Source organism: Parabacteroides sp. KHUB-01 (assembly GCF_056640935.1).
On record NZ_CM153256.1, the window covers coordinates 1,853,185 to 1,910,855 of the forward strand.

Here is a 57,671-nt window from a genome sequence, read left to right on the forward strand (position 1 = left end):
TAAATTTGTACACCTCGGTAGGGCAAAACCTTACTGGGGTGTTTGTTTATAAACACATTAGACAAGGTTCCGGATACAATGCTTTATACTTTATTCCCTTGTCAACTCGTTACCTTGTCAACTATTAAAAAATAAATATTATGGCTTATATTGACTACTACAAAATTCTTGGTGTTGACAAGAACGCTTCTCAAGAGGATATCAAGAAAGCCTATCGAAAACTGGCCCACAAGTATCATCCTGACTTGAACCCGAACGACCCTGCCGCTCAAGAACGTTTCCAAGCAATCAACGAAGCCAACGAAGTATTGTCCGACCCTGAAAAGAGAAAGAAATACGACGACTACGGAGAAAACTGGAAGCATGCAGACGAGTTTGAAGCACAAAAGAACGCAGGATACGGAGGATTCGGACATTCAGGTTCAAGTTTTGATAAAGACGGAAACACCACATATTGGTTTTCTTCCGATGGTCAGCAGTTTTCAGGAAGCCACATGGGCGGTTTTTCTGATTTCTTTGAGGAATTGTTTGGTCAACATTCACGCAAAAGCAACAGAGGATTCCGAGGCCAGGACTACAAAGCCGAACTGAACCTCTCATTACGCGATGCTTATCAGACCCACAAACAGGTAATAACTGTCGGGGACAAACAATTAAGAATAACCATTCCGGCTGGTGTAAGCAACGGACAGGTTATAAAACTGAACGGTTATGGAGCACCTGGAGTGAACGGTGGTCCCGCAGGAGATTTGTATATAACTTTTGTCATAGAAGACGACCCTCAGTTCAAAAGGCTTGGCGACGATTTGTACCTCGACGTCAACGTCGACCTCTACACAGCCTTATTGGGTGGAGAACAGGTTGTAAACACTATTGACGGAAAAGTCAAACTTAAGGTAAATGCCGGAACACAGAACGGCACAAAAGTCAGACTTAAAGGAAAAGGTTTCCCTGTTTACAAGAAAGAAGGAACATTCGGCGACCTGATTGTCACCTACAACGTAAAGTTGCCGACAAACCTGACAGAACAGCAGAAAGAAATGTTCCGTAAAATACAGAGTATGAACTAAAATATGACAATTATATGCAGAATGAATTTATAGTCGTAAGAGAATATTGCGACAAATGTCATATAGAGCAGTCCTTCATTGAAATGCTTAATGACAACGGACTGATAGAAATTGTCCTGAAAGACGACGAGCCGTGTCTGCCATTCGTACAATTGCCGGATATCGAGCGCTACAGCCGTATGTATTACGACCTGTCAATAAATATGGAAGGAATTGATGCCATCCACAATTTGCTGATGAGAATAGAGTCAATGCAGGACGAAATAAGGCATTTACGTTCCAGACTGAGATTGTATGAGGATGATTATTGAAGGAGTGATATTTTGTACTGACATCACAAATGTTTACCTTTGAAAGTGATAGTCTAATACAAAACTACTCCAAAAATAAAACTGTAATTATTATGAAAAGAGTCTTCATGCTATTAAGCGTATGCCTGTCTTTGTTAACTATTGCAGATAATATTTCTGCACAAAAGAGTAAACCTCGCATAGGAATTGCCGGCATACAAATTGAAAACAGTGTGTTCATGCCTAACAGACAGTCATTAGTCGGACACGAAGTTAATATGCCAGATTACCTGAGCCCTGATTCTGCAATGGGAAAAGCAGCAACCTGGCTTCCTGCACTAATAGGACGTGGAGGAGGTCGAGGTCCTGTGACAAAAGAGTCATACGATGAATTTGTCAACAAGACTCTTGAAATAATAAAAGCAAATATGCCTTATGATGCATTTTGGTTCTACAACCACGGTGCATGCAGTGTTGAAGGAGTTGCAGACCCTGAAGGTGAATTCATGGAAAAAGTACGTAGTCTTATAGGAAACGATGCCATGGTAACAACAACAATGGATCTTCATGGTAATGTTTCATGGCTCGTAGCCCTCAACTCCGACCTTATAACAACATATCGCAAAGCACCTCACGATGATGCTCGCGAATCACACCGTCGTGGTGTTGCCAATCTACTCGAAAGACTTTCTTCAGGAAAAGGACGACCGGCTTATAAAGCATGGGTTCCTGTTCCAGTTCTTCTTTCAGGAGAATGGACCAGCACCCGTGTAGAACCAGCCAAATCCCTTTACGCAATGGTTCCAGAAGTTGAAGCAATGCCCGGAGTCATCGATGCAGGTATATGGATTGGATACGTATGGGGAGACAATCCTCGCAACCAAGGCGTTGTTATGGTTTATGGAGACGACAAAGAACAAGTTGAAAAAGGAGCAAAACGTATGGCTCAAAAATTCTGGGACGTACGCAAACAGTTCTCTCTCGAAGCTCCAGGATATTCTTTAGAGGAAAGTCTCGACCTTGCAATTGCCAGCAATAAGAAACCATTTTTCATAAGTGATATGGGCGACAATCCTGGTGGCGGAGGTTCAGGTGAAGTAACCTAGACATTGGCAAGAGTTCTGAAACGTCCAGAATTCAAATCACCCAATGGAAAAACATTGCTATACTGTTCTATTCCTGGTGAAGAATTGGTTGAAACTGCCCGAAAAGCCGGTATCGGTGCAACAGTTGAAGGTTATGTAGGAGCAATGACCGACAATTCATACGAGCCTCCTGTAAAGCTTTCAGGTATTGTAAGATACGTAAGCCCTGAGTCAGAGAAAAGCGATAAAAAATCACCTTATGGACGAGGACGGAACATTGCTATAATTCAGTCTGGCAGTATTTATGTTGTGGTAGGAACCTCATCCCCTACTCCTAATCTCAAAGACTCTGGAATTGATCCTTCAAAAATGGACATCGTAATGGTAAAACAAGGTTATCTTGTCAACCAATGGTATAATATGAAAGCTGATTGGGTTATGGCACAAACCCGTGGAGGCGTGGATCAGGATTTCAAGAAACTCCCATATAAGAATATTGTCCGCCCGATGTATCCTCTAGATCCGGACATGCCAGAGCCGGAACTGAATGTAATATTCATTCCATCGGCTAAACATTTTTATGGGAGATAAATGTATCTTTGCATCCAAATTTCAATCACCTAAATATGGAACCGTTCATTCATCTACACGTTCATACGCAATATTCCCTCCTTGACGGTCAGGCATCAATTGATGCCCTGATAGAGAAAGCATATAAGGACGGAATGCGCGCAATAGCCGTTACCGACCACGGCAATATGTTTGGTATCAAGGAGTTTTTCAACAAGGTAAATAAGAAAAACGGAAAGATACAGGGAGCTATTAAAGACATACGTAAAGAGCTCAAAGCTTTCGACGGAAAAGATGAACTGACAGATGAAGAACGGAACCAAAAGGAAGAACTTCTCAAAAAGCTGTCCGATACGGAAAAAGACCTGTTCAAACCGATTATCGGCTGTGAATGCTATTGTGCCCGCAACGGTCGTCACAACAAGGAAAACAAAGAAGACCGAAGTGGATGGCACCTCATCGTTCTTGCTAAAAGTCTTAAAGGTTATCACAACCTCATAAAAATGGTTTCCCTCTCATGGACCGAGGGGTTCTATGGCCGCCCACGTATCGACAAGGAACTTCTGGAGAAATACCACGAAGACCTTATCGTATGCTCGGCATGTCTCGGTGGTGAAGTACCACAGAAGATTATGGCAGGAAATATCAAAGCTGCCGAAGAAACTATTCTTTGGTTCAAAAGTATTTTCGGTGAAGACTATTATCTGGAACTTCAGCGTCACGAGACTCACCGTCCAGATGCCGAACAGAGCACATATCAGCATCAGGTAGAAGTAAACAAGGTCATAGTGGAACTTGCCCGCAAGCATCAGGTGAAAATCATCGCCACAAACGACGTGCATTTCACCAACGAGGAAGATGCCGACGCGCACGACCGACTCATCTGCCTCAGCACAGGCAAAGACCTCAACGACCCAACCCGCATGCGCTACACCAAACAGGAATGGATGAAAACAACTGCCGAGATGAATCAGGTATTTCACGACCTGCCGGAAGCCCTCAGCAACACCCTTGAGATTGCTGACAAGGTAAGCTTCTATTCTATCGACAGTGGTCCTATCATGCCAACCTTCGCCATCCCTGAAGATTTCGGCACAGAAGAGGAATACAGAAAGAAATTCACCGAAAAAGACCTGTTCGACGAATTCACCCGTGATGAAAACGGAAATGTTGTCCTCAGTGAAGAAGCAGCAAACGACAAGATAAAGAAACTCGGAGGCTACGACAAACTCTACCGTATCAAACTAGAAGCCGACTATCTTGCAAAGATTACCTACGAAGGAGCAAAACCTCTCTACGGCGAAGTGTTGAGCGACGAAGTAAAGGAACGACTCAACTTCGAGCTCCACATCATGAAGACAATGGGTTTCCCTGGCTACTTCCTTATCGTGCAGGACTTCATCAAGGCAGCACGCGAAGAGCTGGGCGTTTCCGTTGGTCCGGGCCGTGGTTCAGCCGCAGGTTCGGCTGTAGCATATTGCCTTGGTATAACAAAGATTGACCCCATAAAATATGACTTGCTGTTCGAGCGTTTCCTTAACCCGGACCGTATCTCACTTCCCGATATCGATACCGACTTCGATGACGATGGTCGTGGCGAAGTTCTCCGCTGGGTAACTGAGAAATACGGAGCCGAACGTGTAGCTCATATCATCACATACGGTACAATGGCAACCAAGTCTGCAATCAAGGACGTAGCACGCGTACAGAAACTGCCGCTTGCCGAATCCAACAGACTGGCAAAACTTGTTCCGGATAAAATTCCGGATATGAAAAAGTTCAAGCTAAAGGATGCCATCGAATACGTACCCGAACTGAAAGCCGCAGCGACAGGCAGCGACCCACTTGCCCGCGACACCCTGAAGTATGCCCAGATGTTGGAAGGCAACGTGCGCAACACAGGTGTTCACGCCTGCGGTGTCATCATCGGACGATACGACATATCAGATGTAGTTCCCGTCAGTACCGCCAAAGACAAGGATACTGGCGAGGAAATGCTTGTTACCCAATATGAAGGTTCAGTAATCGAAGAAACCGGACTTATCAAAATGGACTTCCTTGGTCTGAAAACATTGTCCATCATCAAGGAAGCAGTCGAAAATATCAGGCTCACCACAGGTGAAAACCTTGATATTGACCATATCAGTCTTGAAGACGAAAAAACATACAAACTATATTGCGACGGACGAACAACCGGTACGTTCCAGTTCGAGTCCGCCGGCATGCAAAAATATCTTCGCGAACTCCAGCCGTCAAAGTTCGAGGACCTTATTGCCATGAACGCCCTTTATCGTCCGGGACCTATGGATTATATCCCGTCGTTCATCAAGCGTAAACATGGCGATGAAGAAATCAAGTATGATATTCCGGTAATGGAACGTTACCTGAAAGATACCTACGGCATCACCGTATATCAGGAGCAGGTCATGCTTCTGTCCCGTTTGCTTGCAAACTTCACCCGTGGTGAAAGTGACGCCTTGCGTAAGGCAATGGGTAAGAAGCTTATCGACAAGATGAACGCCTTGAAGGAAAAATTCATGAAAGGCGGAGGCGCCAACGGCTACGACGAAAAGACACTCAACAAGATTTGGGCAGACTGGGAAAAGTTCGCCTCATACGCTTTCAACAAGAGTCACGCGACTTGCTATTCATGGGTAGCCTACCAGACAGCATATCTGAAAGCAAACTACCCGTCGGAATATATGGCAGCCGTACTCAGCCGAAGCTTGTCCAACATATCCGATATCACAAAGTTCATGGACGAATGTCGCTCCATGGGAATAATGGTTCTTGGTCCGGATGTAAACGAATCAATACTGAAGTTCAGTGTAAACAAAAAGAAAAACATCCGTTTCGGTCTTGGCGCAATCAAAGGTGTTGGTGAAAGTGCCGTCGAAAACATAATTGCCGAACGTAACAAGAACGGAGCCTACAAAGACATATTCGACTTTGTTGAAAGAGTAAACCTCTCCTCCTGCAACAAGAAGAACATCGAATCTCTTGCCCTTGCCGGAGCATTCGACAATATGGGAATCCAGCGCGAACAGTTCTTTGCCGAAACAGGAAAAGGAGAACAGTTCATCGACATCCTTGTAAGATACGGAAACAAATATCAGACAGATAAGTCAACAGCCACAAATTCCCTGTTTGGCGACGACAATTTCGTTGCAATAGCCAAACCCCAAATCCCAGTGGCAGAACCTTGGAGCACAATCGAAAAGCTCAACAAGGAGAAAGAACTTGTCGGCATCTATCTTTCAGCCCATCCGCTGGATGAATACCGCATAGTACTTAATTATGTCTGCAACACAGGAATGGCAGAATTCAACGAAAAAGAAAGCCTCACCGGTCGCGAAGTCCTTGCCGGCGGCATAGTTTCCGGTTTCCGTGAAGGTATGACAAAGACCGGAAAACCATATGGAATCCTCAAAGTGGACGACTTCACAGGAAGCGGCGAAATAGCCCTATTCGGTCAGAACTATATCGACTATGCAAAATACGGGCGAGAAGGAATGTATCTGCTTATAAGCGGGAAAATGGAACCCCGCCCATACAACAAAGACATCCTCGACTTCCAGATAAAGTCAATAAAATTATTGCAGGACGAAAAAGACAAAATGATTGAAAACATTTATATAACCGTTCCAATCCACAGTCTGGACGAACCGACTATAAATGAACTTTCAACAATGATAAAAACACATCCGGGCAACAGTCTGCTCTATTTCAGAGTAGTCGATGGCGAGCACAACGTTTCCCTGAATATGTTTTCTCAGAAAATCAAGGTCAACGTCACCCGCGAACTTATTGATTATCTCTCTGAAAGCGATACGTTAGATTTTAAAATTAACGCCTAAGCATTGGCTCATGAACAAAGTTTTGTTATTTTTGTTCTGGAATATAGATGAAGATGTTGAGAAGTTAAGGAGTCAAGTAGTTTTTCCGTTCCATTGGATTTGCAATCCAATGGTTATAATATCGGGATTTGTAATCCCGTGAAAAATGATGTGGATTACAAATCCACGGTTAAAGTAACCAACGGATTGCAAATCCGTTAGAACGGAAGTCAAGGAGTTATTCTTATGTCTGAAACCTTGTCAACTTGTAAACTCGTAAACTTAAAAACTTAAAAACTTAAAAACTTAAAAACTCAAAAACTAATAAACTCAAAAACTTAAAAATATGGCATTACAAATCACAGACGCAAACTTCAACGAATTGGTTAACTCAGGCAAACCAATGGTTTTGGATTTCTGGGCAGAATGGTGCGGTCCATGTAGAATGGTATCTCCAATCATCGACGAATTGGCTCAGGAATATGAAGGTCGAGTAACAATCGGCAAAATGGACGTTGACAACAACGACGATGTAGTAGGACAGTTCGGTGTCCGCAACATCCCAACAATCCTTTTCTTCAAGGATGGAAAAGTTGTGGATAAAATCGTTGGCGCAACAAGCAAAGACAAATTCGTTGAAAAAATCGAAGCTTTGTTGAAATAACAATCAAAGTCTATAAAAAACAGAGACACAGATAACAAAGAGGTTCTCCTCTATAATTTCTGTGTCTCTGTCTTTTTATATAAAATCCCATCACTCACGCGAAAGTACCCCTCTCAGAATATGCCTCTTTCCCGGAGGACCAGGCAAACGCTCCATCTTGAACCCCGCAGCCTGCATACCTCGCCTCACATCACCTTTGGCACAATAGGTTACAATCACCCCACCATCATTCGTATGCGAAGCAAGCCGTCTGTAAATCTCCTCATTCCACATTTCCGGTTGTTTCTCCGGAGCAAAAGCATCAAAATATATAAGATCAATATTCTCCGGAATATCACACTTCGCAATATCCCCCTCAATCTTACACAGAGTGAATAAATCCGTAATATCCACACACTCATTCCACGGAGCCGAATGTAACTCCTTGAAAAAATGTGCTCCCTCACTCCATAGCAGCTCACCATAATTGAGCTTCGACACAATATCATCACCCAGCGGATACAGCTCAGCAGAATAATATTCAATCTTCCTTCCAGTTTCAAGCGATTCACGCAACGACAGCAAAGCATTCAGACCGGTACCGAAACCAACCTCCATTATCCTCACCACCGGTTTATCCAACGAGCGCAAACCCGCATTAATAAAAATATGCATCGACTCCTGAGCCGCCCCATTCACCGAATGATAATGTTCATTCATCTCCGGAATAAAGAGGGTATGCGACCCGTCAGCAGTTATTTGTAATTCTCGAGACATAGATTTTAGTTTTTTAGTTTTTGAGTTTTTAAGTTGACGAGGTAACAAGGCTACAGAAACTCTGTTGAAGGTATTGCAAAAATAGAAAGGAGCTCTGAAGGTGCGACACCTTGGCTGAAAGCCTTTAATTTTACAGCGTAGGGCAACGCCCTACGTTTTTGACCGTTACATACCAAATACGCCCTGAAATGGCATAACTTCACTCAGTTCCGTCCTTCCAGGGCTTACTGTATGGTATATGCTTTGAAACACAGGGCGTTGCCCTGTGCTATATAATTTAAGGCCTTCAGCCAATATTCTACACCTTCTTAACTACTTGACTTCATAACTCCTTAAATCCTCACTCCCACTCCGGAGCCTCACACCCCATCAAATTCTCCACAAAGAAATCATGCATCTTATGCAGTTCAAACGGGCCACCAAGGCTATGAGTCTTACCCGGCAAATACAACTGTTCAAAATTCTTATTAGCCTTCATCAACTCACTCACCACCTGCAAAGTAGAAGCCGGGTCAACATTATCATCCAGCTCACCGTTGATAAGCAACAGCTTACCCTTCAAACGCCATGCATTGTCCACATTCGAAGACTCACTGTATGACTTATCTATCGGATAACCCATCCACTGTTCATTCCACCATATCTTATCCATACGGTTATCATGGCAACCACACAAAGCCACAGCCACCTTATAGAAATCATTATGGAAAAGCAAAGCCGCCATAGCATTCTGTCCACCTGCCGACCATCCATAGATACCCACCCGGTTAATATCCATATAAGGATACTTCTCGGCAGCAGCCTTAATCCACGCAATTCTGTCAGGGAAACCGGCATCCTTCAGATTCTTCCAGCAAACATCATGGAAAGCCTTAGAGCGGTTAGCCGTACCCATACCGTCAATCTTCACTACAATAAATCCAAGTTCAGCAAGCTTAGAGCAAAGATGATCCGTAGCCTTGAAATACTTCTCCACATGCGAATCATGCGGACCGGCATAAATCATCTCCACAATAGGATATGACTTCGACTCGTCAAAAGTAGTCGGACGGATAATCTTACCCCAAATATCAGTCTTTCCGTCACGTCCCTTAGCATGGAACACCTCCGGCATCTTCCATCCCTCAGCATACAACTCACTGATATCACTCTTTTCCAGCTGAGCAATAACCTTACCGTCCGAAGCACGGCGCACCACAGAAGTATAAGGCATATCAGCCCGTGAATAAGCATCCACAAAATAAGTTCTGTCAGCCGAAGGAGTCACCTGATGGTTAGCATTCTCCGGAGTAAGATCCTTGAATCCCGTACCATCCATATTTATACGGCAATAATGCAAATGATAAGGATCCTCATCCTTGTTGAATCCCGAAGCATTGAAATAAATCACACCCTTCTTCTCATCCACGAAGTCAACAGTTCTGACCACCCATTCACCTTTCGTAATCTGGCGGATAACCTCGCCATTGCTGCCCATCAGATAAATATGTCTCCATCCGTCACGTTCCGAAATCCACAGCATCTCCTTGCCATCCTTCAGGTCATGGCGATAGCGCACATTATAATAGAAGAAAGTAGGCACCTTTTCGTCAACAAGATGAGTAATCTTGCCAGTCTCAGCATTCACCTCACCCACAATATAACGCTGGTGACCACGCTGGTTGAATTCAAAAGTAAAGCCCCTTCCATCCTTTCTCCAACCGGTCAGATACAAATTGAACTGGTTCTTATATAAATCAGTCTCAAGCGGCACCTGCTTACGAGTCTCCAAATCGAAAAGCACCGGCAAAGAAATAGAAAGCGAATCCCCCGGCTTAGCATAATCCCTCCATTGCAGTATAGGCTGCAACTGAGTAGAAGGTCTCGATTCCAGCAAAGGAATACGTCTTTCCTTCACAGCATCCACCCTCAGCGTAGCAAGCTTCTTTGAGTCAGGCGACCACAAAATCCATTTGTCATAATAGTCCTTACCCCCGTCAGTAGTCTTCAGGATAATCTCATCCGGATTATTTCTCTTTCTCACATACAGATTATTCTCAAAAATATAAGCCTCCATAGTGCTGTCCGGCGACACCACAATGCTGTCCGGCTTCCACCATCTCCTAGGCTTATGCTCCTTCGTCAAAGCATCTTTCAGCTTTGCATTCTTACCTGTAAGATACTTGGCAAGACCTTCCTTGCTCTCAGCCTTCTCCTTCTTGCCGGTCTTGGCATTCACCAGATAATAGAAAGTACCATCCTTCTCCTTATTCTTATAATAGAAAAACTGAGAATCCTCAAGCCATCCGGGAGCAACAACTCCGGAGCAATACACCTTACGTTCAATATTCAATATAGAATCCGACCGCATATAATCCGATTTCGTTACCTGGGCATCAGCCTGAGTCCAGGATGTCAATGCTGCGATGCAGCAGGATAAAATGATTTTTTTCATATAGATTTTTGAGTTTATAAGTTTGTTAGTTTTTGAGTTTGTTAGTTTTTGAGAAAAAAGGCTGTAAGCCTTCTTATAGCCCAGGGTGTGAGCCCTGGGGACTATGATTTCCCTATATTTATTTAAGCTCTGAAGGAGCGAAAAATATAATCCTATTATGTCACCCCCTTCAGGGTTTTGTTTGGTGGGGTGGTACCTCCCAACCCAGGGCTCACGCCCTGGGCTATCAAATCCAGATTTCTCCGGATTTGTACAAGGCATTCTGCCTTATTTTTGAGTTTTTAAGTTAACCCCTTCAATTCTCATCCCCCTCCACCTCTCAATCATCCTCCTCGCAATACTCAACTTCTGAGGCAACTCCGGAAGATTATCAATAGTAAAGAAGCGACCCGCCGAAAGCTCATCATCCTGAAGCCTGATCTCCCCGGACTTATAATCAGCAAAAAAACCAATCATAATCCCGCTCGGATAAGGCCACGGCTGACTGTCGAAATACTGAATATTCTCAATCTCCAACCCCGTTTCCTCGCGCACCTCACGTCGTACACATTCCTCCAGAGTCTCGCCAACCTCCAGGAAACCGGCAACAAGCCCATAAAACGACCCCTTGAAATTACGCGCATGAACAAGCAGAATCTCCTCCCCCCTGCGAATCAGAACAATAATCGCCGGCGAAATACGAGGATAAACCTCCTGTTTGCAATTGGAACAATATTTACTCATCACCGTATTCTGCACCATAGGTCTTCCGCACGCCGGACAGAAACGGCTGTTCCTGTCCCAATGCACCATCTGAAAAGCCTTCCCTGCCATCTTATACTCAGCAGTTGTAAGCACATTCCACGATGCACGCAAACCTATCCACTCATACCCCTCATCCATAAAATCCGACGAATCCACCGATGCCGCCTTAGCCTCCGTCCCGTCAGCAAAAGGCACGCATAGCGAATGATCCACCTTCATTGGAGAATCAGCAGAAAAAGGGACAGAATACCTATCCCCCTCCTTCCTTAACAGCAATTTATCTTTGTCAAAAAGAAACCAATAACACAATTCAACACACATAGATTTATTGTTTAGGGAACAAGGTAACAAATATAACTGATTTTAATTATAAGTATCACCGTTTACACTAATTTTAATATACTTCATTGGTATATACAAAAAAGTGTTCACTGTCTTGGATTAAAAAATTTGACCTAATAAGAATGTTATGAAAGAGTATAATACACGTAAAAAAAACGTTATTATTCGGAAATGGTCCAGCTTTATACTGAATTAGTTTATAGTATCGGACATATATCACGAATATTTTCTCTCAGTTATGTTACTCTAAGCACTTTTGCTGAAGAACGCAAAGACAAAGAATTCGATATGAAAGCAAACTCATCTACAGCCCGAAGTAAAATAGAGTATAATGAGGAGGTTAAAGCATTAAGAGTAGAAATCGCCCATTTGAAAAATAATTGGATAATGCCCAGATTAAAGCAGAACTGTATAATGTGGAAAATATAAAGTCACTTGACCCACTATTATACTCTAAATTGACCCATCAAAAAAATATTAGAATTAAGTAGAGAAAAATGCATTTTAACCCGGGTCAGTTTCAATTATAATTCTTTATAGCAGATACTACTTCTTTTTAGCATTAATCTTTCTTACAGAATCTCCCGTTAGTTCAATTTTGTGTGCCGTATGTACAATTCTGTCCAGGATTGCATCAGCTAAAGTAGGATCTCCAATTGCATCATACCAGCTTTCAACTGGAAGTTGTGATGTTATTATGATTGATTTTATTCCGTGTCTGTCTTCTATTATTTCCATAAGTATTGACCTTTCCCTGGCATCCAGTCCTATAAGAAAGAGATCGTCTAAAATAAGCAGTGAACACTTTTCAATTTTTTTCATCTCAGATTCTATAGTTCCCTTGTTTTTGGCCATTTTAAGCTGTCCCATAAGCTTTGACGCATTGGAGTATAAAGTTCTGACTCCATTTTTGCATGCTTCATATCCTATTGCTGAAGCTATATAGCTTTTACCTGTTCCGGAGCTTCCTGTGATAAAAATATTCTGTCCGTCTCTTATAAAATCAAGAGAAGCAAGTCTCTCGAGCTGGTTCCGGTCAAGGTTCCGTTTTATTGTATAGTCTATTTTTTCCATATATGCCTTATATCTGAAGTTTGCAGATCTTATCAGTCGCTCAATGCTTACATTGCGTCTGTAATCATACTCGCTTTCAAGAAGCCATTTCAGGAACTCATCGTTTGTCATACCATCAGAGGATGTTGTCCTGCAGTCATTCCTGTATGTTTCAAGCATACCGTAAAAACGTAATTTGGAGAGTAACTCCATTATTCTGTCCATATTTTTTCCGACAGTTCTGTTTGTTTTATTATTACTTGTCATTTTTATCCATATTTTTAGAGTTAAAATAATCCTTACCTCTGAGATTTCTGTGTTTAGGGGTAAGTTCAGGAGCAAGCCCCTCCATTTGTATATGATACTTTTCATCTTCCCTGTTTACCAGAAGGCTTTCAAGTTCGTTGAACCCGAACATGCAGGATTCCATTGCTATCTGGCATGCAAGAACCACTCTGTCGTGTCCGAAACATTCCACAAGACATAATATACCATCAGCTGAACGTATAGCCTGAACAGGATATTTTTTGGCAACAGCCACCAACTTTATATACTCTTCCACTACCGGGTCTATTTCACGTGCCTTGCGGTATATATCATCCATTCTGATTCTGTATTCATGTAGTACTCCGGGAAGTTTATGGGAAGGTTTTTCTGAATAAGTGAAAGGTGTATCATCCCTGCGATGTGTCGTTATGTGTCTGAATTTATGATATATCTCCACTGTGTCCCCATCATACAGTAATTCTACAGCATCGCCTATATACTCTTTAGGAACACTGTAATAGTGATTGTTAAGCGATACATAACTGTTTTTCATGACAGTTGCCGTTTTCCGGTTTTTTGATATAAATCTTGTTGCCGGCAATATATGTAGCCTGTCTTTCTCGACCTCGAGGAAACGCTCCCTACGGCTGTAGCTGCGGTTGTACATCTTTCGGCTGTTCAATGCGTCAGTATGTTTCATTATTTCTATGTTCAAGGCTTCAATATCATTGAATTTCAATCCTGTCATCTTTGAATATACCTCCCTGTAAAGCAGTCTTACAGCATTTTCAACCAAAGCCTTGTCTTTGGGTTTGCGCACTCTTGCCGGAAAGACAACACAACCATAATGGTCTGCAAATGCCGCAAAGTCATCATTTATTACAGGCTCTATTCCACCGGGCCTTGTTACGGCAGATTTGAGGTTGTCGGGAACTATGGCATTTGGTACACCTCCAAAATAATGGAAAGCATTTTCACATGCCTGGATAAGATATTCTTTCTTTTGCGATGGTACAGCCTCGTAATAAGTAATCTGACTGCATGGAAGTATCGCAGCAAAGACTTCTACGGGAACCTTATCACCCGTATTCCTGTCTGAAATATAAAGTTTGTCACCGGCAAAATCCACATACATCTGATCACCAGCTATATGATCTATGCGTCCAACCGGTATTTTTACCTCCCTTTCACGTCTGAGATACAGGCAGAATGAACAATAACTGTAACCTTGGGGACGGTTTCTCAGATACTCCTCATACAAGGACCTTCTTGTTGTTCCACGGGATTTAAGTCGTTTAATGTACTCAGGTATATGTTCTTGAAGATACTTATACTCTGCAGATCCTGTTGATTCGTTGTCAGTCTCCGTACCGAAAAGTTCATGCAGATGATGCTCGTCCATTTTCAACAGGCGTTCCAGCTCTATACCCATATCCTCGTATATTCGGATATACCGTTTTACTGTATTACGTGAAATCAGAAGAGAAGAACTGATACTACGGATACTCATTCCTGACTGGTAGCACCGCAGTATGTGCTTGATTCTTATTTTCATTCTTTAAAATTTTTATTCGGTTAATGATACCGGGTTAAAATGCTTTTTAAAGTACAAAAACAAGACTGAAATGTGGTAATTCTATAGGGTCAATTTTTATTATAATCTAAGTGGGTCAGTTTCGGTTATAAAGGTGGGTCAGGTGATTTTTATAATAGTGGGTCAAGTGACTTTATATTTTCCAGGTCCAACGGGATTGTTGAAAAAGCAAAATGTAAGGGCGGATTATGCCTTCAAGCTTGAAGTCGTTCGTAATGTTGAAGAAAATAATATAACTTTGCTGGATGCTTCGTTGAAGTATAATGCAAGTGCCAGTCAAATCAAGGTATGGCTAAAAGTCGCCAGGACTCAAGGTTATGATGCTTTAGCTATCACCAGGCCAAGAGGCCGCCTACCAAAGAATGCCATGGGAAGATCAAGGAAAAAGAAACCGGAAGAAATGACAGAGTTGGAACGTCTCAGATACGAGAATGAGTGCCTGAGGGCTGAGAATGCTCTGCTAAAAAAAGTGAAAGCCTTAGTAGAAGCAAGAGACGCCCGTCTCAAAGAGATTGGGCGGAAGCCATCCAAGAACTAAGGCAGGAGCATGATCTCGAGATTCTTCTGGAGAAGACAGGGATGGCCAGATCCACATTCTACTACCATACGAAAAGGATGTTAGAACCTGACGGCTACAATGATGCAAGAAATGCAATCCGAAAGATATATGATCGTCACAGAGGACGTTATGGCTATCGAAGAATAACTGCCCAGCTGCGTAATGACGGTATGCACCTTAACCACAAGACCGTACAGAAACTTATGGTAGAGATGGACCTATATGGCAAGCGAAAGACGGCAAAGTACAAGTCATATAAAGGTGAGATCGGAACGGTTGCGCCCAATGTCATTGACAGAGACTTCACGGCAACTGCACCTAACCAGAAATGGGCAACTGACGTGACTGAAGTCAAGATAAAGGACAGGAAGATATATCTTTCTCCTGTCCTGGATATGTTCAATGGGGAGATAATATCTTACACAATATCATATCGTCCGGACCTGGAAATGGCAATGAAGATGCTGGATAAAGCGTTCAAGAAAACTGATATACCGGAAGGACTCATACTACACTCTGATCAAGGATGGCACTATCAGCATCAGAGATACCAGAAGGCATTGAAAGACAGGAATATCGTGCAAAGCATGTCACGTAAGGGCAACTGCCTGGACAATGCCATGATGGAGAACTTCTTCGGACTTTTGAAGAATGAATTGCTATATTTGCAGGAGTGGGACAGCGTTGAACAGTTCTCAAAGGAACTGGTTAAGTATATACGCTACTACAACAATGACAGGATCAAACTGAGGCTGAATGGAAAGAGCCCGGTACAATACCGAGCCCTATTCCAATCGAAGTCCGCCTCCTAATATAATGTTAAACCGTCCAACTTTTGGGGGTCACATCAAACTTGAATCCCGTATTTTCCATTTACACAAAATATTTTATAGTGTCATTTTATTCTACTTCCGGTTATTCCGGATTATTTTTCCGGTGTATATGAAAATGTGTATAGTTCATGTTCATTCTGAGTATATGCTTCCATAGCTGCTCCTGCTATATTTATACTACCTGATGCTATAGCTCCAGAAAGGCCGAAATCACTGGCAACAGTGCCATCCTCCATTTTTCCAGATACTACTACTTGAATTTCTTCTGCAAAATAGTATGCTGTATCTGTATTAAAAGCAGGAACTTCTGCTTTTGGTTTGGCTGTTACATTACAATAATAATTGACTTCTTCCCCTGTATAAGGAACTGTCACATTATGGCTCAATCCTTCTGTTATTGTAATCGTTTTCTCTTCTACTCCGGTATTATAGCTTACTTCTATATCAAAGTATTTAAACCAATTTTCCGAAAGGTTAATTGAATATTTAACATTTACGTCTGTAAGTTTGTTTGTTTCTTCTTCAATCGGATCTTCTTCATCTTCGCTACAAGATGAAAATGTAATACTACCGGCCAACATTGCCATACATAAAACTGCTGCTTTAAATAAAATTTTAGCGTTCATTTTGTAAAGGTTATTTATTAATAAAATTGATTTGCAACTACAAAGATACATAGTTCTTAGCAAAATTCTGTCTCTTCAGCCAAACAACCCCATTACTGATGTCTAGTCTACTTACTTCCTCGTCAACTCCTCTGCCTTCATATTTTTTCCTTTTTCAAACAAATCCCCTTATATTTGTGTTTATAATAAAATAGTTGACAAGGCGAACCTTATCCTCCCCTCGTCAACTTGTCAACTCGTTAACTTGTCAACTGAAACATGAACAAATGGATTAAAATATTAAGCTGGTTTTTCCTTATTCCTATAGGGCTAATCCTTCTTGTATCCATACTGTTATACATCCCTCCTATCCAGGATTTTGCCGTACGAAAGGCGGCGGAATATGCTACTGAAGCGACAGGGATGAAAATAGGGATAAAGAAAATCAGGCTGGATTTTCCTCTTAACTTCACTATCGACGGGGTGGAAATTCTTTCCGACGCTGCCGGCACCGATACTATTCTGGCGATGAAACACCTGGGGATAAGCATCAAGCCTTTGCCTTTGCTGAAACAGGAGGTGCTGGTGAAAAGTGTGGATTTGCAGAGCGCAAAGGTCAACACCGGTAATCTTATCGACGGTTTGAAGGTGAAAGGTATGGTGGGCCGCTTCTATCTTGTTGCCGACAGGGTGAAACTTGGCGAACAAAAGGCGGTGGTGAACAATGCCCGGCTTGAGGATTCGGCTATTACTCTCCTGATGGGTGAACCGGCTGAAGAGGATACTACGGCTTCGGAACCGGTGAACTGGAATATCGGACTGGAATATGTTGGGCTGGAAAATGTTTCGTTTGCCTTGCAAATGCCGTCGGACACTTTGCGAATTGCTTCGTTTATAAAAAAGGCGGCGCTGAATGGAGGGGAGATTGACCTTGGTAATTCTATATATAAGGTTGGTAAATTTACTGTCAACGGTTCAACGGCGCAATATGACGCGTCGTTTGAGGCTCCTGCTGAAGGGCTGGATTTCTCGCATATTGCTCTTTCGGATATTGAAATTGACTGGCGTAACTTGATTTATGCCGGAAAGAATATGGATGCGGACTTGAGGACTTTCTCTTTCAGCGAGCGTTCGGGTTTGAGGGTGGACTCTGTTGTGGGTCTGATGCACTCGGACAACCACCAGATTCATATCCCGGATTTGAAAATCAGGACTGCGCATTCAAAGATGGACCTGACGGCTACAGTGCCATGGAAGTCGCTCGACAAAAAGCCAAAGGGTAATATGCAGGCTGTGTTCACTTCATCATTCGGCAAAGAGGATTTACTGATTGCTGGTGGTAATCTGTCAACTCCTTTCGTTCATGCTTTCCCTGAGCAGCCTCTTAAAATGAGAGGTGAAGTGGAGGGTAATATGGATATGCTTTATCTGAACAGTTTTGATGCTGAATGGGATAATATCCTGAATTTGCAGACAAGGGGTATAATGCAGAATGCAGCCGACGAGAAGAAGAGAAACGGAGAAGTGGAGGCGATTCTGAATTCTCATAATCTAGATTTCCTGAAAATGCTGTTGTCACCGAAAGACAGGCAGATGTTCAATATTCCGCGTAATATGGAACTGAGGGCGAATGCAAGGGTGGCTAACGGTACGTATGAGGGTGAGCTTTCGTTTATCGAAGGTCGTGGTGTGGTGAGTATGGACGCACGATATACTCCGGAAACGGAAAGTTACAGCATGAATGCAAGGATTGACAGTCTGGAGCCGGTTCACTTTATGCCTCAGGATTCTCTTATGTGGCTTACTGCCGAGTTCAATGCGGAGGGCAAAGGTACGGATATATTCAAGCCTTCAACAAGTATTAAAGCTGAGGGCAAGATTAAGGATATTGTTTATGGCAAGCGTTCGGTGTCTGATGTGAATATAGATGCTTCGCTTAAGGAAAATTTTGCCCAAGTGGATTTGGTGAGCCGTTTCCCTCTTGCCGAAATGGATATTACCCTGAACGCTACTCTTAAAAAAAATGATATCAGCGCTATGCTTATAGCGGATATGCAGCATATTGATTTGCACAAATTGCATCTGACTGATGCTCCGCTATCTACTTCTTTCCAGATTTTTGCAGAGGCTTCGACGGATACTTATAAGAAATATGATGCGGATTTCACTTTGGGTAACTGGGAGATTGAGACTCCGAAGCAGACTGTCAGACCTAAGAGTCTTGTGCTGAAGGCTCATAGCGACAAGGATACTACGGCTCTGGCTTTCCATGCGGGTGACCTGGGAATTACTCTTTCAGGCGGAAAGGATATTATGGGACTTGCCGACCAGTTCTCGAAAGTGATGGACAATGCTAATATGCAGATGGAAAAGGATTCCGTGATAAAGCTGTATGCCCTGCGTCCTCTGCTGCCGGATATGAAACTGGAGATAGAAGCGAAAAGGGATAATCCGGTGTTCAATTATTTGCAGATGTATTATGTGGAGTTTGATGAAATGGGATTTGTGGCACGTACTTCTCCAAAAGATGGCTTGAGCCTGAACGGGGGTGTGTTCCGCATTGCAAGGGATACATTTGAAATTGATACGGTAAGGTTTGATGTGCGCCAGGATACTGTGGGTATTTTCTATAATGCTCAGGTGGTGAAGCATAAGCATCGCAAGCAATTGCCGTTCAAAATTGATATTAACGGGCAGTTGCAGACTACATTTGCCGATGCTTTGCTGAGATTTGCCGACGGCAGGGACAGTACGGGTGTGCTCTTAGGTGCCCGCATTGGCAAGGATGAAAAAGGCGGCGTGAATCTTCATCTCTTCCCGGAGGAGCCAGTTATTGCATTCAGGAAATTCAAGCTGAATCCGGATAATTATATTTCATACCACAACGAGAAGAATGTGGAGGCTGATTTTGAGCTGAGGGGTGAGAACAATGCTGCTCTGAGAGTTTATTCTGTTATGCCGGACAGTGGTATGACGGAATTGCATGCGGAGTTGAACCAGATTGACCTTGATGTTATTTCAAAGGCATTTCCTACTTATGTTCCGCCGTTGCAGGGATTGCTGAATGCTGATATGCAATATGTACCTTCGGACAGTTCGTTTATGGTGGTTTCGGGTATGAGTGTGGACAGCCTGCATTACGATAAGGGGCGTGTGGGTGATTTGCTGATGAACCTTGTTTATCTTCCGATGGGTAAGGATGAGCATCAGGTGGATATGCATATGCTCAGGGACGGGAACGAGATTGTTTCGGCTACGGCTTCGTATAATGCTACTCCTGAGGATGACGAGAAAGATGATATCAACGGTAATCTGCTTGTGTCGGCTTTGCCTCTTGAAATGCTGAATGCTTTCATTCCGGATGGTATGGCTAAGTTGTCCGGATTGCTGAATGGCGAGCTGAATATTGCCGGTCATACCGACGAGCCGGATATCAGCGGATTTATGCAAATGGATACGGCAAAGATGTATATTGCTGCGGCAAATTCGTCTCTGACCTTTGACAACAAGAAAATCAATATAAAGGATTACAAAATCAATTTCAACAAATACAGTATTCTTTCTGCCGGAAAGAATCCGTTTGTGATTGACGGTAATATCAACTTTGAAAATCCGTCATCTATGGTTGCCGACCTGAAGCTTACGGCAGACAATATGCAGCTGCTGAATGCCAAGAGGACAAAGAACAGTATGGTGTATGGCAAAATCATGGTGGATATGAACTCTACGGTTAAAGGTCCGTTGGAAAGTCTTGTGATGAGGGGTAATCTGAATTTGCTGGGTGGAAGTAATTTCACTTATGTGCTTACGGATTCTCCGCTTACGGTGCAGGACCGTCTGTCGGGTCTGGTGACTTTCACTTCGTTTGCTGAAGATTCTCTGAACCGTGGAAGGGTGAAGCCGGCGGAGCTTAAGCTTGGCGGTCTGGATATGCTGATGACGGTGCATATCGACCAGGCGGTGCAAATCAATGTGGATCTTACTCCGGACCAGTCGAGCCATATCAACCTGGAGGGTGGCGGGGATTTGTCGTTCCAATATACTCCTATGGGGGATATGCTGCTTAACGGAAGATATACGCTTTCGGGTGGTACGGTTAAATATAGTTTGCCGGTGATTCCTCTGAAGGAATTCAAGGTGCATGATGGCAGTTATGTGCAGTGGACGGGGGATATTATGGACCCGACTCTGAATCTGACTGCAACGGAAAGGATAAGAACGAGTGTGGCAATGGCTGACAATTCGTCCAGAATGGTTAATTTTGATGTTGGTATCTCCCTTACAGAAAGATTGGAGAATCTTGGGCTGAAGTTTATCCTGGATGCTCCGGAAGATGCTTCGGTGCAGGAACAGCTGGCGAGGATGGGCGATGAGGAACGCTCGAAGCAGGCTGTGAGTATGCTGGTTACGGGTATGTATCTTGCCGGCGGTTCTACGGCTAAAGGCGGAATGAACATGGGTTCGGCTCTGAACAGCTTCCTGCAGAGTGAGATTAATAATATTATTGGTTCGCAAAGTGCCATAGATATAAATCTTGGCATGGAAAGTTATGACAATAATGGGGACGGGACGAAGCGCACGGATTATTCTTTCCGTTTCGCGAAGCGTTTCTATAACGACCGTATCAGTGTTATCCTGGGCGGACGTATATCTACGGGTGAGGATATCAACCGTGGACAGGCTCAGCCTTTCATCGACAATGTGTCGGTTGAATACAGGCTGGACCGTACCGGCACAAGATACGTAAAGCTTTTCCACAACAAGGATTACGAGAGTTTGCTTGAAGGCGAGCTTACGGAAACCGGCGCCGGTATTGTGTTAAGAAAGAAAATGCAATTCCTCAGGGAGCTGTTTGATTTCAGGAAGAAGAAGAAAGTGGTGACGGAAGAGGAAGAGAAGGAGAAAGAGGTAAAGAGTGAGGAAGGAGAAGGCTGAAAGCCTTGCACAAATCCGCAGCTGGATTTGTTAGGAGGGTGTGAACCCTGGGAAAACTAGGCTGAAAGCCTAACACAAATCCGACTAGTCGGATTTGATAGCCCAGGGTGTAAGCCCTGGGTTAACAACGACACCACCCCTCCCCAAAAAGCCCTGAAGGGGCGAAACCTCAATTCGCATTGTACGCCCCTTCAGGGCTCATTTTACATTTTGCATCTGTAACCCAGGGTTCACACCCTGGGCTATAGGAAGGCTTTCAGCCTTAATCGCAATATTGTATTCCGACTACATATTTATTCAATTTGTGTTATATCAAACCCATAAACATCAATATATAATTTTCACAAACATAATTATCGTTGCTGAACATAGGCTGAAGGCCTTACACAAATCCGTCAAGGCGGATTTGATAGTCAAGGGTGTGAACCCTGGGGAAACAACAACAATTATCACAAACACGATTATTGTTGCAGAAACTAGGCTGAAAGCCTAACACAAATCCGACTAGGCGGATTTGATAGCCCAGGGTGTAAGCCCTGGGTTAACAACGACACCACCCATCCCCCAAAAGCCCTGAAAGGGCGAAACCTCAATTCGCATTGTACCGCCCCTTCAGGGCTCATTTCACATTTTGCATCTGTAACCCAGGGCTTACACCATGGGCTATAGGAAGGCTTTCAGCCTTAAGCGCAATATTGTATACCGCCTTCATATTTGTTCAATTTGTGTTATATCAAACACATAAACATCAATATATAATTTTCACAAACATAATTATCGTTGCAAAAACTAGGCTGAAAGCCTTGCACAAATCCGTCAAGACGGATTTGATAGTCAATGGTGTGAACCCTGGGGAAACAACAACAATTATCACAAACACGATTATTGTTGCAGAAACTAGGCGGATTTGATAGCCCAGGGTGTAAGCCCTGGGTTAACAACGACACCACACTCCCCCAAAAGCCCTGAAGGGGCGAAACCTCAATTCGCATTGTGACGCCCCTTCAGGGCTCATTTCGTATTTTGCATCTGTAACCCAGGGCTCACACCCTGGGCTATAGGAAGGCTTTCAGCCTTAATCGCAATATTGTATACCGACTACATATTTGTTCTATTTGTGTTATAGCCAACACATAAACATCAATATATAATTTTCACAAACATAATTATTGTTGCTGAACATAGGCTGAAGGCCTTGCACAAATCCGCTTTTGCAGATTTGTTAGCCCAGGGTGTGAACCCCGGGTTAACAACGACACCACCTCTCCCCCAAAAGCCCTGAAAGGGCGAAACATTATATATGCCCAAAATCACATTATTAAAAAATTATCATTATTACATACATAATTATTGCATATAACATATATATATCATACCTTTATGATTATTTCTGAAACTTAAACTATGAAATTATGGCTCAATCACTATCACAAAATTACATCCACATTATTTTCAGCACAAAAAACAGAGAAAAGACTATTCGGAACGAAGATTTATCTACAATCCATAATTACATCCGAACCATATTGGTAAAAATTAATTGTTTACCAATAATAATTGGAGGTACGAATGACCATATACACATATTATGCAGCCTAAACAAAAATTTAAGTCTTTCAAATATGGTCAAAATAATAAAATGTAATTCTTCACAATGGATAAAGGAACAAAACAAATTATATTCGGAATTTCTATTGGCAAAGTGGTTTTGGCGCATTCTCTGTTAGCCAATCTAAAATTGAAATTGTGAAAAGATACATTTCCAATCAGGATGAACATCATAAAAGAATTAGTTTTATTGATGAAATAAAAACATTTTTGATTGAATATGGTGTTTGTTTTGATGAAAAATATTTATGAACGGAAGGGGGTACCGCCCTTTCAGGGCTTTTTAGAGAGGGGCGACATTTGACCCAGGGCTCACACCCTGGGCTATAAGAAGGCTTTCAGCCTTAAGCGCAATATTATATTCCGCCTACATTTTTGTTCAATTTGTGTTATATACAACACATAAACATCAATATATAATTTTCACAAACATGATTATTGTTGCTGAACATAGGCTGAAGGCCTTGCACAAATCCGTCAAGACGGATTTGATAGCCCAGGGTGTAAGCCCTGGGTTAACAACGACACCACCCCTCCCCCAAAAAGCCCTGAAGGGGCGAAACCTCAATTCGCATTGTACCGCCCCTTCAGGGCTCATTTCGTATTTTGCATCTGTAACCCAGGGCTCACACCCTGGGCTATAGGAAGGCTTTCAGCCTTAAGCGCAATATTGTATTCCGCCTACATTTTTGTTCAATTTGTGTTATATCCAACACATAAATATCAATATATAATTTTCACAAACATGATTATTGTTGCTGAAACTAGGCTGAAAGCCTAACACAAATCCGACTAGGCGGATTTGATAGCCCAGGGTGTAAGCCCTGGGAAAACAAAGATACCCCCCTCCCCAAAAAGCCCTGAAGGGGCGAAACTTTAATTCACATTGTACCGCCCCTTCAGGGCTCATTTCGTATTTTGCATCTGTAACCCAGGGCTCACACCCTGGGCTATAGGAAGGCTTTCAGCCTTTCAACCCTTGAATCTGATACCTTATCTACTCGTTACATTTTCAACTTAAAAACTCAAAAACTTAAAATTATTATTTATATATTCGGATTGTGATTCTCAATAACAATAACAACAAAGAGACCCGCTAGCTTGTTAACTAATAAACAAACTTAAAACGATATGTCAAAAAACATATACATACTATTTATACTGCTTCTGGCGACCGCCTGTTCAACAACCAGGAATTTACCGGAGGATGAGATACTGTACACCGGTATCAAAAAAATCAATATCACTGAACAGGACTCCACTGAGGCAGGAGACATTACCATAGAAGAAATTGAGGCGGCACTTGCCTACCCCCCAAACAATGCTTTGCTGGGAAGCTCGTCCGTAAGGATTCCTTTCCCATTCGGTTTGTGGATGTATAATGCCTTGGTGAAGAAAGAAGGGAAAATTGGGAAATGGCTTTTCGACAAACTGGCGGCAAAACCAGTATATATGTCGAATGTCAATCCTGAGGTGCGCGTTAAGGTTGTTCAAAATTTGCTGAAAGAATACGGGTATTTCAGGGGGAATGCGTCTTATGAGGTGGTTCCTAATCCTAAGGATCCAAAGCAGGCAGGAATAATCTATAATATTTCCATGCGAAATCCTTATACCTATGACAGTATTATTATGATGAGAAGAAAGCATCGTACGGATACTCTTGTAAGGGAAAGAAGGTATGAGACTTTACTTAAAAAGGGTGATAATTTCAATGTTACGGTGCTGGAGGCTGAAAGGCAGCGTTTATCTTCCATTCTAAGGGATAATGGTTTCTATTATTTCCGTCCTGAATATATTACCTATCAGGCAGACACTACCCGTGTGCCGGAGAAGGTGGATTTAAAAATTATCCGAACTCCGGGTATCCCGTCTGAGGCTTTGAGGCAGTGGAAAATAGGGAACATTGATATTTACCTGAACGGGTATAATAATGAGGTGCCTACAGATACGGTTAGTTATAATAATATCACTTTCCATTATGAAGATAAACTACGTGTGAGGCCGGCAGCTATTTACAGAAGGATGAAGCTTACACCGGATATGGTTTATTCTGCCAAGAAGCAGGAGGCGACTCACACAGCTCTGGCAAGACTGGGGATTTTCAAATATGCGGAAATGCAATTCTCGCCAAGGGACAGCAGTAAGGATTGCCGTACTCTGGACCTGAAAATCAATACGGCTTATGATTTGCCTCTGGACGGTGAGCTGGAATTGAATGTTACGACTAAGAGTAACAACCAGACTGGTCCGGGTGCTATTTTCAGTGTTACGAAGCATAATATTTTCGGTGGTGGCGAAACATTTGGTGTACAGCTGAAAGGTTCGTATGAGTGGCAGACAGGTAACCGTGTGGATGGTTCGTCTTCACTGATGAACAGTTATGAGTTCGGGTTGAGCAGTACCCTTACTATCCCTCAGCTTATTTTCCCGGGGTATCTGAACAGGGAAACGGTTTATCCGTCGAGCACTACATTCAGGATATATGCGGACCAGATGAACAGGGCTAAGTTCTTCAAGATGCTGTCATTCGGTGGTGGGGCTACGTTTGATTTCCAGTCGTCGCCAACAAGTCATCACTCTGTGGTACCGTTCAAGCTGGCGTTTAACAAATTGCAGCATACTACGGCAAATTTCGATTCTATAGTGGGTGAGAATCAGGCTCTGGGACTCAGTTTGCAAGATCAGTTTGTGCCATCGATGAGCTATACATATACATATGATGATGCTACGGTTAAGACTAAGAAACATCATTTGTGGTGGCAGACTTCGTTTACTCAGGCGGGTAATGTTTTGGGAGCTGTATATATGATTGCAGGCAACAAATTCATGGATGCAAACAAGCAGTTGCTAGGTAATCCTTTTGCCCAGTTTGTGAAGCTGACAAGTGAAATAAGATATAACCGGCAGATTGCAAAGGGGCATAATCTGGTGGGAAGACTTATGGCGGGTGTGCTTTATGGTTATGGTAATGCTGAGGACCATTCTACTCCATACAACGAGCAGTTCTATATTGGTGGTGCTAACAGTATCCGTGCTTTCACTATCAGAAGTATTGGTCCAGGCCGTTTCATTCCGGATACAAACAACAAATACGGATATATCGACCAGACAGGTGATTTGAAGCTGGAGGCCAACCTGGAGTACCGTTTCCCGATTTTCGCGGATTTGTATGGTGCGACATTTCTTGATGCCGGTAATATATGGACAATACATAATGATCCCAGCAGGCCGGGTAGTCAGTTGAAGTGGGGTTCATTCCTTAATGACCTGGCTCTTGGTACTGGTCTAGGTCTCCGTTATGACCTGGATTTCATCGTACTCCGTTTTGATTGTGGTGTTGCCCTGCATGTTCCGTATGATACGGGTAAGAAGGGGTATTATAATATTCCGAATTTCAAGGATGGGTTGGGGTTCCATCTGGCGATTGGGTATCCGTTTTAAGGATGAGGGATGGGAAGTTATGCCCTTTCAGGGCTTAATCCAATATCAACATTCAATCATTTAACTTTTTCTCTGCGAATTGTATCAGGTATAACGTAATTATGATTAAATAATTTCAAATCCTCATCAGTAACGCCAAGATTCGTTTTGACTTTGCTGAATAGCTGATCCATCAAATCTATTGTCATTACATATGTACCACAATATATTCTATATTCAAGCATAAGACTTAAATTTTCTTTGTTTGAAAGCAATGCGTTGGCACCATCTATATAAGAATCAAAATCAGTTAAATAATTCTTTTGGCTTATATTTCTATAAATCCTCTCTTTTGCATAACTCATTTTTGATGTCATATCATTCAATACGCGTTTTGTGGCAAATATTTCTCCGATTATACTTATATTCACAACATTATCTACGGATTTCCAGACTTCTATGCTATTGTTAAACACATTATCTGCAGACTCGTCATAGGCTGTACAATGAAAGCTGTATATATAATTATAACAGGCATTTACCAGTTCCTTTGGCACGTATTTTATACTATCAGGGTAATAATTCTGTATTTCTTTGAATACTGAATCTACAAATAAATATTCTTCTTTTTTAGATTTGGAGTGTTCCAAAAAATCGTGAATGTTATACATACATATCAGTTGGATTCTCTTTTCCATCTGCTCATTGTTCTTCTTATCCAAATAATCCGATATTGCAAAAGTAATGCCAATACCTAAAAGGGAACCTATAAAACAGCTTGTAAAACTGTCCCACCAACCTCTGTTTACACCATAAATTCCTTTTATAAAATTCTTCATAATCTGTTATTAATTTCTTATAGACGTGCAAAGATAACTCTTATTAGCAAACCTCTTCCAGAAAATCTATTTTCCAGATACAAAAAAACCAACTAATTCATACTACATAATATGAATCAGTTGGCTTTTGCTTTATATAATGAATAACTCTATTTCTGTTTATTCCTCAGTTTCCTCACTTACAAATCTTACAATCCGCACACTTCGCAAGCTCACCTCTGAAACGCTTTTCTACAAGTTTGTGGAGACGGTCCTTAAGTGCCTCAACACGTACATGGTCGATAACATCGGCTGTGAAGGCTACGCTTAGGAGCATACGGGCTTCGTCGCGAGGAATACCACGGCTCTGCATATAGAAGAGAGCTGATTCGTCGAGCTGTCCTGTTGTCATACCGTGTGAACATTTCACATCGTCCGCATAGATTTCCAACTGAGGTTTGCTATACATACGGGCTTCGCGAGTCATACACAGGTTGCTGTTGGTCTGGTATGCTTCTGTCTTGTCCGCTCCCTGACGAACGTAGATACGTCCGCTGAAGGCTCCAACAGAATGGTCGTTCAGGACATTTTTGAACAACTCATTACAATGGCAACGGGCTGCATTGTGGGCAACGTATGTATATGTGTCGAGTTGCTGTTCCTTATCCAATACTGACATACCACAAAGAGAGAGGTTGGCTCCTTCTCCATCAAGATATGCGTAATAATTGTTTCGGGTAAGTCCGTTGGTAAGAGTTACTCCATTTACAACAACAGATGATGATGCTTTCTGGCTTACGTGAAGAGAAGAGAAACGGGTTGTTGAAACCGAGCTTTCTTCCAAATCGTAATAGTCGAAATGTGCATTTTCAGCAACAAAGATTTCGATTACCTGAGTGGCAAGGAATTTAACATCGTCAATGCTATGGTCGCATACAAGCATCTTGGCTTCGGCATTGTCCTCAACAATTACCAGGACACGGCGGTTTGCCATCATATCCACATCGCTGCGGAAAATGTTGACAAGCTGAATAGGACGTTCCACTACAGTGTTTTTTGGAACATAGAGTACGAAACCATCCTGAACAAGCATAGTGTTGAGAGCAACTATTCCGTCAGTCTGAGGTTTTGCAAGCTGTGCATAATACTTAGATGCTATTTCCGGGTGTTCTGTAGCGAATCTTTTCAAGCTTCCTGCAAATACGCCTTCCGGAAGATGAGCCTTTGGAAGCTCTTTTTCACAGAAAGAATCATTGATTACGAAATAAAGTGAAGTGCTCAAATTAGGCACATCACAACGGAACACATCATAAGGATTTACAGGAATTTCCAGACGGTTCAGGTTCAGTCCGTAGTCCGGAGCAAATACCTGAGCCACGTCGGTATATTTATAGTCTTCGCTCTTCAATGAAGGGAAACCTTTCTGCTCGAATGCAGCAAGGGCTTCGGTACGAGGACGGTTGATAACTTCGGCTGAGTGCCGGCATATCATGTCTTCGCATTGAGAGAAGAGGGTTATATATTGCTGTTCGGATTTCATAAATTATTCTCCCATTTCTTTTTTAATCCAGTCATATCCCTTTTCTTCAAGTTCGAGGGCAAGTTCCGGACCTGCAGTTTTAACGATACGTCCTTTGTAAAGAACATGGACGATATCCGGTTTGATATAGTCGAGCAAGCGCTGATAGTGTGTGATGACTATTGTTGAATTTTCTGCTGTTTTCAGCTTGTTAACACCGTTTGCTACTATACGAAGGGCGTCAATATCCAAACCACTGTCTGTTTCGTCGAGGATAGCCAGTTTCGGTTCAAGCATTGCCATCTGGAATATCTCGTTACGTTTCTTTTCACCACCAGAGAAACCTTCGTTCACACTGCGGCTTGCAAGTTTGTTGTCAAGTTCAACAATGGCACGTTTCTCGCGCATAAGTTTCAAGAAGTCTGTTGCAGATACTGGTGGAAGTCCTTTATATTCACGATGAGCATTAACTGCTGCGCGCATAAAGTTTACCATACTTACTCCCGGTATCTCTACAGGATACTGGAAGCTCAGGAACATTCCTTCACGGCTACGGTCTTCCGGAGAAAGCTCCAGAACATTTTTGCCGTTGAAAATAACCTCTCCTTCGGTTACTTCGAATGCAGGATTACCGACCAGTACACTGCTAAGTGTACTCTTTCCGGAACCGTTAGGTCCCATGATGGCATGTACTTCTCCAGGTTTTACTGTAAGATTAATGCCTTTCAATATTTCTTTGCCGTTGATATTGGCATGTAAATTCTTTATTTGTAGCATTTTTAGTTTTTGAGTTTTTGTGTTTTTAAGTTTGTTAGTTGACGAGGGGACGAGTTGACTCCTTCCTCCTTCTACCCTACACTACCTTCCAACGAAATAGAAAGCAACTTCTGGGCTTCAACAGCGAACTCCATAGGTAATTTATTCATTACCTCACGGGCATAACCGTTGACGATAAGGCCTACGGCTTCCTCAACAGAAATACCGCGCTGCTGACAATAGAACAACTGTTCTTCGCTGATTTTGCTTGTTGTAGCTTCATGCTCTACAATTGCTGTCTCGTTCTGGATATCGGCATACGGGAATGTATGCGCTCCACAGGTTGGGCTTAGCAACAAGCTGTCGCACTGACTGTGGTTTCGGGCACCCTCGGCACGTGGAGAAACCTTGACAAGACCACGGTAGCTGTTCTGGCTGTGACCTGCAGAAATACCTTTTGATACGATAGTACTGCGGGTGTTCTTTCCTAGGTGAATCATCTTTGTTCCGGTATCTGCCTGCTGATAATTGTTGGTTACGGCTACTGAATAGAATTCACCAACGGAATTGTCTCCGGCAAGGATACAACTTGGGTATTTCCATGTGATGGCTGAACCTGTTTCAACCTGAGTCCATGAGATTTTACTGCTTTCACCTTTGCAAAGACCTCGTTTGGTAACGAAGTTATATATACCACCTTTACCATCTTTGTCACCAGGATACCAGTTCTGTACCGTTGAGTATTTGATTTCGGCACGTTCCATGGCAATCAGTTCCACGATTGCAGCATGAAGCTGGTTCTCGTCACGCATAGGAGCTGTACAGCCTTCGAGATAACTTACATAGGCATCATCGTCGGCTATGATAAGAGTACGTTCGAACTGACCTGTATTTGCTGCGTTGATTCGGAAATATGTACTCAATTCCATAGGGCAACGCACGCCTTTTGGAATATAAACAAACGAACCGTCTGAAAATACTGCGGAGTTAAGTGCAGCAAAGAAATTATCACGATAGCTGACTACACTGCCAAGATATTTCTGAACCAAATCAGGATGGTGCTGGACCGCTTCGCTGAAAGAGCAGAAAATGATTCCTTTTTCAGCAAGATTTTCCTTGAATGTTGTCTTTACTGAAACACTGTCCATAACTGCATCGACAGCCATACCGCTCAACATTTTCTGCTCGTGCAAAGGAATACCAAGCTTGTCGAAAGTTTTCAACAATTCCGGATCTACTTCACTAAGGTCTTTAGGACCTTCTTTCTGCTTCGGAGCAGCATAATAGATAATATCCTGGTAGTCGATAGGAGGAATGTTAAGATGTGCCCAGTCCGGCATTTCCAAAGTCTGCCAGTGACGGAATGCCTTCAATCGGAATTCCAAGAGCCATTCCGGCTCATTCTTTTTGGCAGAGATAATGCGGACCGTTTCCTCATCAAGACCACGATGAATTACATCCGTATCTATATCGGTAACGAAGCCGTATTTATATTCACCACTTGTTACCTCGTTCAATACATTATTTGAATCCTGCATTTTTAGTTTATTGTTTTTTATTTATTCGTCTAACCTAATATTATGAAGTTTCGCTGGGCTCAACTTTCAGTTAACGAGTTGACAAGGAGACAAGTTTACAAGAATTTTTCAAGCAAGTTTCTGAACTTGTCAACTTGTCTCTGATGCCTTGTCAACTTGTTCCCCAACTCTCTTCAAACAAATGTGAAGGGAAAATGGTTGGGACAATTTCTATTAAAGGTTGATAAAAAAGAGATTCAACCTTTGCCTGGCGGGGAATGAGAACTGAGCCGGGATCTATAAATTCGATAATATTAAAGGTAAGACTCATAAACAGAATTATAATCATAAAACCTATGAAACCTCCGCCAATATGATTCAACACGCTTAGCGGTGTGGAGTCAATCAGACGGTCAAGAAGATTTCCTGCTATCTTAAGCAGACCTACAATCATTATGAAAGCAAGTATGTAGCTGATTATGGTAATGCCATTTTGAGGGAATATACCTAAAGATATGATATAACTGCGCAGCATATATGCTGTTTCGCCACAAAGCAACACTGCAGCTATCAAAGCTATCAGAGATACAACCTGCTTGACAACTCCGTCAACCAAGCCTTTCACAAAACCTGCTCCTGCAATACATAGCAAAATGATATCCAAGGTATTCATAAGTTCATATTTTAGCACCAACCTATAAAGACAAGGGAACAAGCATACAAGTTGACGAGGTTTTATCAGTTGACATACTGACTAAGAGCATTTCTTGTCAACTGTCCCTGAAGCCTTGTTCCCTTGTTAACTTGTTCCCTTGCTATACAGATTATGACTTTCTAATTACAATGTTTTCTTGATTTCTGTTTCTTCGTATGCTTCGATAATATCGCCTACCTGGATATCGTTGAAGTTTGTAATGTTCAAACCGCAATCCTGTCCGGCAACAACTTCCTTGGCATCATCTTTGAAACGCTTCAATGAACCAAGTTCACCGGAATAGATAACGATACCGTCGCGGATAAGGCGTATCTTGTTAGAGCGCTTGATTTTTCCTTCCTTAACGATACATCCGGCAACTGTTCCGACTTTAGAAATCTTGAATACCTGCTGAACTTCAACATTGGCAGTGATTTCCTCACGGATTTCAGGTGAAAGCATACCTTCCATAGCACTCTTGACTTCTTCGATAGCATCGTAGATGATAGAGTACAGACGGATTTCGACACCTTCTTTCTCAGCATTACGACGTGCCGGCAATGAAGGACGAACCTGGAAACCGATGATAATCGCATTTGATGCGGCAGCAAGCACAACGTCTGATTCTGAAATCTGACCTACTGCCTTATGGATTACATTAACCTGGATTTCTTCAGTTGACAAACGGATCAATGAGTCAGACAATGCTTCAACAGAACCGTCAACGTCACCTTTGACAATAACGTTCAATTCCTGGAAGTTTCCGACTGCGATACGACGTCCGATATCATCAAGAGTAAGCATCTTCTGAGTACGCAAGCCCAATTCACGCTGCAACTGTTCGCGGCGGTTTGCGATTTCGCGTGCTTCCTGTTCTGTTTCAAGAACGTTGAATGTATCACCTGCCTGTGGAGCACCGTTAAGACCAAGAATCAATACCGGTTCAGACGGGCCAGCCTGCTGTACTCTCTGGTTACGTTCGTTGAACATAGCCTTGATACGTCCGTGGTGTGTTCCTGCAAGAACGATATCACCCATCTTAAGTGTACCGTTTTCAACAAGGACTGTTGAAACGTATCCACGACCTTTGTCAAGTGAAGATTCGATGATTGAACCTGTGGCACGGCGTTTCGGATTAGCCTTCAAGTCAAGAAGGTCTGCTTCAAGAAGAACTTTCTCAAGCAACTCTTCAACACCAGTACCTTTCTTGGCAGAAATTTCCTGGCTCTGATATTTACCACCCCAGTCTTCAACCAGATAGTTCATATTGGCAAGTTCTTCCTTGATCTTATCCGGGTTGGCATGAGGTTTATCCACCTTGTTGATTGCAAATACGATAGGTACACCAGCTGCAGAAGCGTGATTGATAGCTTCGACAGTCTGAGGCATCACGGCGTCATCGGCTGCTACGATAATAATAGCGATATCTGTTACTTTCGCACCACGGGCACGCATTGCGGTAAATGCTTCGTGACCCGGTGTATCAAGGAATGTGATACGTCTGCCATTAGGCAACTTCACATTGTATGCACCGATATGCTGAGTGATACCACCTGCCTCACCGGCGATAACATTTGCATTTCGGATATTGTCCAAAAGAGAAGTTTTACCGTGGTCAACGTGTCCCATCACTGTTACGATAGGTGGACGTGGTACCCAGTCTTCTTCATTATCCTCTTCTTCGTTTTCCTTGATAGCCTCAACTACGTCGGCACTTACATATTCTGTTTTGAAACCAAATTCTTCAGCAACGATATTGATAGTTTCGGCATCCAAACGCTGGTTGATTGAAACCATAATACCGATACTCATACATGTAGCGATAACCTTTGTTACAGGCACATCCATCATGTTGGCAAGGTCGTTTGCTGTAACGAACTCTGTAAGCTTCAGGATTTTGCTTTTCATTTCTTCCTGTTCCATCAGCTCATGCTCGCGCTTATGGATAGCTTCACGTTTGTCACGGCGATATTTGGCTCCCTTGTTATTTTTATTTCCCTTATTGGTCAAACGGGCAAGTGTTTCCTTGATTTGCTTCTGAACATCTTCCTCGCTTACTTCAGCCTTAACCGGCTTCTTCAATTTAGGTTTACGGTCTTCTTTACTGTTCGGACGAACATTTGTGCCCGGAGTATTATTTACATCTACACGGTCTTTCTTGATTCGCTTACGTTTCTTCTTTGTATCCTTGTCTCCATCCTCAAGCGAAGCCGCATTACCTGGCTTAGAAGACATCTGTTTGGAAGCTCCGTCTTTCTGACCTGACTTGAATCCTTGTTGTCCAGGACGGCCAGCAGCGAATTTCTGTTTTTCATCGCGTTCCTTTTTCTTCTCTTCCTTAGATTTTTTCTTTGGACGAGTTGACTGGTTCAAAGCATTAAGATCAATTTTACCAGTTACTTTAATCTTAGACTCGAATTTAGCAGTGCTCAGACGGAAAAGCTCGCCTTCAGCACGATTATCCGCAGAGTTTCCTCCCTCTGCAGAAACATTTCTTTCATTTATTGAAGCTTCCGCTTCCGTCTGTTTCAATTCAGCTTTCTCCTTATCTACCATTCTTTTATTTTCTTCTGTTTTCTCTTCTTTTATAATATCCGGCTGTTTCACCGGTTCCTCCTTAGCAACCTCCTCCTTCATCGGCAGCTCGGCTGTTTTGTCCTCAGAAGCTTTCTTCGGTTTATCCAGATTGATATGACCTTTAGTCACAATTTTCGGTCGGAGCTCTTCAGGTATTTCTGTTTTTATCTCCATAGAAGAAGAGTCCGCTACTTTCTTATCTTCAGTATCTTTTTCTGAAGCTTTTGAAGTTTTTGGAGCCGGAGTTTCCTTTCCAAATTCCTTAACAAGCATTGAATATTGTTCATCACTTATTCGGGTATTAGGATTGTCTTCGACTTCCACACCTTTCGACTTCAGAAATTCAACGACAGTGTTGATTCCAACATTAAGTTTTCGCTGTACTTGTATTAATTTTATAGGCATAACTTTTTTCATTTTTAGCGAGATGCACTTTTTCAAGAATACATCTCACATTCCACAACACTAGGCTATACTATCTTCGCAATTAACAGAGACGCACAACCTTTGACTGTTGCGGTATGTGCATCTCACTATGCTGTCGTTGCGAGTTTCGAAGTTTTCATTTAGTCTTCAAATTCCGCTGCAAGGATAGCCAAAACTTCATCAACGGTAGATTCTTCCAAGTCAGCACGTTCGATGAGTTCCTCACGAGGTACGGCAAGAACATTCTTAGCTGTATAGCAACCTATGTTCTTAAGGGCGTCAATAACCCAACCGTCAATTTCATCAGCAAATTCATCAAGATAGATATCTTCTTCATCTGCTCCTTCGATGTCACGGAATACGTCAATTGCATATTCTGTCAACATACATGCCAACTTGATATTCAAACCGCCTTTACCAATGGCCAGCGATACTTCTTCCGGACGCAGGTAAACTTCTGCTTTCTTTTCTTCTTCATTGATACGGATTGAAGAAATCTTAGCCGGACTTAAAGCACGCTGTATGAACAATGAAATATTTGATGTATAGTTGATAACATCAATGTTTTCATTTCTCAATTCACGGACGATACCGTGGATACGTGAACCTTTCATTCCGACGCAAGCACCTACAGGGTCGATGCGGTCGTCATATGACTCAACGGCAACTTTAGCTCTTTCACCAGGGATACGCGCAATAGCTTTGATAGTGATAAGACCTTCGTTGATTTCAGGAACTTCAAGTTCGAACAATCTCTGAAGGAACATCTTGTCTGTACGTGACAAAATAATCTTCGGATTGTTGTTTATATTGTCAACACGCTGAACAATGGCACGAACAGTTTCACCTTTACGATAGAAATCTGTAGGAATCTGTTCTGATTTAGGCAAAAGCAACTCGTTCTGCTCATCATCGAGAAGAAGAATTTCGCGTTTCCAGACCTGATAAACGTCAGCAGCAATGATAGTACCGATTTTATCCTTGTACTTAGCATACAAGCTGTCTTTTTGCAGTTCCAGAATTTTTGATGCCAAAGTCTGACGCAGATTCAAGATTGCACGACGGCCAAAATCCGCAAAATTAACTTCGTCTGTTACTTCCTCTCCCACTTCACAATCGGCATCAATCTTACGAGCTTCTGTCAGCGTAAGCTGCAAGTTTTCATCTTCAAGCTCGTCGTCAGCCACAACAGTGCGATTTCTCCAAATTTCAAAATCGCCTTTCTCAGGATTGATAATAACGTCATAGTTTTCATCTGTTCCAAACATCTTTGCGATAACATTACGGAAAGAATCCTCCAACACGTTAATCATTGTTTCCTTGTCAATATTCTTCAGCTCCTTGAACTCCGCAAGGGTGTCGATCATGCTGATAGTTTCCTCTTTCTTGGCCATAATTACTTGAATCTTATTAAGTATTTTGTATATTTTATTTCATCGTATGTATATGACTGGTCTTCCTGAACCGTAATCTTTCTCTTGGCTCCTTCCGGTTTAACCTGCTTTTCAACGGTAACAACGATTCCGTTTTCGTCAGCCTCCTTCAGAACTCCAGTAAGTTTTACTCCAGCCTTAAGAAGTATTTCCACTTCGTTACCAATATTCTTGACATACTGGCGTAGAACTTTGAATGGTGATGTTATTCCTGCAGAACCAACCTCAAGTTCGAAATCTTCCTTGTCTCTGTCAAGATGTTCTTCAAGCCAACGGCTCAATGCCACACAGTCATCTATCGACACAGCTTCATCACTGTCAATCTCAACAACAATGACATTACCTGTCTTAACCTCAACATCAACAAGAAACATTTCTGTAGAAGCAAGTTTTTCCTCGACTAACTGAAGTATTACGTTTCTATCAATCATATTTTGAGTATTTGAGTTTTTAAGTTTTTGAGTTTATAAGTTCAAAGGTGATAAGTTGACGAGTTGACAAGGCTACAGAAGAGTTATCACCTTGCCTTCTTATTCACCAGTATCTTCCGTTGTCATAGGATTACAAATCCGCAGGAACGGAATTACACGAAACAAAAAGGAGGAGACTGACCGCCCCCTCCTTCAACCTCTCGTATCTGATGCAAAGATATGAAATTCCTATTAGTCTGCAAAAAAATATGTTTTGATTGGTATTGCAGTTACTTTTTAGATATATATTTTAAGAATATTTAAGAGAAAACATATTTCGCTCTTCCTTGTTTTATTATAATACTCCTAATACCTGAGCAAGATTAATCAATACCTTCAATCTCTGAAATGCTCAATTTTGAATATTGCGAAATAACATCTAAAGGAACACCTGCCTCTTTCATACTTTTTACAAATCCGTACAGAAGTTCTTTTTTAGCTTCAGCACGACCTTTCTCGATACCTTCTGCCAATCCCTCTGCCCGTCCTTCAGCAACACCTTTAACTCGACCTTCCTCAAAACCTTCTTTAATTGCCTGCTCTTTCATATAATTCCAGGTATTATAATTATCACGGTAAACCTTCAGGCAGGCTTCATATTCATCTCGCTCTTTCTTGTTCATATTGACAATGCGAGCCAACTCTTCCAAACGCTGGAAAAGGGCTTTCTGTCCTTTGAACTGTAAAGATTCCAATTTCTCCATATGCTTTAAATTGTATAGCCAATAATCCAATGGCGTTTCACATTCTTTTTCTGTTTTATTGAATAACGGGAATTCAATAAAGATCTCCCTTATCATTTTTGATACAGGTTCGCCTGTTTCCTTATCGGCTAGGATTATATCAGTACGCACCTTATCAGTCTTACCACTTTTAAAATTAAGGAAGAATATACCATATACAGGTACTATTTCAAAATTCCAACTGTCGCCGATCTTATCTTGACCAGCTATAACTCTACAAATATAATAAAGTCCTCTTTCATAAATATAAGGTTGACTGCAATTTTGCATCTCAACTATAAACATATTGCCGTCTTTGTCCTTGCAACGAAGATCGAACACTGCTGTTCTGCCATCAGAAGTTTCAGGGGGCATTTCAGTATTCATATACGTAAGGTCTTCAATATGCCTTTCACCTTCCAACAAATCATTTAGTAAATCAATAAGGAGTTCTTTGCTATTTTCTTGTCCGAAAAGAATCTTAAATCCTCTGTCAACAAAGGGACTAATAAATACACTCTTTTTCATAGATAATGTTTTAAAGTTAATGTTGCAATTTTAAAGAATAAATTAATGACATCCAAATTTTTACGTTTGAACTTTTTCTACTTGGAAGCAACAGAAACAAAGAAAGGAATAAAAAAAGGAATCAACAAAAACAAAAAAGGCTCTCAGATTACATCTGAAAGCCTCTAGTAGCGAGACCCGGGATTGAACCGGGGACCTCATGATTATGAATCATGCGCTCTAACCAGCTGAGCTATCTCGCCATCGTTTTTCTTATTGACGCTGCAAAGGTAGACATCTTTTATATATCCTCCAAATTTTACAGCAACTTTTTTTGATATTTTTTTCACATACTTATACAAACAACTATTTACCAACAGATTAAAGCAATAACTTTTTTACTATCATTTTCAGCTTAAAGACGAATAGACTAGTTAACGAGAAAACAATTTGGCATAAGTTTCTTATTATTTAGACTAAAAAGTAACTGTTATTTTACCTTGTCAACTTGTATCTGATACCTTTTAGCTTCAAAAAACAGTAACTGACAAAATATAAATAAGACACTATTTATTCTTAAAACTAAGGTTTAATTTATAAAAACTAAGATTTAGTTTTTACAAATCATGACTAAGTTTTTACAAACTAAGGCTTAGTTTTGAAAATATATTTAGACTTATCAATTATATAATATAGCATAAACAAATAGCTAATTAGTCATCCGAAGATTTATCAATCTTAAATTATAAATTAAAAAATTTGTCATTCAAAAACATTTTCATATATTGCAAGCAATAATATTATGAAAACAAATACGTTCTGTTAACTTTTGAATTTATAGTTCTTATGAAAAAAGAGGAGTTTCATATTGAATACACAATGAACAGAGTTTCGAGACATTGCCTCTGGAATCTTTTAACGACCGTAAACGGACTTTCGTCGTGGTTTGCCGAAAAAGTTACTATATCGCCTAACAACAGATATTCCTTCTCATGGAAAAAAGAAGAACAAATGGCCTCGGTCATTGAAATGAACCCGGAACAAAACATAAAATTCCAATGGGATAACGATAAAGATTCCAAATCCTACTTCGAATTCACAATATATCAAACAGAACTTACAGGTATCACTACCCTTGAGATTACTGATTTCGCTCTTCCATCCGAAAAAGAAGATTATATTGATTTATGGGATTCACAAATTGCCACTTTGAAAAGAAAATTGGGAATTTGAAAGATTATTCGCGTTTTTTGCCGTATTTTTGTCTGCTAAACTTATAGCAACTATTTTACGGGTAAAAAATGCTCACATATGTTTTTCGAGACATCATCAGTCATTTATATTTCCCGTACATCATAACATAAGCTTCTTAATTTGAGATGTTGAGAATTAAACGACTTTATACATTCATGCTGCAAACATTCCTGCCTTTGTTTATGATGACATTCGGGATATGTTTGTTCATCGTATTGATGCAGTTTCTGTGGAGATACATTGATGATATGGTGGGAAAAGGTTTTGGCATCCTTGTATTGGCCGAAATGTTTTTCTATGCAGCATTGTTTCTCGTCCCGATGGCTTTGCCTCTTGCTATTCTTCTGGCTTCACTTATGACTTTCGGGAATCTGGGTGAAAGGCTTGAGCTGCTTGCGATGAAATCAGCAGGCATATCGCTTATACACATTATGCGCCCGCTGATTATTACTTTGGCTTTTGTGAGCGTGGGTGCTTTCTTTTTCCAGAACTATGTGATGCCGGTTGTACAAGTCAAGCTATATACTCTGTTGTTTTCGATGCGACAAAAATCTCCGGAGCTGGAAATTCCGGAAGGTATTTTCTATAAGGAAATTACGGGATTCAATGTGTATGTAAAGGAAAAAGTGCCGGAAACCGGTCTGCTCAAGGATATGATGATATACGACTATTCTCAGGGTTTCAACAATGCGAGAGTAATTGTTGCAGATTCAGGTCGTCTGAAGACTTCGGCAGACAAAATGTTTCTTGTTCTTTCTCTTTTCAACGGTGAGTCTTTTGAGAATCTGAAGAGCCAAAGCAAAACTAGCTCGGTGCAAAAGGCTGTTCCATACAGGCGTGAGACATTCAAGACGAAAGATATCCTTATTGAATTTGACGCCAACTTCAACCGTACGGACGAATCTCTTATGCAAAACCAGTATATGGGAAAGAATTTGCATGATTTACAGACTTCGATAGACTCAATGACTGTAAAACTGGACAGTATAAAGAATGAGCAGGCTACACATATTTATAAGCTGTCATACAAGCAGTCATACAGTAAGGCTCCTGAGACTGCAAAAAAAGAGGTTGATGACGGGGAGAATGGAAAGAAAGAAATATTCGAAGACTATAAAGTAAGTTCTGGAAATATTGTATTAAATTTCGACAGTCTGTATAACGAAAGCAGACCAAGCGAAAAAGTAAACATATTGAAAAGGGCAAGAAACAGGGCAGAAAACATAAGAACAGATAATTTCTTCAAAGCTGCTACTGTAGGTGACGAAGCATACAAGGTGCGTAAACACTTGTCGGAATGGCACAAGAAATTCACCTTGTCTTTTGCCTGCCTGGTTTTCTTCTTTATCGGCGCACCGCTTGGTGCTATTATCCGAAAAGGAGGTTTGGGTATGCCGGTTGTATTGTCCGTTATCCTGTTCATATTCTATTATATCGTTGATAATATAGGTATAAAAATGGCAAGAGACGGAGTGTGGGAAGCTTGGCAAGGAATGTGGCTGAGTTCGGCAGTTCTTACTCCGCTAGGTATTTTCCTTACTTATAAGGCGGCTAAAGATTCGGTTATCCTGAATGCTGATACATATATCAATGCATTAAAGAATATTGTAGGCAAACGCCAGGGAAGAAAAATCGAGAAAAAGGAAGTTATTATTTATACACCGGATTATGAAAGTCTTAAGCCAAGAATCCAGCAGCTTTCCTCAGACTGCCAGAAATATATAAATAACCACAAGAGATGGATAAACTATATTCATTTCTGGAAAAGCGGAGGAAAAGACACCGAAGCGGAAATGCTTGCCAACGAAATGGAATATCTGGTTGAAGAGCTTTCGAACTCCGACCAGAATCTTGTTCTGAACAAGCTGATGGATTATCCTATTATCGGAGGTTACAACAGTATTAATCTACGTCTTAAAGGTAAAATGGGTATAATAATAGCTATTATCTTACCTATTGGTATTCCAGTATATCTTCTTGCTGTATATCAGAGAAAGTTATTGCTTAATGATATCAAGATGATAAAGAAGACTAGTGATGAGATGATAGGAATTCTCAATTAAAGTTTTGAAAGCTAAGCTTTATGGTTTTGAGCTAACAAACAAGTTGTAAACAAGAAACTCAAAAAACAGAAATAATATGAGCAAAATTAAATTAGATTCGATCGAAGAAGCAATTGAAGATTTCCGCGAAGGTAAGTTCGTCATAGTAGTTGACGACGAAGATCGCGAAAATGAAGGCGACCTGATTATCGCTGCTGAGAAAGTTACTCCGGAGAAAATCAACTTCATGCTTAAGCATGCACGTGGTTTGCTCTGTGCTCCTATCACAATGTCCCGTTGTGAGGAATTGGATTTGCCTCATCAGGTGAGCGACAACACTTCTATGCTTGGAACACCGTTTACTGTGACTATCGACAAGCTTGAAGGATGTTCAACCGGTGTTTCTGCTGCCGACCGTGCCGCGACTATCCTTGCTTTGGCTGATCCGAATTCTAAGCCTGAGACTTTCGGACGTCCGGGACATATCAACCCTCTTTACGCACAGGACAAAGGTGTGTTGAAACGTGCAGGACATACTGAAGCTTCAATTGATATGGCTCGCCTTGCAGGTCTGTATCCGGCTGCTGCTCTTATGGAAATAATGAGCGATGACGGAACTATGGCAAGACTTCCTGAATTGAGAGAAATGGCTGATAAATATGGATTGAAACTTATTTCTATCGCAGATTTGATTGCTTATCGTCTGAAACAGGAATCTATCGTTGAGCAGGGTGAAGAAGTAGATATGCCGACTGAATACGGTCACTTCCGTCTGATTCCTTTCCGTCAGAAGAGTAACGGACTGGAACATATTGCAATCATTAAAGGCGACGTGAAAGGTGATGAACCTGTGTTGGTGAGAGTTCACTCTTCATGTGCTACAGGTGATATTTTTGGTTCTATGCGTTGCGACTGTGGTGAGCAGCTTCATGAAGCATTAAGACTTATCGAAAAGGAAGGTCGTGGTGCTGTGATTTATCTGAACCAGGAAGGACGTGGCATAGGACTTATGGAAAAGATGAAAGCTTACAAACTTCAGGAAAAAGGCATGGATACAATCGAGGCAAATATTTGTCTTGGTCACCAGGCAGACGAGCGCGACTATGGAGTTGGCGCACAAATCCTGCAGCATCTTGGCATTACCAAAATGCGTCTGTTGACAAACAATCCTGTGAAACGTGTAGGTTTGGAAGCTTACGGATTGTCTGTTGCAGAAAATGTTCCTATTGAAGTTACACCTAACAAGTTCAATGAATTTTATCTGAGAACTAAGAAGGACAGAATGGGACATACACTTCATAATTTGAAATAAAAGTAAGTCTCGCTAGCACGATTTGCAAAGATGACGAGGAAACAAGTTAACAAGGCAGCAAAAACCTTGTTAACTTGTATCTGAAACCCCGTCAACTTATATAAATCTCCACTTGCGGAACTTAAAAATAATAACCTTAAAAATTCTTAGAACAATGGCGAAATTATCTGAAAGATTAAACAGATTGTCACCGTCTGAAACATTGGCAATGTCACAAAAAAGTGGTGAATTGAAAGCTCAAGGTATTGATATTATCAACATGAGTGTTGGCGAACCAGACTTCAATACACCGGATCATATCAAAGAAGCTGCTAAGAAAGCTGTAGATGATAACTATTCAAGATATTCTCCAGTTGCAGGATATCCAGAATTGCGTAACGCTATCGTAAACAAACTGAAAAACGAAAATGGTCTGGAATTTACAGCAGCCCAGATTTCTTGTGCTAACGGTGCAAAACAGTCAGTTTGTAACACTATCATGGCGTTGGTTGACTGTGGAGACGAAGTTATTATCCCTGCTCCATATTGGGTAAGTTATCCTGAAATGGTTAAAATGGCAGACGGAACTCCGGTTATTGTAACCGCAGGTATCGAACAGGATTTCAAAATCACTCCAGCACAGCTTGAAGCTGCAATTACTCCAAAAACTAAACTTCTGATTCTTTGTTCTCCATCAAACCCAACTGGTTCTGTTTACAGCAAAGAAGAATTGGAAGGCTTGGCTAACGTACTTGCAAAACATCCGCAGGTTTATGTTATCGCAGACGAAATTTATGAACATATCAACTATATCGGCAAACACGAAAGTATTGCTCAGTTTGAGGAAATCCGCGACCGTGTTGTTATCGTAAACGGCGTTTCAAAAGCTTATGCAATGACTGGATGGAGAATCGGTTTCATTGCCGGTCCGGAATGGATTGTTAAAGGTGTAAACAAACTTCAGGGTCAATATACTTCTGGTCCTTGCTCAGTTTCACAGAAAGCTGCTGAAGCTGCATATACTGGAACACAGGAACCTGTTGAAGAAATGCGTAAAGCATTCGAACGCCGTCGCGACCTTATCGTGAAGCTTGCCAAGGAAATTCCAGGCTTCGAGGTTAATGTTCCTCAGGGCGCATTCTATCTGTTCCCTAAATGTAGCTCATATTTCGGCAAATCAAATGGCGATCGTAAGATTGAATCTGCTGCTGACTTGGCTATGTATCTGTTGGAAGTTGGCCACGTGGCTTGCGTTGGCGGTGGTGCATTCGGCGCTCCTGAATGTATCAGAATGAGCTATGCAACTTCTGATGAAAATATCATCGAAGCTATGCGCAGAATCAAAGAAGCATTGGCTTTGTTGAAATAAAAGAGTAATAAGAGACAAGTTGACAAGGCTTCAGAAACAAGTCAACAAAAAAAGGTCATCCCGCCGGATGACCTTTTGCTTTTCTATAATATATGTTTAATAAATAAGTGCAGGATCAATATACTCCCGTACGTGTATCCCACCACATTTGTTTACCCCAAGTGTTATCAACAATGCCTTCAACCGCAACATTAATATTTTCTTCGTTATATAAATATTCATTGTTAGGATAAGGCATACGGAAAGGAACATCGTTGTGAGCTGTGCCAAAGATACAGAACTTACCAGGATATTCTCCAGAAGTCTGAATTTCCTTAGGATAACCAGTTCTTCTATACAAAGACCACGCTTCACAGTTTTCCTTGAACAATGCAACCCATTCTTCCATATAAATACGTTCGAATGTGCCATCCCACTTACCGCTTGCTGCAAGATATTTGTCTGCTTCAGAATCTGCAACACCATTGTCTGTCATTGATATTCTTACAGCCTTTTCATAAGCATCTTGTGCTGACATACCAACATTCCAACCCAACAATGCAGCTTCAGCCATGATGAAGTAATTCTCACAAGATTTCAATATTGGTGTAAAGCCACTTGGATCTTCACGATAAATAGCACCCATACGAGAAATAGTCTGAATATTAGAAGGAGCAGCCAAAGCACCATTTTCATATCCTCGATATTCACCGTCAGTTGTTGCCGGCTGCATAATTGCAGAAATTCGAGGATCGTTTGTTGACTGTAAATGATTTACGAAAATATTACTCATTCCATAATCATCACGAGTTCTGAAATCATCATAATATGGTTCGAAATATGGGTCAGAACCTTGCCAATAGAAATACGCATTCTCATCACTTGATTCCAAAACAGGGTAATTGCTCTGGTTCTGACAAATTTCCTCTATCGTGCTCTTTGACAAATCTGGAGCCACATTAACTATTCGCATTGCTGCACGCAATCGAAGTGAATTACAGAATTTACGCCATAACTGAACATCTCCACCAAATAGGAAATCACCATCACCAATCTTATCAGTTCCTTCTCCGGCAATCATTTCATCTGCAATAGCTTTAAGGTTCTCAAGTATTGCCGGATAAATAGTTTCCTGCGAATCATATTTGGCTTTCATCACACCATCTTCAACTTTATTTGCTTCTGTATATGGCATATCACCAAATTGATCAGTATTCAAAAGCCAAAGATATTCCTTAAATATACGTGCAGCCCAACGGATATTTTTGAAATCATCAGCATTTTCTTCTGTCATTGCCAATATATCATCTAACTGAACATTCATTCTGTAACAATTAGAGAATTTGTTACCATATGTATTATTTGTTGGCAAATAAGAATAATTGTCCATATACTGTATTTTGGAAATATATCCAGCCCAAGCTTCTGTCGCATCAAAACCGCCCTGAACTGAAGCTGTCGCTCTCAGAACATATCCTAACATATTTGTAGATGAACCTGTTTCCAAAGCATCAGGATCACTGTTTATATCTTCGAAATTATTGGTACAACTGCCCAACATCAAAGTAGTGGCCAAGGAAGCTAGTGTCGTGAGTTTTAATATATTTTTCATATTCAATTCCTGTTTAACGATTAATTAAAATGTAAGATTTACTTTCAAACCGAAGCTACGAGATGAAGGAACAGCAGCCTGCTCGAAACCTACACCACGGCTATCACTGGAAACACCACCTGTTTCAGGGTCGAGTCTCATCTTATTTGACTTATGAACCCAAAGCAAAGCAAGGTTATTACCAATAAGTGACACTGTTGCATTGCTGATATAGCGTGTCTTAGCCATCCATGCTTTCGGGAATGTATATGATATATAAGCTTCACGTAATTTCAAGAATGAACCATCGAACATATAATATTCAGAAACATCATTCTTGAACCAGCTATAAGCATCTGTCTTTATAGTATTTGTAACCCAATTACCGTTTGCATCCTGCATTACGAACTTTTCATCCTGCATTACGTCCACACCGGCAACAATTTCACGTTCACGAATACCATTTTCTGCAGTAACAACAGAAGTACCAGCAGTGTAACTATGGTTCATTGTCTGTGACCAAATATCACCACCAATACGCATATCCAGCAAGAAACCAAAACTTAAATTCTGGATTGAGAAATCATTTCGCCAGTTCAAAAGGAAATCAGGGGTTACATTTCCAAACTTCACAGCACTTGCAGTCTGAGCCAAACCGTTTGAATTAACCTTGATAGAACCAATCTGGTCTGCAGTAGCTGTTCCAGCATCAACATCAGCCTGTGAGATTCTGTTAAAGCCAGTACCAACCAAAGTTCCCCATTTTTCTCCTTCAATAGCTTGTGTTGCAACGCCCCAAGTCCAACCTATTTGATATGTAGTCAAATCCATTTCAGGATACAACTCGATGACTTTACTGTTGTCTTTTGAGAAATTAAATGTACTTGTCCAGTTCAAACCTTTCTTACTCTGCAAGATATCACCACTCAACTGGATTTCAACACCTTTATTCTGTATCTCACCGGCATTGATAAGCATTGCAGAATATCCTGTTGAATAAGGAACTGTTACATTCAAAATCTGGTCTGTTGTAGTCTTATGGTAGTAAGCCAAATCCAAACGCAAACGGTCATGCAAGAAACCGAATTCAGCACCAATTTCCCATGTCTTGATACTTTCTGGACGGAGATTTTCATTTGGATAAGTCATGCTCTTATAAATCTGAGCTACACCGTTGAATGAACCGTCTGTATTCAGATAATAATATGCACGGTTGCGATATGCAGTAGTAGCATTACCGATTTCAGCCCAACCACCACGCAGTTTCAAGAAAGAAAGAGCTGAACCGTCACCTTTAAGCCAAGGCAGAGATTCTGTTGCAATCCAGCTCAAACTTGCAGAAGGATAGAAGAATGCATCATGAATAGTTGAACTCCAGTCATTACGGGCACTCAAATCCAAATACAACTGATTCTTCCAACCAACAGAAGCATTTGCATATACAGAATTTGAACGTATATGACTATGATCCATACTTGTCACAGCATCACCTTTCTTGTTTGCAATAGTATAAACACCAAGAACTGTCAATGAAGCCGCACCAAATTCAGTATTTTCCCAAGAAACATCACGATAGTTACCTCCAGCCATAGCTGTAATATTAAAATCGCCGAATGTTTTATTGAAGCTGGCTATCAAATCCAAGTTCAATTCAGTATTCTTGTCATTTGTCTGCAAGAAACCACCTTCCGGATAATCTGAACGGTCGATATAATGACGTTCAAAAGCAGTTGAGTTATAATAATCCAATCCGGCACGACCTTCAATTTTCAAGAAATCAAATGGCTGATAGAATAAAGAAGTCTTACCGAATACACGGTCACGCTGATAACTGTTTGTATTCTCATAAACCGTGAAATACGGGTTCATATGATAATTGGTGTTCCAGTTATAATATGTATAATTTCCTGCAGCATCTTTCTGATCCCAGTTTTCCTTCAATGTCTGCATGTTAATCTGACGTCCGGACCATGCGAACAAAGAGTTAATCGGGTTGTTGCCGCCATAACCCTGTCCAACCAAGTTGTCACTCTGCGTACGAGTATAACTTGTGCTCAAATCATATGTAAAATATTTATTCAGCTTGATTGATGTATTCAAAGATGCAGAATAACGTTTCTGATCCGTGTTAGGAACTGTACCAGTCTGACCACGATAAGAAAGAGAAGCACGAGTGCTTGCTTTCTCAGAGTTTGCAGCCACAGAAATTGTATGATTCTGGGAAACACCTGTCTGGAAGAAATCTTTCACATTGTTAGGTCGTGAAATCCATGGAGCTTTTTCGCCATTACTGTCATACTGAACCAAATTTAATCCGGCATCCAAACGCGGACCCCATGATTCATCATAGAAGTCATTGACACCATTAGAACCATCCACCCAGTTGAAGCCATACTGTTCAGCATATTCCTGATAAGTCAAATCAGGAGCATTAAGTTTCCAGTGATATTCATCACCGTTGTTTCCCTGTCCGTAAGAGTTCTGTAATTTTGGCAAATTAGCTACACGGTCTATTGTGATGTTTCCATCATAAGATACTTTTACACCACTACCTTTTTTACCTGATTTAGTAGTAATCAAAATAACACCGTTACCGGCACGCATACCATACAAAGCAGCAGAACCACCTTTCAACACTGTCATTGATTCAATATCTTCAGGGTTGATATCATTCAGACCAGAACCGTAGTCAACACCATTATATGTATTATCACCTGTACGCTGTGTATCATTTGAAATTGGCACACCGTCAACAACAATCAACGGCTGCTGATCACTCTGCAAAGATGAGTTACCACGAATAGATATACGTGAAGAAGCACCTACGCTACCACCAAACTGGTTAATCTGGACTCCGGCAACTTTTCCTGACAAGGCACTAGTGACATTCAACTGTCCCGCCTTTGTCAAATCCTCAGAACCAACTTCCTGAACTGCATATGCCAATGACTTCTTTTCACGAGTCAAACCCATTGCCGTAACAACAACTTCATCCAGATTCTGAGAATCTGTAACTAACTTAATCTCCATATGTGGTTTTATAGTCAACACCTGACTTTGCATACCCACATAAGATATTTCAATAGTCTTTGCATTGTCTGGAACATCAAGAGTAAAGTTTCCATCCAAATTTGTTACTGTTCCAACTGTAGTTCCTTTAACAACAACAGATGCACCTATAACAGGCATATTATCTTCTGATGAAACGACTGTTCCTGTTATCGTTTTCGTCTGAGCTGTCACAGCCATTGTTCCAATTAATAGGGAACATGAGACCAATGAAATAAAATTACTTTTCCTCATTTTTACTCATTTTTTAGTTTAAAAAACATCACAAGTATTTACATCTATTTACAACAATACATCAAAAAGCCAATCATCGGCTCTTATTATTCTTTAGCCTAAAGTATTATATAGTTGAAAATTGAAATTTAATCTGCGGTAAAATTATAAATAATTTATTTATTCCAATATTTAAATGTATTTTTAACATTTACAAGATAAATGACATATTAAATCATATCTTACACTTTAATACGATATATTAACAGTTTAGCGACATTCTATTACTGTATTATACACACATATTTAAGATAAGCATTATATTAAATAGCAAAAAGACAGAAAATGGAATTAAAATATTTTTTCAACGGAAAGAAAAAGTGTATATTTTTAGTCTTTAAAATGCATAAATATTCACTCTGAATCAAGGAATATACTAATTTTCAACAGTTAAAACTATAATTACTTTTTAATTGGCAAATTGAAACAAAAAAATGATGTGATTCAAAACTCCAAAATATACAATAATATTGTAAGAGTTTTAAATCACATCATATTCGGTTCAGGTTAATTTATATTCAACAAACTTATTTTATAATCAAAAACAGTTTTTATTTTTCCTTCTGCTTAAGCCACTCTTCTGCACATTCTTCAAGAGCATCATACCACTCTTTTCCAAAACGGCGAATCAACGGTTCCTTAAGGAATTTATAAACACGAACTCGTTCACGTAACCCAAGAACCTCAGCAGCTTTACATACATTCCATCTATGAACATTAACAGCCTCAAATGTATCATATTTGGTTATTCTTATAGGATATAGATGACACGAAACAGGTTTGTAGAAATTGACACGTCCTTCACGATATGCTTTTTCTATCGCACATTTACATGTTCCGTCAGAATCGTAACAAGTGAACACGCAATCCTTTCCATCGACAATTGATGTCACCATATCACCATCCTCATCCTTATAAGCTACGCCTTGTTTCTTTATTATGGCCTGAGCTTTCGGAGAAAGATCGTTCCATACTTCAGGCAAAACCTTTTCCAGTTCTGCTATTTCCGACATTTCGAGCGGTGCTCCGGAATCTCCTTCAACACAGCATTCGCCCTTACAGTGTGCCAAATCGCAAAGGAAAAAACGCTCGATTACATCGAGGCTTACTAATGTGTCGTCAATCTGTATCATTGTTACTACAACAAATTAATGAATAATAAAACACAGAGACACAAAGACACGGAGTTTTATGAATTTAATCTCAGTGTCTCGGTGTCTCTGTGTTTTTTATATTATATGGAAACTCCCTTAATTATTTAATCAAGCACTTTCCTGTCATCTCAGCCGGCTGTTCCATACCCAAGATGTGAAGGATAGAAGGAGCAACGTCAGCAAGAACACCGTTCTCAACTTTAGCAGCTTTGTTTTCTGTTACATAAACAAAAGGAACAGGATTCAAAGAGTGAGCTGTGTTTGGAGTGCCGTCTTCGTTCAATGCATGGTCAGCATTACCGTGGTCAGCAATGATGATTACTTCATAATCATTTGCTTTAGCAGCTTCAACTGTATCTTTCACGCAATTGTCGATAGCAACAACAGCCTTTTCGATTGCTTCATAGATACCAGTGTGACCAACCATATCACCGTTAGCGTAGTTAACAACGATGAAGTCATATTTCTGAGTGTTGATAGCTTCAACTAATTTGTCTTTAACTTCGTATGCACTCATTTCTGGCTTCAAGTCGTATGTTGCGACTTTTGGAGAAGGAACAAGGATACGTTCTTCGTTTTCATACGGAGTTTCACGACCACCGTTGAAGAAGAATGTAACGTGAGCATATTTTTCAGTTTCAGCAATGTGCAACTGAGTCTTGCCATTATTAGCAAGATATTCGCCCAAAGTATTCTGAACATTTTCCTTGTCGAACAAGATGTGAACACCTTTGAATGAAGCATCATACGGAGTCATGCAGTAATACTGCAAACCTGGGATAGTCTTCATTCCGTTTTCAGGCATATCCTGCTGAGTAAGAACGATTGTCAATTCTTTAGCACGGTCGTTACGGTAGTTGAAGAAGATAACTACATCACCTTCCTTGATTGTACCGTCAACGTTAGCATTAACGATAGGTTTGATGAACTCGTCAGTTACACCTTCGTCATAAGATTCCTGCATTGCCTGAACCATGCAAGTTGCTTTTTTACCTACACCGTTAACCAACAAATCATATGCTTCTTTTACACGTTCCCAACGTTTGTCGCGGTCCATTGCATAGAAACGACCGATGATTGAAGCAATTTTACCAGCTGATTTTTCGCAGTGAGCAGAAAGTTCTTCGATAAAACCTTTACCGCTCTTAGGGTCTGTGTCACGACCATCCATGAAACAGTGGATGAAAGTGTTTTCCAAACCATATTCTTTTGCGATATCGCACAATTTGAACAAGTGATCCAATGAAGAGTGAACACCACCGTTTGAAGTAAGACCCATAAAGTGGATATTCTTTCCATTTTCTTTTGCATATGAGAAAGCAGAAACTATTTCTTTATTCTGCATAATGCTGTTGTCGGCACAAGCACGGTTAATCTTAACCAAGTCCTGATAAACAATTCGGCCGGCACCAATATTCAAGTGACCAACTTCAGAGTTACCCATCTGACCGTCTGGCAAACCTACATTCTCACCACTTGCCTGCAACTGTGAGTAAGGATAATTTGCCAACAAAGAATCCCAATACGGAGTTGGAGTGTTGAAAATAACATCATCTTTGCCTTTGTCACCAAAGCCCCAACCATCCAAAATCATTAATAGTGCTTTTTTAGCCATATCTCTATATTATTTAATTTAAAAATAACGCTTTGATTATCTTTTACGAATACCTATTTTAACCATGCAAAGATACAAATTATCATTATATTAATCAAACGAATGAATAATGATTTAATCAGTAGACAAGTTGACGAGTTAACAAGTTGACAAGGGAGATTATTTTGTCAAGTCGTATCTGAAGGCTTGTCACCTTTAACACATTAACTATCTTTGCCCCAATTATGGAAAATTATTTTGACGACAAAGAACTGGGACGGGTTATCATAAGGCTCAATCCGAGAGCAAAAAGTTACTCCGTAAAAATCAAAAACGGTGAGATTTATGCGGTTATGCCGGAATACGGGAGTCTGGAATATATGATTTCCATCATCTTGAAAAACAAAGGAAAAATCAAATCTATTCTGGACAGTCAGCCCAAACATTCTGTCATAAACGAAAACTCTGTTATCAAAACTGCCTCTTTTCAGGTAAATATATACCGGTGCGAAAGAGAAAACTTTTATATGTCTCTTAAAAACGGAATTCTAAACATCGCATGTCCTAATTTCACTGATTTCAACAGAAGTGAAATTCAGGAAATACTGAACAATATGTTTATATCTGCCATGCGCCACGAAGCGAAGCGACTACTTCCACAACGGGCATTAGCTTTGGCACGTAAGTTCGGTTTTTCGTTCAAACAGATAAAAATCAACAGCAGCAAATCCCGCTGGGGAAGTTGTTCGACAAGCAAAAACATCAATCTCTCACTTTTTCTTATGAGATTGCCCTGGCATCTTATCGACTACGTAATCCTGCACGAACTTTGCCATACTATAGAAATGAATCACAGTGACAGATTTTGGGCACTGATGGATAATGTGACAGACAATAAGGCAAAGGCTTTGAGAGCGGAGATGAAAGGAATTTCGATTAACTCATGGTAAAAAACATCGTAATGTTTTTGAAAAAAGATGCCGACGTTTTTTCGGAAACATAGGCAGCTCTTTTTCAAAACAAGGGATATTCCAAATACAAAATTCACAAATCACACATAAATCACCATATTCTACTGTTTACTAAATATATAACAGAGTTGTGAAACTTCTCTTCGAAAACTTCCTGTATATAGAGACGGATAATAAATATAACTGAGAAAATATCAAAAATTGAGACAAAAAATATATACGGAAGCACTTCCAAATATATACGGAAGCATTCCCCAATAAATACGGAAGTAATTCAGAATATATATAGACGTATTTCACCATAGGTCCAGACCTATAATCCGACAATATTCATACGCTATAAAGTACTGATTTTAACATTTATAACTCATAGCCAAAGTTTACTATCTCATTAACTGTTCAAGTTTCAAAAAGTATTACCAATATTTAAAATATTTCCATATCTTTACCGCAGAAAAGCAACTTAAAAATAATATATATGAAAAACTCAGCAAAAGTATGCGCACTTCTTCTATTGTGCTGCAACTTACCGGCTTGGGCAGCCTCAAAGATATACACATTGTTATCGCCCGACAAAGACATCAAGGTAGAAATCACAACCGGAGAAAAAGAACTCTCTTATTCTATTTTCCACAAGGACGAGCTGATTATGAAAGACAGCAAAATAGGCCTTACCGGAAATGAAGATGTATTTTCTGCAGAAAAAGCATCAAAGAAAGAAAGCAAAATCGACCGGGAAGTTGTTTCTCCTTTCTATCGCTTCCCTTCGTTCCAGGAAACTGCAAACGTGATGGAACTAAAATTCAAGAGTAAATGGAGTGTTGAATTCAGAGCATATGACGACGGTGTTGCTTATCGCCTGAAAACTTCAGAAAAAGATGAACTTATAATCAAAGACGAAACTGCGGAATTCAATTTTGCCGGCGATTATACTTCTTATCTGCCTTATACAACAAATGAAAAGAAGCCTGAAGCTATGGCTTTCCAGAATATCTATTCTGTTGAAAAACTTTCAAAAGCACGTAAGCAGTGGGCTTTCCTTCCAGCAACTGTTGATTGTGGAAGCGTAAAAGTTACGTTGATGGAATCTGATTTGGAGGCTTATCCAGGCATGTTTGTTGTTCCACAAAACAACACAACACTTAAAGGTACATTTGCAAAATATCCGAAAGCAACAAAGATTCATCCAACCCGTTGCCAGATGATGGTTACTGATACCGAAGATTATATTGCACGTACCGAAGGAACTCGTGATTATCCTTGGAGAATATTAGCTATAACTGAAGATGACAGAGAAATGCCGGTAAACAATCTGGTATATGCTTTGGCTTCTCCAAACAGAATCGGTGATTATTCGTGGGTTAAACCGGGCAAAGTGGCTTGGGAATGGTGGAACGACTGGAATTTGAAAGGTGTTGATTTCGAATCCGGTATCAATATGACAACATACAAACATTATATCGACTTCGCTGCCGAAAACAAACTTGAATATATTGTTATGGACGAAGGTTGGTATAATCCTAAAAAAGGTGATATGTTGACAACTGTTCCGGAAATTGACCTTCCTGAACTTGTCGCTTATGGGAAAAGTAAAGGTGTGGATATCGTACTGTGGACTGTGTTCAACGTCCTTGACGACCAGCTTGAGGAAGCTTGCAAGAAATATTCGGAAATGGGAATAAAAGGTTTCAAGGTGGACTTCCTTGACCGTGATGACCAGACTGGAGTTGAAATGATTTACCGTATTGCTGAAGTTGCGGCAAAATACAAACTTATGCTGGATTACCATGGTATCTACAAACCAACAGGATTGAACAGAACTTATCCGAACGTAATCAACTATGAGAGCGTATTCGGTATGGAAGAAGTGAAGTGGACTAAACTTGAAAAGAATATGCCGCTTTATGATGTTACTTTCCCATTTATCAGAATGATGTGCGGATATGTTGACTATACTCCTGGTGCTATGCGCAATGCTACTAAGAGAGATTTCAAGGCAATGTATTATACTCCGGCTAGTATGGGAACACGCTGCCATCAGCTGGCTACTTATATCGTACACGATTCTCCGTTCACAATGCTTTGCGACGCTCCGAGCAATTATCGTGAAGAACCGGAATGTCTGAACTTCATTGCTTCTATTCCAGTGGAAGTTGATGATACTAAGATTCTGAAAGGTAAATTAGGCGAATATATTGTTTCTGCACGCCAGAAAGACAACAACTGGTATATCGGCGGCTTGACTAACTGGGACGAAAGAGATATTGAACTTGACTTCTCTTTCCTTGGTGAAGGTGAAAAATATACTGCTACATTATTTAAAGATGGTATAAACGCATCAAAGAATGCCGAAGACTTCGCTGTTGAAACTATCCAGATTGACAAGAATTCAAAGGTTAAAATACATCTTGCTTCAGGTGGTGGTTTTGCTATGAAGATGATTAAAAAATAAGTTTCAGGGAAGAAGTTGAGTCACTCACGTAATAATACCGTAATACAAGTGTTACACATCTGTAATATAATGTATATACATTTGTATGACCAAAATCAATTCCTAACTTGTTGGGCAGCGATTCTCTATCGGCGGAAAGAGGATCGCTGTCTTTATTTATTATAATACAACTGAAACTTCCTTGAATGCATAACGGCGTATTTCTCCATTTTCCAGGCGTAGTAACATATGTCCGGATGGTTCAATTTCGTGAATACAGGCATTGAATGTTCCGTTTTCATCTTTATATGGATAAAAGCCTTCGCCACGATACAAAGCAGCTTTATAGGTTTTGTGTATTACATCCAAATCACCTTTCAACACTGTCAGATATTTATCATAGAATATTTCAAGGAATTTAGAAAGCACTTCATCTCTGTCGTATTCTTTTCCAGTAACCAGTGAAAGAGATATAGGATTAGGAGCATCGCCACGGAAAATCTGCTGGTTTATGTTTATCCCAATACCGAGAATAGACTGGTAAATGAATTTACCAGACAAATCATTCTCGATTAACATTCCGCATATTTTCTTGTCGTGCCAATAAACATCATTAGGCCATTTTACAGTACATCCGTCTGTATAGCAATCCAATGTTTCCTTAACACTCAATGCCGCAATCTCTGAAATTACGAACTGCATATTTGCCGGAATAACATCTGGATAAATCACTACACTGAAAGTTATGTTCTTTCCTTCTTCCGATTCCCAAACATTTCCAAGCTGTCCGCGTCCGGCAGTCTGGAAATCAACATACACAACACTGCCTTCAGGCAAGCGTTCGGTTTGAAGCAAATTTCTCAAATATGCATTTGTAGAGTTTGTTTCCTTCAAATGTATTATACGAGGTGTATTTTCTTCATTGTTATTCATATAAAGCTCTTATTTTCTTAGGTAATTTAGAAATATCATTTTATTGGTGCGAAAAAAGCATCTTCAAAATGTTCCTCAACAACATAACTGCCGTCTTTATTTTTCACTAACGAAATAATATCAAAACGGACAGGCATTGCCAGATTGAAATATCTGACGTATGAATCGGCAGCACTCACAATACGGCGAATTTTCCGGTTATCAACAGAATCTTCCGGTGAAACCAGATAATCAGAAGAACGGGTTTTTACTTCAACGACTATAATCATTCCATCCTTCTCAGCCACTATATCCAATTCGAAATGGTGATAGCGCCAGTTCATATGCAGAATATTATAACCATTTTTCTCCAGATATAAACGGGCTTCATATTCACCTTCTTTTCCTGTTTCGTATGCTTTAGCCATATTTATAAATATATTTTCCGACTAATATCATCTTGATTCACGCAAAGATAAGAATCATTTCATCTTTTAGTGATATTATTATAAATTTTACTACAATTATGTTTCTCTTCTACATTAATATATTCGTACATTTGCACTTATGAAAACAGAGCGCAAATATTCTACGGCACAGCCAAATCATCCAAGGGTATATAAGGTCACATTTATGCTTAACGAAGAAGAGCAGAAAATGGTGGACCGCTATTTGCACAAATATAAGATTGCAAACAAATCAAGATGGTACAGAGAAACTATTCTGTCTCACATTCTGAAAACTCTTGAGAAGGACTATCCAACATTGTTCAACGAAAATGAAATGCGAAGATGATTAATCCTTTTGATGACAATTATTTCATGAAACAAGCCTTGATTGAGGCTAAGGCAGCAGCCGAAGAAGGAGAAGTGCCTGTGGGAGCTGTTATTGTATGTAACAACCAGATAATAGCAAGAGCTCACAATCAGACAGAGCGTTTGAATGACGTCACTGCTCATGCCGAAATGCTTGCTATTACTGCCGCAGCAAATGTTCTCGGAGCAAAATATCTGACGGGATGCACTCTGTATGTAACTGTTGAGCCATGCATAATGTGCGCTGGCGCAATTGGCTGGTCTCAAATCAGCAATATTGTTTATGGCGCATCCGACGAAAAACGCGGATATAGCTTATATGCGCCAAAAGCATTCCATCCGAAAGCGACAGTAAAAAGCGGCGTTATGGAAGAAGAGTGCGCTGCCGAGATGAAAGCTTTTTTCAAGAAAAAAAGATAACGACCGGCTATATTTCACCAACCGGTCGTTATCTTTTTATTTGTATTCATAGAATCTTACCCAATCAACCTGCATTTCTATAGGATAATCTTTAGGGTCTGCCTTTCCTACCCAACTTCCTTCAATCTGCATGTCTATCAATAAATATGAAGGTATGCCAAACGGAAATTGCCCTTTCTTATCAGTTTCTATTTTAGGATAAGTAATTGTTTCTATACCATTAATCGACAATATCAGTTTATCCGGTAAAATTTCCACTGCATATGTATTATATCCGTCAGGGTCAATCGGTGCTATTCCTCCCTGCTTAGGATTAGTCTTTTCATTTAGGACATGAGTATAATATGAATGGACTGTCTGATAAGCAATAGTGTCGTGATTAAGGCGTTCCATTAAGTCTAT

37 protein-coding genes, 1 tRNA gene and 3 pseudogenes (1 of these 41 running past the window's edge) are annotated in these 57,671 nt (G+C 40.7%); 18 read left to right on the forward strand and 23 right to left on the reverse strand.

Annotation, left to right across the window (positions count from 1 at the left end; all coding sequences use genetic code 11):
- Window positions 1-140: 140 nt before the first annotated feature.
- The 5 genes and pseudogenes from ACYIAR_RS08260 (at window position 141) to trxA (ending at window position 7,515) form a co-directional block, all read left to right on the forward strand.
- A complete protein-coding gene (locus ACYIAR_RS08260; protein ID WP_480333399.1) occupies window positions 141-1,070 on the forward strand; it encodes a DnaJ C-terminal domain-containing protein in 930 nt (309 codons plus the stop codon).
- A 14-nt stretch (window positions 1,071-1,084) separates the two neighbouring features.
- Window positions 1,085-1,381 carry a chaperone modulator CbpM gene (locus tag ACYIAR_RS08265; RefSeq protein WP_480333401.1) on the forward strand — a complete coding sequence of 99 codons (297 nt, stop codon included), beginning with the start codon at window positions 1,085-1,087 and terminating at the stop codon, window positions 1,379-1,381.
- A 92-nt stretch (window positions 1,382-1,473) separates the two neighbouring features.
- Window positions 1,474-3,036 (forward strand): annotated as a pseudogene (locus tag ACYIAR_RS08270) (M81 family metallopeptidase).
- Between the two features lie 35 nt (window positions 3,037-3,071).
- Entirely contained in the window at window positions 3,072-6,872 is a 3,801-nt protein-coding gene (gene dnaE / locus ACYIAR_RS08275) for a DNA polymerase III subunit alpha (RefSeq protein ID WP_480333403.1), read from the forward strand.
- Between the two features lie 325 nt (window positions 6,873-7,197).
- Entirely contained in the window at window positions 7,198-7,515 is a 318-nt protein-coding gene (gene trxA, locus ACYIAR_RS08280; RefSeq protein WP_480333405.1) for a thioredoxin, read from the forward strand.
- A gap of 90 nt (window positions 7,516-7,605) precedes the next feature.
- On the opposite strand, the gene mnmC2 is transcribed toward trxA, so the two are convergent.
- The 5 genes from mnmC2 to istA form a co-directional block, all read right to left on the reverse strand.
- Window positions 7,606-8,271, reverse strand: coding sequence for a tRNA (5-methylaminomethyl-2-thiouridine)(34)-methyltransferase MnmC2 (mnmC2, locus tag ACYIAR_RS08285; protein ID WP_480333407.1), 666 nt, complete (start codon window positions 8,269-8,271; stop codon window positions 7,606-7,608).
- A 340-nt stretch (window positions 8,272-8,611) separates the two neighbouring features.
- Window positions 8,612-10,705, reverse strand: a complete 2,094-nt coding sequence (locus ACYIAR_RS08290) for a S9 family peptidase (RefSeq protein WP_480333409.1) — start codon at window positions 10,703-10,705, stop codon at window positions 8,612-8,614.
- Between the two features lie 267 nt (window positions 10,706-10,972).
- Window positions 10,973-11,770, reverse strand: a complete 798-nt coding sequence (gene nudC / locus ACYIAR_RS08295) for an NAD(+) diphosphatase (RefSeq protein ID WP_480333411.1) — start codon at window positions 11,768-11,770, stop codon at window positions 10,973-10,975.
- Window positions 11,771-12,337: 567 nt separating this feature from the next.
- On the reverse strand, window positions 12,338-13,111 hold the full coding sequence (istB, locus tag ACYIAR_RS08300; protein ID WP_480331376.1) for an IS21-like element helper ATPase IstB: 774 nt from the start codon (window positions 13,109-13,111) through the stop codon (window positions 12,338-12,340).
- On the reverse strand, window positions 13,101-14,666 hold the full coding sequence (gene istA / locus ACYIAR_RS08305) for an IS21 family transposase (RefSeq protein WP_480331378.1): 1,566 nt from the start codon (window positions 14,664-14,666) through the stop codon (window positions 13,101-13,103). Before istA ends, istB begins: the two co-directional genes overlap by 11 nt.
- A gap of 196 nt (window positions 14,667-14,862) precedes the next feature.
- Here istA and ACYIAR_RS08310 point away from each other — a divergent pair, with 196 nt between their 5' ends.
- A complete protein-coding gene (locus ACYIAR_RS08310; protein ID WP_480333413.1) occupies window positions 14,863-15,243 on the forward strand; it encodes a helix-turn-helix domain-containing protein in 381 nt (126 codons plus the stop codon).
- Window positions 15,228-16,076: pseudogene (locus tag ACYIAR_RS08315) on the forward strand (IS3 family transposase); the annotation flags it as partial. The gene ACYIAR_RS08310 and the pseudogene ACYIAR_RS08315, both read left to right, overlap by 16 nt.
- A gap of 113 nt (window positions 16,077-16,189) precedes the next feature.
- Here ACYIAR_RS08315 and ACYIAR_RS08320 read toward each other — a convergent pair.
- On the reverse strand, window positions 16,190-16,723 hold the full coding sequence (locus tag ACYIAR_RS08320) for a hypothetical protein (RefSeq protein ID WP_480333415.1): 534 nt from the start codon (window positions 16,721-16,723) through the stop codon (window positions 16,190-16,192).
- Window positions 16,724-16,981: 258 nt separating this feature from the next.
- Between ACYIAR_RS08320 and ACYIAR_RS08325 the strand changes: the two genes are divergently transcribed.
- From ACYIAR_RS08325 to tamL, 3 genes and pseudogenes are all read left to right on the forward strand, one after another.
- Window positions 16,982-21,637 carry a translocation/assembly module TamB domain-containing protein gene (locus tag ACYIAR_RS08325; protein WP_480333417.1) on the forward strand — a complete coding sequence of 1,552 codons (4,656 nt, stop codon included), beginning with the start codon at window positions 16,982-16,984 and terminating at the stop codon, window positions 21,635-21,637.
- Between the two features lie 1,412 nt (window positions 21,638-23,049).
- Window positions 23,050-23,497, forward strand: a pseudogene (tnpA, locus tag ACYIAR_RS08330) (IS200/IS605 family transposase).
- Between the two features lie 879 nt (window positions 23,498-24,376).
- Window positions 24,377-26,686: a translocation and assembly module lipoprotein TamL gene (gene tamL / locus ACYIAR_RS08335; protein ID WP_480333419.1), complete on the forward strand. Its 2,310-nt coding sequence runs from the start codon at window positions 24,377-24,379 to the stop codon at window positions 26,684-26,686.
- 56 nt (window positions 26,687-26,742) lie between these two features.
- Here the strand turns inward: tamL and ACYIAR_RS08340 are convergent, their stop codons facing one another.
- The 10 genes from ACYIAR_RS08340 to ACYIAR_RS08385 form a co-directional block, all read right to left on the reverse strand.
- The gene (locus tag ACYIAR_RS08340) at window positions 26,743-27,504 is read right to left on the reverse strand and encodes a hypothetical protein (protein WP_480333421.1); all 762 of its coding nucleotides are present in this window, start codon (window positions 27,502-27,504) and stop codon (window positions 26,743-26,745) included.
- A gap of 175 nt (window positions 27,505-27,679) precedes the next feature.
- Window positions 27,680-29,023 carry a Fe-S cluster assembly protein SufD gene (gene sufD / locus ACYIAR_RS08345; protein WP_480333423.1) on the reverse strand — a complete coding sequence of 448 codons (1,344 nt, stop codon included), beginning with the start codon at window positions 29,021-29,023 and terminating at the stop codon, window positions 27,680-27,682.
- A 3-nt stretch (window positions 29,024-29,026) separates the two neighbouring features.
- Entirely contained in the window at window positions 29,027-29,779 is a 753-nt protein-coding gene (sufC, locus tag ACYIAR_RS08350; protein ID WP_480333425.1) for a Fe-S cluster assembly ATPase SufC, read from the reverse strand.
- A gap of 71 nt (window positions 29,780-29,850) precedes the next feature.
- Entirely contained in the window at window positions 29,851-31,296 is a 1,446-nt protein-coding gene (sufB, locus tag ACYIAR_RS08355) for a Fe-S cluster assembly protein SufB (protein ID WP_480333427.1), read from the reverse strand.
- A 151-nt stretch (window positions 31,297-31,447) separates the two neighbouring features.
- Window positions 31,448-31,948: a CvpA family protein gene (locus tag ACYIAR_RS08360; protein WP_480333429.1), complete on the reverse strand. Its 501-nt coding sequence runs from the start codon at window positions 31,946-31,948 to the stop codon at window positions 31,448-31,450.
- Window positions 31,949-32,113: 165 nt separating this feature from the next.
- The gene (gene infB / locus ACYIAR_RS08365) at window positions 32,114-34,951 is read right to left on the reverse strand and encodes a translation initiation factor IF-2 (protein ID WP_480333431.1); all 2,838 of its coding nucleotides are present in this window, start codon (window positions 34,949-34,951) and stop codon (window positions 32,114-32,116) included.
- A 161-nt stretch (window positions 34,952-35,112) separates the two neighbouring features.
- Window positions 35,113-36,366 carry a transcription termination factor NusA gene (nusA, locus tag ACYIAR_RS08370; protein ID WP_480333433.1) on the reverse strand — a complete coding sequence of 418 codons (1,254 nt, stop codon included), beginning with the start codon at window positions 36,364-36,366 and terminating at the stop codon, window positions 35,113-35,115.
- Between the two features lie 2 nt (window positions 36,367-36,368).
- On the reverse strand, window positions 36,369-36,836 hold the full coding sequence (gene rimP / locus ACYIAR_RS08375) for a ribosome assembly cofactor RimP (protein ID WP_480333434.1): 468 nt from the start codon (window positions 36,834-36,836) through the stop codon (window positions 36,369-36,371).
- Window positions 36,837-37,198: 362 nt separating this feature from the next.
- Window positions 37,199-38,125 carry an Rpn family recombination-promoting nuclease/putative transposase gene (locus tag ACYIAR_RS08380; RefSeq protein ID WP_480333436.1) on the reverse strand — a complete coding sequence of 309 codons (927 nt, stop codon included), beginning with the start codon at window positions 38,123-38,125 and terminating at the stop codon, window positions 37,199-37,201.
- 168 nt (window positions 38,126-38,293) lie between these two features.
- Window positions 38,294-38,367 (reverse strand) — tRNA-Met (locus ACYIAR_RS08385).
- A 583-nt stretch (window positions 38,368-38,950) separates the two neighbouring features.
- On the opposite strand from ACYIAR_RS08385, the gene ACYIAR_RS08390 reads away from it, so the two are divergent.
- From ACYIAR_RS08390 to ACYIAR_RS08405, 4 genes are all read left to right on the forward strand, one after another.
- Window positions 38,951-39,337 (forward strand): START-like domain-containing protein, encoded by a 387-nt coding sequence (locus tag ACYIAR_RS08390; protein WP_480333438.1) that lies wholly within the window; start codon window positions 38,951-38,953, stop codon window positions 39,335-39,337.
- A 146-nt stretch (window positions 39,338-39,483) separates the two neighbouring features.
- The gene (locus ACYIAR_RS08395; RefSeq protein WP_480333440.1) at window positions 39,484-41,421 is read left to right on the forward strand and encodes an LptF/LptG family permease; all 1,938 of its coding nucleotides are present in this window, start codon (window positions 39,484-39,486) and stop codon (window positions 41,419-41,421) included.
- A gap of 76 nt (window positions 41,422-41,497) precedes the next feature.
- Window positions 41,498-42,712 (forward strand): bifunctional 3,4-dihydroxy-2-butanone-4-phosphate synthase/GTP cyclohydrolase II, encoded by a 1,215-nt coding sequence (locus tag ACYIAR_RS08400; RefSeq protein ID WP_480333442.1) that lies wholly within the window; start codon window positions 41,498-41,500, stop codon window positions 42,710-42,712.
- A gap of 154 nt (window positions 42,713-42,866) precedes the next feature.
- Entirely contained in the window at window positions 42,867-44,060 is a 1,194-nt protein-coding gene (locus ACYIAR_RS08405; RefSeq protein ID WP_480333444.1) for a pyridoxal phosphate-dependent aminotransferase, read from the forward strand.
- Between the two features lie 115 nt (window positions 44,061-44,175).
- On the opposite strand, the gene ACYIAR_RS08410 is transcribed toward ACYIAR_RS08405, so the two are convergent.
- The 4 genes from ACYIAR_RS08410 to gpmI all read right to left on the reverse strand — a co-directional run bounded on the left by ACYIAR_RS08410 (window position 44,176) and on the right by gpmI (window position 51,741).
- A complete protein-coding gene (locus ACYIAR_RS08410; RefSeq protein ID WP_480333446.1) occupies window positions 44,176-45,651 on the reverse strand; it encodes a SusD/RagB family nutrient-binding outer membrane lipoprotein in 1,476 nt (491 codons plus the stop codon).
- Between the two features lie 24 nt (window positions 45,652-45,675).
- On the reverse strand, window positions 45,676-48,933 hold the full coding sequence (locus ACYIAR_RS08415) for a SusC/RagA family TonB-linked outer membrane protein (protein ID WP_480333448.1): 3,258 nt from the start codon (window positions 48,931-48,933) through the stop codon (window positions 45,676-45,678).
- A 590-nt stretch (window positions 48,934-49,523) separates the two neighbouring features.
- Complete coding sequence (locus tag ACYIAR_RS08420; RefSeq protein ID WP_480333450.1) at window positions 49,524-50,105, reverse strand: DUF3109 family protein; 582 nt, start codon at window positions 50,103-50,105, stop codon at window positions 49,524-49,526.
- Window positions 50,106-50,226: 121 nt separating this feature from the next.
- A complete protein-coding gene (gene gpmI, locus ACYIAR_RS08425; protein WP_480333452.1) occupies window positions 50,227-51,741 on the reverse strand; it encodes a 2,3-bisphosphoglycerate-independent phosphoglycerate mutase in 1,515 nt (504 codons plus the stop codon).
- Window positions 51,742-51,965: 224 nt separating this feature from the next.
- Between gpmI and ACYIAR_RS08430 the strand changes: the two genes are divergently transcribed.
- Together ACYIAR_RS08430 and ACYIAR_RS08435 are read left to right on the forward strand one after the other, a co-directional pair.
- Window positions 51,966-52,670 carry a M48 family metallopeptidase gene (locus tag ACYIAR_RS08430; protein ID WP_480333454.1) on the forward strand — a complete coding sequence of 235 codons (705 nt, stop codon included), beginning with the start codon at window positions 51,966-51,968 and terminating at the stop codon, window positions 52,668-52,670.
- Between the two features lie 499 nt (window positions 52,671-53,169).
- The gene (locus tag ACYIAR_RS08435; protein ID WP_480333456.1) at window positions 53,170-55,143 is read left to right on the forward strand and encodes a glycoside hydrolase family 97 protein; all 1,974 of its coding nucleotides are present in this window, start codon (window positions 53,170-53,172) and stop codon (window positions 55,141-55,143) included.
- A gap of 159 nt (window positions 55,144-55,302) precedes the next feature.
- Here the strand turns inward: ACYIAR_RS08435 and ACYIAR_RS08440 are convergent, their stop codons facing one another.
- Window positions 55,303-56,055, reverse strand: coding sequence for a biotin--[acetyl-CoA-carboxylase] ligase (locus tag ACYIAR_RS08440; RefSeq protein WP_480333458.1), 753 nt, complete (start codon window positions 56,053-56,055; stop codon window positions 55,303-55,305).
- A gap of 35 nt (window positions 56,056-56,090) precedes the next feature.
- Window positions 56,091-56,462, reverse strand: a complete 372-nt coding sequence (locus ACYIAR_RS08445; protein WP_480333460.1) for a YraN family protein — start codon at window positions 56,460-56,462, stop codon at window positions 56,091-56,093.
- A 139-nt stretch (window positions 56,463-56,601) separates the two neighbouring features.
- On the opposite strand from ACYIAR_RS08445, the gene ACYIAR_RS08450 reads away from it, so the two are divergent.
- Entirely contained in the window at window positions 56,602-56,829 is a 228-nt protein-coding gene (locus ACYIAR_RS08450) for a hypothetical protein (RefSeq protein ID WP_480333462.1), read from the forward strand.
- Window positions 56,826-57,269 (forward strand): nucleoside deaminase, encoded by a 444-nt coding sequence (locus ACYIAR_RS08455; protein ID WP_480333464.1) that lies wholly within the window; start codon window positions 56,826-56,828, stop codon window positions 57,267-57,269. Before ACYIAR_RS08450 ends, ACYIAR_RS08455 begins: the two co-directional genes overlap by 4 nt.
- A 36-nt stretch (window positions 57,270-57,305) precedes the next feature.
- Here the strand turns inward: ACYIAR_RS08455 and ACYIAR_RS08460 are convergent, their stop codons facing one another.
- Window positions 57,306-57,671, reverse strand: partial view of a glycoside hydrolase family 16 protein gene (locus ACYIAR_RS08460; RefSeq protein ID WP_480333591.1) — the 3' portion only. Its footprint extends 393 nt past the window's final position; 366 of the gene's 759 nt are visible here — the last part of the coding sequence; its start codon lies off the right edge, out of view; its stop codon occupies window positions 57,306-57,308.

Coding starts and splice junctions, on each gene's coding strand:
- ACYIAR_RS08265 (WP_480333401.1), top strand. CDS start 1,085: ATGCAGAATGAATTTATAGTCGTAAGAGAATATTGCGACAAATGTCAT.
- ACYIAR_RS08445 (WP_480333460.1), bottom strand. CDS start 56,462: ATGGCTAAAGCATACGAAACAGGAAAAGAAGGTGAATATGAAGCCCGT.
- ACYIAR_RS08400 (WP_480333442.1), top strand. CDS start 41,498: ATGAGCAAAATTAAATTAGATTCGATCGAAGAAGCAATTGAAGATTTC.
- mnmC2 (WP_480333407.1), bottom strand. CDS start 8,271: ATGTCTCGAGAATTACAAATAACTGCTGACGGGTCGCATACCCTCTTT.
- infB (WP_480333431.1), bottom strand. CDS start 34,951: ATGCCTATAAAATTAATACAAGTACAGCGAAAACTTAATGTTGGAATC.
- dnaE (WP_480333403.1), top strand. CDS start 3,072: ATGGAACCGTTCATTCATCTACACGTTCATACGCAATATTCCCTCCTT.
- rimP (WP_480333434.1), bottom strand. CDS start 36,836: ATGATTGATAGAAACGTAATACTTCAGTTAGTCGAGGAAAAACTTGCT.
- ACYIAR_RS08320 (WP_480333415.1), bottom strand. CDS start 16,723: ATGAACGCTAAAATTTTATTTAAAGCAGCAGTTTTATGTATGGCAATG.
- nusA (WP_480333433.1), bottom strand. CDS start 36,366: ATGGCCAAGAAAGAGGAAACTATCAGCATGATCGACACCCTTGCGGAG.
- trxA (WP_480333405.1), top strand. CDS start 7,198: ATGGCATTACAAATCACAGACGCAAACTTCAACGAATTGGTTAACTCA.
- tamL (WP_480333419.1), top strand. CDS start 24,377: ATGTCAAAAAACATATACATACTATTTATACTGCTTCTGGCGACCGCC.
- ACYIAR_RS08415 (WP_480333448.1), bottom strand. CDS start 48,933: ATGAGGAAAAGTAATTTTATTTCATTGGTCTCATGTTCCCTATTAATT.
- ACYIAR_RS08440 (WP_480333458.1), bottom strand. CDS start 56,055: ATGAATAACAATGAAGAAAATACACCTCGTATAATACATTTGAAGGAA.
- ACYIAR_RS08430 (WP_480333454.1), top strand. CDS start 51,966: ATGGAAAATTATTTTGACGACAAAGAACTGGGACGGGTTATCATAAGG.
- ACYIAR_RS08435 (WP_480333456.1), top strand. CDS start 53,170: ATGAAAAACTCAGCAAAAGTATGCGCACTTCTTCTATTGTGCTGCAAC.
- ACYIAR_RS08390 (WP_480333438.1), top strand. CDS start 38,951: ATGAAAAAAGAGGAGTTTCATATTGAATACACAATGAACAGAGTTTCG.
- istB (WP_480331376.1), bottom strand. CDS start 13,111: ATGACAAGTAATAATAAAACAAACAGAACTGTCGGAAAAAATATGGAC.
- sufB (WP_480333427.1), bottom strand. CDS start 31,296: ATGCAGGATTCAAATAATGTATTGAACGAGGTAACAAGTGGTGAATAT.
- ACYIAR_RS08325 (WP_480333417.1), top strand. CDS start 16,982: ATGAACAAATGGATTAAAATATTAAGCTGGTTTTTCCTTATTCCTATA.
- ACYIAR_RS08395 (WP_480333440.1), top strand. CDS start 39,484: ATGTTGAGAATTAAACGACTTTATACATTCATGCTGCAAACATTCCTG.
- istA (WP_480331378.1), bottom strand. CDS start 14,666: ATGAAAATAAGAATCAAGCACATACTGCGGTGCTACCAGTCAGGAATG.
- nudC (WP_480333411.1), bottom strand. CDS start 11,770: ATGTGTGTTGAATTGTGTTATTGGTTTCTTTTTGACAAAGATAAATTG.
- sufC (WP_480333425.1), bottom strand. CDS start 29,779: ATGCTACAAATAAAGAATTTACATGCCAATATCAACGGCAAAGAAATA.
- gpmI (WP_480333452.1), bottom strand. CDS start 51,741: ATGGCTAAAAAAGCACTATTAATGATTTTGGATGGTTGGGGCTTTGGT.
- ACYIAR_RS08450 (WP_480333462.1), top strand. CDS start 56,602: ATGAAAACAGAGCGCAAATATTCTACGGCACAGCCAAATCATCCAAGG.
- ACYIAR_RS08410 (WP_480333446.1), bottom strand. CDS start 45,651: ATGAAAAATATATTAAAACTCACGACACTAGCTTCCTTGGCCACTACT.
- ACYIAR_RS08455 (WP_480333464.1), top strand. CDS start 56,826: ATGATTAATCCTTTTGATGACAATTATTTCATGAAACAAGCCTTGATT.
- ACYIAR_RS08380 (WP_480333436.1), bottom strand. CDS start 38,125: ATGAAAAAGAGTGTATTTATTAGTCCCTTTGTTGACAGAGGATTTAAG.
- ACYIAR_RS08340 (WP_480333421.1), bottom strand. CDS start 27,504: ATGAAGAATTTTATAAAAGGAATTTATGGTGTAAACAGAGGTTGGTGG.
- ACYIAR_RS08290 (WP_480333409.1), bottom strand. CDS start 10,705: ATGAAAAAAATCATTTTATCCTGCTGCATCGCAGCATTGACATCCTGG.
- ACYIAR_RS08420 (WP_480333450.1), bottom strand. CDS start 50,105: ATGATACAGATTGACGACACATTAGTAAGCCTCGATGTAATCGAGCGT.
- ACYIAR_RS08260 (WP_480333399.1), top strand. CDS start 141: ATGGCTTATATTGACTACTACAAAATTCTTGGTGTTGACAAGAACGCT.
- sufD (WP_480333423.1), bottom strand. CDS start 29,023: ATGAAATCCGAACAGCAATATATAACCCTCTTCTCTCAATGCGAAGAC.
- ACYIAR_RS08405 (WP_480333444.1), top strand. CDS start 42,867: ATGGCGAAATTATCTGAAAGATTAAACAGATTGTCACCGTCTGAAACA.
- ACYIAR_RS08360 (WP_480333429.1), bottom strand. CDS start 31,948: ATGAATACCTTGGATATCATTTTGCTATGTATTGCAGGAGCAGGTTTT.